Below are 41221 nucleotides of genomic sequence, written 5' to 3' on the forward strand. Positions count from 1 at the left end.
GTCCACCGGCCGGCTCGCGTCGGTCATGGAGAAGGTCTTCTCGCTCGGCTTCCTCATCCCCACCTTCGCGGCGCTCTTCCCGACGTTCCTGCTGGCCGCGGCGACGGGTCTGTTCCACACCCGTACGTTCATGGTGTACGCGTTGTGCATGGCGAGGGCGGCCTACGAGGGGCTGCGCGAGCTGTGCCCGCAGGAGCGGCCGTTCGTCTTCTCCCGTTCGGGCTGGGCCGGGATGCAGCGCTACGGCGGCACCTGGTCGGGGGATGTGGCGACGGGCTGGCCCGGACTGCGGGCCTCGTTGTCGCTGGCCATGGGGCTCGGGTTGTGCGGGGTGCCGTATTCGGGGCCGGATGTGGGCGGGTTCGATGGCTTTCCGTCGCCGGAGCTGTATCTGCGGTGGTTCCAGTTGGGGGCGTATCTGCCGTTGTTCCGCACGCACGCGGGTCTGCGGGCGGGGCGGCGCGAGCCGTGGGCGTTCGGGCCCGAGGTGCTCGGGCACGCGCGCGAGGCGCTCGTCGAGCGCAGGCGGCTGCTGCCGTATTTCGTGACGCTGGCGCATCTGGCGCGGCGGACGGGTGCGCCCTATGTGCGGCCCTTGTGGTGGGGGGCGCCGGAGGACCGGGCGTTGCGCGACTGTGAGGATGCGTTCCTGCTGGGCGACGCTCTGCTGGTGGCTCCGGTGATGGACCCGGGCGCGGACCGGCGGGCGGTGCGGCTGCCTCGCGGTCGCTGGTACGACACGGCGACGGAGGTGCCGTACGAGGGGCCCGGGAAGGTGTTGGTGGACGCTCCCCTGGCGCGTATTCCGGTGCTGGCCCGCGCGGGTGCGGTTCTTCCGGTGCGGGGTGCGGACGGCGGGCTGGAGCTGGAGGTGTGGGCGCCCGCGCGCGGGCGTACCGGGAGCGGGCTGGTGGTGGCGGACAGCGGGGACGGGTGGGACGAGCCGGAGATCGAGCGGTACGTCACCCGCTGGGAGGGCTCACGCGTGGTCGTCGAGCGGGAGCGGGAGGACGGCCCGGTCGAGCCGCCCCACCCGGTTCGGGTGCGCGGGCTACCGAAGGAGCGGGATCAGATGTAGCGGCCCTCGAACCAGGCCCTGGCAGCCAGTGTGTGCAGCGGGAAGGCCAGTTCGTCCGCCCTGCGGAGCAGGTGCCAGCCCTCGGTCTCGTCCGTGGCGGCCGACGGGGGCAGGCCCTCGGCGGGGCGTTCCGGGAGGAGACCGAACAGCAGCAGATGGCCGTCGGGCGAGCTCATCGCGTCGGCCAGGCGGACGTCGCGGGTGGCTGCGTCGATGCCCGTCTCCTCCTTCAGCTCCCGGACGACGGCGTGGCGCCAGTCCTCGCGGTCGTCGATGAAGCCGCCGGGAAGCGCGATGCCGCCCCGCGCGGGGGCGATGGTGCGGGTGATGACGACCAGGGCGGTGCCCTGGGTGTCGTACACGGGCTGGAGGGCCACCGCGACCGGCAGCGGGTTGCGGTAGGCGACGGTGCCGCACGACGCGCACGTGCGGGGCCAACCGGTCACGCCCTCTCCGTAGGGCGCTCCGCAGCGCGAACAGTGGGAATCGGGCGCGGAGTTGGGGTGTGGGTTCTCGGACACGTCGCGGACTGTATCCGATCGCCTGGAGGGCGTTCCTCCGGGCGGTGTCGTCGGCCGGTGGCATCGGCTGCTGGTGAGGGATTTTCGCGACACGCGGACATCGTGGTGGGCGTCCGGGTTGGGCTCCGGCTTGGACGCGACGCACCTCCGCTGCCCCTCGCCGGGGCGACCCATGGCAGGCTTTTGACGGATCGTCAGTTTCGGATCGGGAAGGGGTTCTGTCAGGTACACGTACTCCGTTGGTCGCGGGTTGGTTCAGCGCGGGGACGGCTTCCGGCTTCTTGGTACGCGGTGCAGGACCGCAGGGGGATTCACACGCGGTGCGATCTGCACCGAATCCTGCGTGAACGTCTTATGAATTGCCCCTGGGCGTACGCCTTTGGCGTCATCATGCTCGCGTGCGCTCCTGGTCGGATTCTCTCCGCTTCGCGTTCCAGCCCGTGGTCAATCTGATCACCGGGGGGATCGTCGCACTGGAGATCCTGGCCCGCCCGGAGGCCGGTGACATCCTGGCCGAGGCACGACGGGATCCGGAACTCGACGGCACGCTGACGGTGTTGGCGCTGCGTGCGGCGGTGCGCAAGGAGACGATGCTGCCGCTGCACGTCAATGTGTTCGCGGGCACGCTCGCCGATCTCGGCGGGCTGACGCCACTGCACGACGCGGTGCGCCGGGCCGGGCGGCTGCCGTGGGAGGTCACGCTGGATGTCGGCCCGCCCTACACGCACGTGCCTCAGCAGGCACTGCTGGAGGCGGTGGCCGCGCTGCGGGAACAGGGCTTCCGGATCAGCGCGGACGGGGTCGGGGACGGGGATGTACCGCTGCGGCTGCTCACGGACCTGGCGCCGGACCTGGTGAAGCTCGACGCGTCGCTGCTGGCGCGTCGCGCGGCGGTGAAGTCGATGCGCACCCTGAGCGAGGAGATGGGCGCGCTGCTCGCCGTGGAGGGCGTGGAGACGGAACTCCAGTGCGCGGCGGCGCAGTCGGCCGGGGCGCAGCTGGCGCAGGGTGATCTGTTCGCGCCGCCTGCCCGGCTGCCGGTGGCGGAGGTGTACGTGCCGCAGGGCTCCCCCGCGCCCGGCGTGGCGCCGCGGTCGGGACCGTCGGTACAGGAGTTCGTACGGCCCGCGGCGCTGCTGCCGGACTCCGCGTCCGCCGGGCAGGTGCGGGCGCTGCTGACCGGGTCGCCGGACGTCTCCGGGGTGCTGCTGGTGGACCGGGACGGGGTGCCGGTGCGGTCGGTGCACCGCTCGCGGTTCCTGCTGTCGATGTCGGGGCGCTACGGGCACGCCCTGTACGCGGACCGGCCCGCCGCCAAGCTTGGTGATCCGCCGCGGACAGTGGGGGTCCACGCCACCGCGTGGGAGGTGCTGGACGTGGTGGCCGACGGGGACCGGGCGCGTACGTCCGACGATGTGGCCGTGGTCGACGACCGCGGGCGGTGCGTGGGGGTCGTGCGGCTCGCCGATCTCGTACGGGCGCTGTCCGAGACGCGGGTGGAGGAGGCGGCCGGGCTCAATCCGCTGACGCGGCTGCCGGGGTCCGACGCGATCACGGGTGAGGTGGACCGGCGGATCGCGGAAGGCTGGACGTTCACTCTGAGCTGGCTCGATGTCGATCACTTCAAGCAGGTGAACGACGGGGCGGGGTTCGCGGCCGGGGACGAGCTGATCCGGTCGGTGGGACAGACGTTGCAGCGGGTGGCGTCCGGGAGCATGCGTGTGGGGCACATCGGCGGGGACGACTTCCTGGTTCTGGCGGATCCGGAGGGGTTGGATCTGCTGGCTGTCCCGGTGCTGGACGTGCCCTGGTCGGCGGGTGGGCTGCCGGTGACGTTGTCGCTGGCCACGGTGGTGTGCGTGCCGGGGAGTGTGGCCGATCACCGGGAGGCGGCGGCGTGTCTCGCGCCGTTGAAGAAGGCCGCCAAGGCGCTCGATGGGGCGAGCTGGGTGCTGGGGCGGGCCGGGCTGCCGGGGTACGAGATCCGGCGGGGCGCGGGGCCCTCCCCGGGGCGGGCGGGGTGTGCGGTGGCGGAACCGGGGTGGGGCTGAGGGGCGAGGGAGGCCCTGTGGGCGGGAAATGGGTCACACGCGTGCGGGCTTCTGCCCTGAGGGCGGCATAGGGGGCGACCTGTCTGCCTAGGGGAGGTCGCAGGGCGTCGGTGAGGGGCCTGATCGGCAGCCCTGAATCCGGTCGTAAAGGCCCTGGGGCGGCCTCTGTTGGGCCGGAACTCCGTGATGGCCCCGAGGGGCCCGGCACCGTCCGAGGCGGTGTACGGGCTCCCTGGGTCCGCCTGAATCAGATAGCGTCGGCGGCCTTGACGGTCGGAGGGTCGGTGAGCGCCTTCGGTGTCAGGAGCAGGGCCTGGAAAGGTGGGGCCGCCGCCTGGGCCCCGGTCGGTGGGGGTACGGGTCGCGTGCGTTGTGGCCGTTGCCGGCGGTGGAGTTGGGGTTCAGGTGGTTGCTTTCTGGCGGCGTTCCGCAGCGGATGTCATGGCGTGTTGGACGACGCCGACGAGGACCTCCTTGACGGACTCGCGGTCGCGCGCGTCGCACAGGACGAGCGGGACATGGTCGTCCAGGTCGATCGCCTCGCGGACGGCGTCGTCCGGGTAACGGGACGCGCCCTCGAAGCAGTTGACGCCGACGACGAACGGGATGGAACGGCGCTCGAAGTAGTCGACGGCGGCGAAGCAGTCCTCAAGGCGGCGCGTGTCGGCCAGGACGACCGCGCCGAGCGCCCCCTCGGACAGTTCGTCCCACATGAACCAGAACCGCTCCTGGCCGGGTGTGCCGAAGAGGTACAGCACGAGGTCCTCGCGCAGGGTGATACGGCCGAAGTCCATGGCGACGGTCGTGGTGTGCTTGCCCTCGACGCCGCTGGTGTCGTCGACCGGGCGGCCCGCCTCGGTGAGCAGTTCCTCGGTGCGCAGCGGCCTGATCTCGCTGACGGCGCCGACCAGGGTGGTCTTGCCCACGCCGAAGCCGCCGGCCACGAGGATCTTGAGCGTGACGGGCTCGACCGGCTTGCCGCGCTCAGATCGCCCGAACTCCATCGGTCTCTTCTCCTGCTCGAAGGGGGCCGGTCGGCGGTGGCCCGTAGCCTCCGCCGCCGGGGGTTTCGATGACGAGTACGTCGTCGGGACCGACGTCCGTGGCGTCGCTGCCGCCGAGTACGGTGACGGTGCCGTCCGCGCGCTCCACGCGGTTGGCGCCCAGTCTGCCGGGCGCGCCGCCGTTCATGCCGTACGGGGGCACCCTGCGGTGCTGGGACAGGGTGGAGACGGTCATGGGCTCGCGGAAGCGGATCCGGCGTACGGCACCGTCCCCGCCGGGCCAGCGGCCGTCCCCGCCGCTGCCCCGGCGCACCGCGAACTCGTCCAGGAGCACGGGAAGCCGCCATTCCAGGATTTCCGGGTCGGTGAGCCGTGAGTTGGTCATATGGGTCTGTACGACGTCGGCGCCGCGGAAGCCGTCGCCGGCGCCGGATCCGGAGGCGACGGTCTCGTAGTACTGGTGGCGCGCGTTGCCGAAGGTGACGTTGTTCATGGTGCCGGAGCCCTCCGCCTGGACGCCGAGGGCAGCATAGAGGGCGCCCGTGATCGATTGGGAGGTCTCGACGTTGCCCGCGACGACGGCGGCGGGCGGCGCGGGAGCGAGCAGGGAGCCCGGCGGCACGATGATCCTGAGGGGGCGCAGACAGCCGTCGTTGAGCGGGATGTCGTCGGCGACGAGGGTGCGGAAGACGTAGAGGACGGCCGCGTTGACGACCGCATAGGGGGCGTTGAAGTTCGTGGCCAGTTGCGCGGAGGTGCCGCTGAAGTCGATGGTCGCGGAGCGGCTCTCGCGGTCGACGCGGACCTGGACGCGGATGATCGCGCCGGAATCGGTCTCGTAGGCGTACGCGCCCTCGGCGAGGGTGTCGATGACGCGGCGCACGGCGTCCTCTGCGTTGTCCTGGACATGCCGCATATAGGCCTGGACGGCGTCGAGACCGAAGTCGTCGATCATGCGGGCGACTTCGTCGACACCTTTGCGGTTGGCGGCGATCTGGGCGCGCAGGTCGGCGAGGTTGGTCGCGGGGTTGCGGGAGGGGTAGGGGCCCTGGGTGAGCAGGTGGAGGGTCTCCTGCTCGCGGAAGCGGCCGTTCTCGGCGAGGAGCCAGTTGTCGAAGAGGACGCCTTCCTCGTCGATGGTGGTGCTGCCGGCCGGCATGGAACCGGGGGCGATGCCGCCGATCTCGGCGTGGTGGCCGCGGGAGGCGACGTAGAAGAGAATCCGGTCACTGTGCGTGGCGTCTGTCCCGGCGGGGCCGAAGACGGGGGTGATCACGGTGACGTCGGGCAGGTGAGTGCCGCCGTGGTACGGATCGTTGACCGCGTAGGTGTCGCCGGGCCGCATGCCGGCGCCACGGCGGTGGATGACCTCTTTGACGCTGGTGCCCATCGAACCCAGGTGGACGGGGATGTGGGGGGCGTTGGCCACCAGGTTTCCGTCGGGGTCGAAGAGGGCGCAGGAGAAGTCCAGCCGTTCCTTGATGTTGACGGACTGGGCCGTCGACTCCAGCCGGGCGCCCATCTGTTCTGCGATGGACATGAAGAGATTGTTGAAGACCTCCAGCAGAACCGGGTCGACTTCTGTAGCGAGATCGGAACTCTGTGTGATCGCCGCGCGTTCCATGACCAGATGCCCGTCGTGGCGCGCCGCGGCCCGCCAGCCGTCGTCCACGACGGTCGTCGCGCCGGCCTCGGCGATGATCGCCGGGCCGGTGACGGGTTCACCGGGAGGCAGTGCCTCGCGGCGGTACAGGGGTACGTCCCGCCAGGCGCCGCCGGTGTGCAGGCGGACGGTGTCGGGTGGGGCGGAGTGGCCTTCGTACGGGGCGAGGGCCGAGAGATCGGGGGGTTCGGTGATTCCGGTGGCTTCGACGGAGAGTGCTTCGACGACGATCGGGCGGTCGAGCGTGAAGGAGTATGTGGCGCGATGACGTTCTTCGAACGCCCGCCGCATGGTGGTGGGCTCGGTGAGCGGGACGGTGAGGGTGGTGTCGGTGCCGTCGTAGCGGAGCTGGGCGCGGCGGACGGCCTCGATGCGGTCCTCGGGGACGTGCTCCGCGCGGAGTTCGGCGCGGGCCGCCTGCTCCAGGGCGTCGGCCGTCTCGCGGATGCCGGGCATGGCGGCGGGTTCCAGTGGCGCTTCGACGGACCGCTCGCGCATGGCGGTGGTGTCGGCGAGTCCGATGCCCAGCGCGGACAGCACTCCGGCCATGGGAGGGACCAGGACGGTACGGATGCCGAGCGACTCGGCGACCCGGCAGGCGTGCTGGCCGCCGGCGCCGCCGAAGGTGGTGAGCGCGTAGCGGGTGACGTCGTGGCCCTTCTGGACGGAGATCCGCTTCACCGCGTTGGCGATGTTGGCCACGGCGATCTGAAGGTAGCCCTCGGCGACCTGCTCGGGGGTGCGGTCGTCGCCGGTGGTCTCGCGGATCTCGCGGGCGAGGCCGGTGAAGCGTTCGCGGACCAGGGCCTCGTCGAGGGGCTGGTGGCCGTCGGGGCCGAACACGCGCGGGAAGCGGGCGGGCTGGATCCGGCCGAGCATGACATTGGCGTCGGTGACGGTGAGCGGGCCGCCGCCCCGGTAGCAGGCGGGGCCCGGGTCCGCGCCCGCCGAGTCCGGCCCTACGCGGTAGCGGGAGCCGTCGAAGTGGAGGATCGAGCCGCCGCCGGCGGCGACGGTGTGGATGTCGAGCATGGGTGCGCGCAGCCGGACGCCGGCGAGCTGCGTGGTGAAGACGCGTTCGTATTCGCCCGCGTGGTGCGAGACGTCGGTGGAGGTGCCCCCCATGTCGAAGCCGATCACCCGGTCGAACCCGGCGAGTCGCGACATGCGCGCCATGCCGACGATGCCTCCGGCGGGCCCGGACAGGATGGCGTCCTTGCCGCGGAACTGCCCGGCCTCGGCGAGGCCGCCGTTGGACTGCATGAACATCAGCCGTACGCCGTGGAGTTGGTCGGTGATCTGCCGGACGTAGCGGCGCAGTACGGGCGAGAGGTAGGCGTCGACGACGGTGGTGTCTCCGCGCGGGATCAGTTTCATCAGCGGGCTGACCTCGCTGGACAGCGAGATCTGCGGGAACCCGATTCGGGCGGCCAGCTCGCCGATGGACTGTTCGTGGGCGGGGTGGAGGTGGCTGTGCAGACAGACCACGGCGATCGCCCGGATGCCGTCCTCATGGGCCTGCCGCAGGGGTGCGGACAGGGCCTCCAGGTCGGGGGCGCGCAGGACGGTGCCGTCGGCGGTGATGCGCTCGTCGACCTCGATGACGCGTTCGTGGAGCAGTTCGGGGAGTTCGATGCGGCGGGCGAAGATGCTGGGGCGGTTCTGGTAGGCGATGCGCAGGGCGTCGCGGAAGCCGCGGGTGATGACCAGCAGGGTGCGTTCACCCTTGCGTTCGAGCAGGGCGTTGGTGGCGACGGTGGTGCCCATGCGGACGGCCTCGATGGGGTCGTCGGAGCCGTCCAGCAGGGCCTGGACGCCCGCGACTGCGGCATCGGCGTAGCGCGCGGGGTTGTCGGAGAGCAGTTTGTGCGTGAGGAGGCTGCCGTCGGGGCGGCGGGCGACGATGTCCGTGAAGGTGCCGCCCCGGTCGACCCAGAACTGCCAGCCCGTCGTCACCTTCGTCTCCCCGGTCACGCTGCTCGGCACCCTCCGTGCGGGCCGCCGTTCGCGGGGTTGCGGAGGATTGTCGACGCTCGGTCAGATCATATCGGCAGGGGTGGGAAGGTGCCTGTTTCGCCGGACGTGGTGGCGGGTGACGGGATTGCGCCGGGTGGGGGAAACACGGGGCTGTGCGCGTGCGCGGGCCTTGCGGGAGGCGAGGGGCCGTGGGGTCTGTCAGTGCCGCTACGGGCGTGTGGGGGGTGCGCCGGTCGGTGAGGGTGCGCTCGGTGAGCCGGTTCCGGCCGACGGTGGTGGGCGTCGGCGCCGGTGGAGGCGGAACGGAGAGGTGGCATACCGGGCGGGTTCCCGCCGCCGGGTGTGTGGGGGCGGGCGGAAACCCCGGGGTGCCCGGTCAGAGCGCCCGGAGGCCGTTGATCACATCGCGCAGGACGCTTTCGTCGGGCAGTTCGGCCGGGGGCACGGGGCGGTTCACATGGACGAGGTCGCTGTCCACGAGGTCGCCGACGAGGACCCGTACGACACCGATGGGGAGATCGAGTCCGGCGGCGAGTTCCGCGACCGACTGCGGGGCGTCACGGCACAGGTCGACGATGTCCACGTGTTCCGGGGACAGCGAACCGTCGGTCTCCGCGTCGTCCGCCCGCGGTTCCGCGACGACCACCGCGATCAGGTCGAGGCGGTGCTGGGCGGCGTGCCGGGTACGCCCGCGGGTCATCGCGTACGGACGGACGACCGGTCCCGCCTCGTCGTCGAACCAGTGGCTGCTGGCCTCACCGTCTGCGCTCATGTCATCCCACTACCCGCCCGAGGGCGGATCGGTACGCGGAGCCGCGCCGAGATGTGCGCCGACCCGCTTGACCAGCAGCGTCATCTCGTAGGCGACCTGTCCGACATCGGAGTCGGCGTCGGAGAGCACGGCCAGGCAGCTGCCGTCGCCGGCCGCGGTGACGAACAGAAAGGCGTCGTCCAGTTCGACGACCGTCTGCCGTACGCTGCCGGCGTCGAAGTGGCGGCCGACGCCCTTGGCGAGGCTGTGGAAGCCGGAGGCGACGGCGGCGAGGTGTTCGCCGTCCTCGCGGGTCAGGTGCTTGGACACTCCGGTCGCCAGGCCGTCCCCGGAGAGGACGACGGCCTTGTGGATGCTTGCGACGCGGTCCACCAACTCGTCGAGGAGCCAGTTCAGCTCGCCCGACGTGTTGCTCGCGGAGTGGTCGGTCGCCTTCGGTGCGGTCATCGACCGTCCCCCTTTGTCGTTCCTTGTGGTGCGGTGCCGCTCTGGGTCTCGTCACCCGCGGCGTTCTCCTCACGGCCACGCTGCCAGCCGCGCTGGAGCGAGGCCATACGGCTGCGGACCTCGTCGGCGTCCCGCTCGTCAGGTGTGGCGGGGGTCTCGGTGCGCCGCTCGGGAGTGGTCTTCAACTGCCGGGCCAGATTGGCCTGCCGGACGCGGCGGGGCAGGGCGCCCGTCGCGGGGCGGGAGCCGTCGGGGTCGTCGCCGGGTGCGCCGGCGCCTCGGGGACGGTCGGTGCCTCGGGTGCGGTCCGTGTCGGGGAGCTCGTCGGGGCCTCGGCGGCCGTCCGGGGTGCCGGGTCCCCCGGGAGCTGTGCCGGAGGGCCGGGTCGTGTCTTCGAGGGCGGCGGCTTCTCGGGCGTGGCGGGGCAGGGGCGGGGGGCCGGACGGCGGCTCGGCACCGGAGCGGAAGGCGCCGTCACGCTGCTCGGCGGTACTGCCGAAGGTACCGCCGCGCTGGTCGGCGTCGCCGACGCCGCTCACGGATCCGGTGGGTCCTGTGGTGCGGCGGGTGGGGCCCGCGTCCCGGCGGCGGGCCGACAAGGGGGCGGCCGGGTCCTCGGGGTCGGGGCGTGCGGCGGGCGGGGCGGTGTCGTCCTCGGTCTGGCGGCGCGGGCGCTGGTCGCTGACGGGGCGGCCGTGGGAGCTGACGAGCTTGGGGGTCTGGCGGCGAGGCAGCGGGACCGGGGCGCCGGCGGTGTCCTGGTCCTTGGCGCCACGCGGTCCTGGCACGGTGCCGGGCGTGCGGGCGGTGGCGCCGGTGATGCCGTCGTCGTCGAGGAAGCGGCGGGGACTGAAGATGCCGTCGTGTTCGCCGTCCTCGTCGTCGAGCACGCCGGGGAAGTGTGCGATGGCGTCGAGATCGACGGGGGCCTCCAGCTCGACGGGGCCGTCGAGGAGGGAGGCGGGCAGACCGGGGAGCTGGACCGGCGACGGGGACAGGGCGCTGTGATGGCCGTCCTCGGACCGGGTGTTCTTGGCGGGGCGGGGCCGGTCGAGACGGAAGCCGGTGCCGTTGGTGTCGGGTACGTCGTCCGTGAGCAGGGCGTCGGGGATGAAGACGACGGCGGTGGTGCCACCGTAGGGGGAGGGTTGCAGGGAGACGCGTACGTTCTGGCGCTGCGCCAGGCGGCTGACGACGAACAGACCGAGGCGGTCGGTGTCGGAGAGTTCGAATTCGGGGGTCTCGGCGAGCCGCAGATTGGCGTCCAGGAGTGCCTCGGCGGCCATGCCGAGCCCGCGGTCGTGGATCTCCAGGGTGAAGCCGTTGGCCACCCGTTCCCCGATGACCTGGACGGCGGTGTGCGGCGGGGAGAACACGGTGGCGTTCTCCAGGAGTTCGGCGACCAGGTGGGTGAGGTCGGCGACGGCGGGGCCGGTGACGGCGGTGCGGGGGAGTCGGCGGACCTCGATGCGCTCGTAGTCCTCGACCTCGGCGACGGCCGCGCGGACCACGTCCATGAGCTGGATGGGTTTGCGCCACTGCCGGGAGGGTGCGGCACCGGAGAGGATGACGAGGCCCTCGGCGTGGCGGCGCATGCGGGTGGTGAGGTGGTCGAGACGGAAGAGGTCGGCGAGTTCCTCGGTGTCCTCGGTGCGGCGCTCCATGGTGTCGAGAAGCGTGAGCTGCTTGTGCAGCAGGACCTGGCTGCGGCGGGCGAGGTTGACGAAGACCTCAGAGACACCGGAGCGCAGTTCGGCCTGTTTCACGGCGGCCTCGACGGCGGCGCGCTGGAGGGTGTTGAGGGCCTGGCCGACCTCGCCCATCTCATTGCGGTCGTACTCCAGGCGCGGGACCTCGGTCTCCACGTCGACCTGTTCGCCGGTGGACAGCCGGCGCATCACGCTGGGCAGGCGGACGCCGGACGCCTCGTGCGCCTCCAGGCGCAGCTGGCGCAGATCGCGGATGAGGCCGCGGCCGATACGGACGGACACGATGAGGGAGAGCAGCAGTGCGGCCAGGCCGAGGGCGGCGGAGAAGACGACGCGGACGATGACGCCGGTGGCGATCGGGCGGACGCGGTCCTGGTAGCGGTCGGACGCCTCGTCGTTGAGGGTGCCGAGCTGGTCGAGGACCTTTCCGGCCGCCTCGTCCCAGTCGCTCGCGTCGACTTTGCGGGAGGTGCCGGATCCGGAGGCGAGCGCCGCCTCCTCGGCGACGCGCAGCGGGGCGGTGTCGGCGTTCTTCCAGAAGCGGTCGTAGCGGTCGCGGTCGGCGGTGGGCAGCAGCGGGAGATTGACGTCGTACATCAGGTTCCGCTGGGCGACGAGGTCGGTGATGTCACGGATCTCGGCGTCCGAGAGGCTGCCGACGACGAGGGCGGAGCCGAGCAGGGCGTCTTCGCGGGCGAGGAGTTCGCGGGCGCGGGAGAGGCCGACGAGCGCGCGGTACTGCTTGTCGAGTTCGACGTCCTCGACCGTGTGGAGGTTGGTGAGCAGGGTGTAGCAGGGGTCGATCAGCCGGTTGTAGAGGTCGAGGGCCTGGCTGCGGTTGACCGTGCCGTCCTCGACGCTGCGGCGCAGGGACCAGATGCCGTCGAAGGCTTCGAGGACGGCGGTGAGGCGTTCGTCGGTGGCGGAGCCCATGTCGTCGCGGTTGTCGGGGTCGCCGGCGTTCTTGCGCAACTCCGCCACGGCCTCGTCCGTGGCGGCCCGGGTGCGGCGCAGGGCGGCGAGGCCGTCGGAGTCGCGGGGGTCGGCGAGGTGGACAAGGGTCTGGCGGCGCTCCTGTTGCAGGACGCGCACGGTGTCCTCGGTCGGATAGCCGACGTCCTCGACCACGGACGACGCGGTGAACAGCCCGCTTGCCTCCTGGCCCGTGAGCACCATGCCGAAGGCCCACAGCGCGGTCATGGAGACCAAGGGCACGAGCAGCAGCGCCACGATCTTCCTGCGGATGGACTTCCCGCGAAAGCGCATGGCCTCCCCCAGCGACAACCCCCACCGGCAGGGGGTGCACAAGTACGTCTACAAACGGCGCGAGCCTACTACCGACACACAGGTAACCCGAAGAGCCGTCCGGAGGCCGAACAGCCACCGTTGCGACAAGCCGGGACAAGACAGGGGGAGTTGTCCGGTCATTGCGGGAGATTGTCTCCAGCTGGGCGGACTTCACCGCGCGGATCGGGACGCCACTGTGACATCCGGTGTTGGCCGGAAGTTTTCGATGCACGGGAATCTTCGGGGCGGCTCGTTCGTCCTTCTCTATGGGAATTGGGGGCGGAATCGGCCACACGAGCCGCATCCCGCACCCCGGCGGCGTAAATCGGCGCAAGCCGGGCAGCCACTGTGGGGGCGAGGTCTTCGGACCGGGCGGGCGGCCGGCGAGGCGGTGGGGAGTGACACGATGATGGGCACGGTGCAGCGGCACGAGGCGCCCGAGGACGGCTCGGGGGAAACGGCCCGGAATCCGCGCGGTGGGGTGCGGATGCCGGATCAGGGTATTCCGGTGGGGACGGGGGCGGACGTGATCTCGGGCGGGTATGCGGGGACGATCACACAGGTCGGCACGGCCGACGCTGAGGCGAGCGCGGGTATGAGTGTGAGTGCGGGTGTGAATACGGGTGCGGGTGCGGGTGTGACAGGGGCTGGAAGTGCCGGTGAGCGAGTTGCCCCGCTCCCGAGGATCGAGGCGCAGGTCGGCTACCGGCCGTTGTGGGTCGAGGAGCCCGCGAAGCGCCGCCGGTTGCCAGACCCGGTGCGGACCTCGGCCGTGCGGGCGGTGCTGATCATCTCGGTGACGCTGATACAGGCCATGGTGACCGTCCTGTCCACGCTGGCGGAGTCGTGGCTGGCGTTCCCGATGGTCATCAGCACCGTGGTCAGCACGGTCGTGGCGACCTGGAGCGTGCTGGACGTATGGGTGACCCGCCAGGTCTGGTACCAGCGCAATGGTGTGGTCTCCGCGCCCAGCAGCACCGCGCGCAGCCTGCGCCGGGAGCGGCGGCGGGCCCGCCGTCAGGCACGGGCGGAGGCGCGCTCACAGGGGCGGATACGCAGGCCCGGGAATGCCGGGCGGCTGTCACATCTCTGAGCGAACTCTTCGCTTCGGAATCCGAGCCCCAGAGGCCTTTCTCGCCGGTGACCCGGCCGTGCGGACGGGGTGGTACGGCAGTGCGGCGTCGTCTCCGGCGGATGGGGTACGGCTTCTGGAGGTCGGAGGGCTGCGGGCCTTTTTGGAGCGGGACACGGTCACGGGATCGGGCAGGAGGGCGGTCGCGTCACCTGCGTCGTGACCGATCGTGGTGCATTTTCGGCCGATCATGTCGTCTCCGCCGCCGGTTTGTGGGGGCCTGATGATCGCCTCGGTGCTGGGTCGTACGTGCATGGGGCGTTGTTGGTGATCCGTTCGCGGTGTCGGCGTATGCCGAGGCCCGGGGCAGGGGATGGGGATGCCGTTCCCGCATCCGTTCGCGGCACCGGACTGGGCGGTGAGCCGGGAGGACTGCCAGTGGTTGCTACCGGCGTTGCGGGGGCGCGGAACGGGCGCGGACGTCGATGGATGTGCGCGAGTGCGGCCTCACGTGCTTCGACGAGGCGGAGCGTTCACTTGCGTATGCGCGGGAGCGGGGCGCCCAGTCGGCTCCCCCGCCGACCTCGACCGGCTCCTGCGCGCCTGAGGACGTGCGGGTCATGGACGCCACCCGCGCTGCGGCTGTCGTGCGTCGGTGAAGTGGGCCGGGAGTTGTACTCCACCGCCGATCTGCGGGCCCGCGAGGGGCAAGGCGGGTGCGACCGGCCGTCGCCTCACGTCCCTGCTCCTTGACGACCCCGACCTCGACCCCGATGCCGTCGTCCTCGATCCGGACACCGGCGTCCTCGGCAAGGAGCCGGTGTGGGTCGGCGGTGCCCGGCCGGGGACGTGACCACCGCCTCGTACGGCTACTCTCACCCGCTGTATCGGCTATGCCGGGCACGTCCGGGCACGTCGAACACCTCGGGGAGATGGCCCTGGCGACCGTCGCCGGGAACCGCTGTTCGATCCTGGGATCACGCGCATTCACCGCCGGCCGGTCCGAGCGGCGGGCGATGCACCTCCGTGACCAGGTAAGGAGACCTCGTGATCCGCACACACGCCCAGTCCCCCACGTCCGGCCGCCGCTCCCCCACCTATGACGTCATCGTCATCGGGCTCGGCGGTATGGGCAGTGCCGCCGCGCATCACCTCTCGGCACGGGGCGTCCGGGTGCTCGGGCTGGAGAAGTTCGGGCCGGTGCACCGGCGAGGCTCCAGTCATGGCGGTTCGCGCATCACCCGGCAGTCGTACTTCGAGGACCCGGCGTATGTGCCGCTGCTGCTGCGCGCGTACGAGCTGTACGAGGAGTTGGCGCGGGCGACCGGGCGGGAAATAGCGATCCTCGGTGGGGGTGTGATGATCGGGCGCCCGGAGTGCCGTACCGTCGCCGGGTCGTTGCGGTCGGCGCGGGAGTGGGGGCTGCCGCACGAGATGCTGGACGCGAAGGAGATCCGCCGCCGGTTCCCGACGCTCACGCCGCGGGACGACGAGGTGGCGCTGTTCGAGCGCCGGGCCGGGCTGCTGCGACCCGAGAGCACCGTCGCCGCCCATCTCCAGCTCGCCACCCGGCAGGGCGCCGACCTGCACTTCGAGGAACCGGTGACGCGCTGGGAGCCGTACCGGGACGGCGTGCGGGTGCACACCGCCGAGAACACCTACACCGCGGGCCGACTGGTGATCTGCCCCGGTGCGTGGGCGCCTCGGCTGCTCGCCGACCTCGGGGTGCCGATCACCGTGGAGCGGCAGGTCATGTACTGGTTCCAGCCCCGGCACGGCATCGGGCCCTTCCTGCCCGAGCGGCACCCGATCTACATCTGGGAGGACCCGGCCGGCGCCCAGGCCTACGGCTTCCCGGCGATCGACGGGCCCGGCCTGGGCGCCAAGGTCGCCTTCTTCCGCAAGGGCGGTGTCACCACACCTGAGACGGGCCCGGAGACCACCCCGGAGACCATCGACCGGACCGTCCACGAGGCCGAGATCCGGGCCATGGCCGACCATATGGCCGACCGGATCCCGGATCTCCCCGGCACCTTCCTCAAGGCGGCCACCTGCATGTACTCCACCACTCCCGACGAGCACTTCGTGATCGCCCAGCACCCCGCGCACCCGGAGTCGGTCACCGTGGCCTGCGGGTTCTCCGGGCATGGCTTCAAGTTCGTGCCGGTGGTCGGCGAGATCCTCGCCGATCTCGCGCTCGACGGCACCACCGAACATCCGATCGATCTCTTCGACCCCGCGCGTTTCCACGCGGTTCCTCGCACCTCTTAGAGGGTTGCCGCCGCCGGGCGTTTGTACATTCTCGTTGCCGTGATCTCGCTGTGGACCGTGTCTCCCGCCTCCGGCGGCTGCGGCAGGCCCGGCCTCAGGTGCTCCTCCACGCTGATGTACTTGAGTCCCGCTCTGAGGTCGGCGTCATTGCGCAGCCGGATGACCAGGGGGAACTCTGCCAGCGCGGTGGTGTCGAAGAGCCCTGTCGTGTAGAGCAGTTGTACGCCCAGTGCGTCGGACACCGCGCGCTGAAGCTCCAGCAGATAGGTCGCGTTGGCGCGGCCGATCGGATTGTCCAGGAACAGCGTCCCGGCGTGGCGGTGCTTGTCGCGGCCCCGGTCGTTGCTGCGCAGCGCGGCCATGGTGCAGTACAGCGCGATGGCGGCGGTGAGGAGCTGGCCGCCGGAGAAGACGTCCCCCATCTGTCCCACGGGCACCCGCTCGGCGCGCAGCACGGCGTCCGGTTTGAGGATCTCGACGGCGATGCCCTTGGGCCGCAGGGCGGCGGCGACCCCTCTCAGCAGCAGGGACATGCCGTCCCTGCGCAGGTCGGAGTTCTTCTTCACCGCCGCGCGGGTCGCCTCGTCGATGACCTCGCCGAGGCGCTCGGTGAGGGTCGCCTGGTCCGGCTCCTCGAAGCGGATCCGCAGGAACTCCTGTCCGGACCACTCCCCCAGCCCCTCCGGCAGCCGGGACAGCCGCTGGGCCGAACGCAGGGTCGCCAGGGCGGACTCGACCAGCCCGCGCAGCCGGTCCACGATCGAGTCGCGGTTGCGCTCCAGCTGTGCGAGTTCATCGGTGAGCACCCGCAGCCGGGGCGCGAACGCGTCCGCCCACTTCTGCGCGTGCTCCGGCAGCGCGGCGGCGGGCAGCTCCCGGATCTGCTGTCGCGCTGGAGTGCGCACCTGCTCGTAGCGCGTGGAGTTGGCGTGTCGTACGAGGATGTCGCTCGCCTCGCGCACGGCGGTCTCGGCGGCCGACAGATCGGCGGCGCAGCCGCGCAGCGAGCGGCGGGCCTCGGTCGCGGAGTGCCGGGCCTCCTCCAGGCCGCCGGGGTAGGGTTCGGGCTCCTCCCGCTCCTCGTCGCCGACGGGCTCGCGCAGCAGGTCGCGCAGCAGGGCGGCCGTCTCGTCGAAGCCGCCCGCCCCGTCCTCGGCGGCCCGGTGGGTGTCCAGCAGGTCGGCGTGCGCGGCACGGGACTCGGTCAGCGCCCCGGTGCGCGCGGCGAGTTCGGCACTGGCGGTGCGCAGCAGCGCCTGGGCGTGCTCGGCGTCGCGCGGGAGCAGTTCCCCGGGCAGGTCGGTGTGTGCCTCGCCGTCCTCGGGGGCGTGCCGCTCGGCCTCGCCGCGCAGCCGTCCGAGCTGCTCGCTCGCGCTGGACACGCGGGTCTCCAGGAGCTGCACCAGCTCGTCCGCCCGTGCCACGGCGGCCTGCCGGGACGGTCCGTCGGAGCCGTCGGGCGACTTCAGGAGCTGCTCCGCGCGCGTGCGCACCTTGTTGCTGAGCCGGTCCAGGTCGCTGCGTGCCGCGCTCTCGTCGCCCTCCGCGCGGGCCTGCTCGGCCCGCAGGTCGGCGCCGACCCCGACCTTCTCGTACACCTGTGACGCGGCCCGGTACGCCTCCCGGAGCGCGGGCAGCGCCGTCTCGGGTGGGTCGGTGTCGTCGTCGGGTACGTCGTCGGGGGCGCCCGCGATCTCCGAGCGCTCGGCGCGCAGAGTGCGGGCGGTGCGGCGGGTGTCGTCGGCGGCGCGCTGGGCGGCGCGGCGGTCCTCGTCGGCGGCCCGCGCGCGTTCCAGACAGCTCTGGGCGCGGGCCTCGGACTCGGTGGCCTCGTCGGCGAGTTCGCGGAGCTTGACCTGCCAGCCGGCCCGTTCGCGCAGCCGGAAGGCGAGCCCGGCCAGGGCATCGGCGGCGCGGCGCGCCTTCTGGGCGGTCTCCTGGCGCTCCTCGCGGACCTGGGCGGCCTCGGCGGCGGACTCCTCGGCCTCCGCCCGCGCGGTACGGGCCTCGGCCAGTTCGGCCTCGGTCTCCTCGGCGAACGCCCGCGTGTCCACGGCGGCCCGCGCCAGTTCCGTCAGCCGTCCGGCGGGGCAGCCGGTGCGCCAGGACGCCAGGCGTGCGGCCAGCTCGCGGTCCTTGCCGAGCCGTGCGGCGAGGGCCCGGATCTCCTCGTCCCGCGCGGTGGCACGCGCGCGGAGCGTCTGCCGCTCCTCGTCGGCGGCGTGCTCGTCGTGCATGGCGGGGTTGGGCGGGACGAGGAAGACGGCGTCGTCCCCGTCGGTGTGCGGGGGCGGGGTCGGGGCGAGCAGGGCGGCGGCCGTGCCGACGGCGACCGTGGAACGGGGCAGCAGCGCGGCCTCGGCGAGCGTCTCGCGGGCGCGTGCGTGGGACGCCGGGTCGGTGATGATGACGCCGTCCACCAGCTCGGGCCGGGCGGCCAGCACGCGCGCGTGGTCGGCGGGGTCGACGGCCTGTGCGAGATAGCGCCAGCCGGGCAGCGCGGGGATGCCGTGTTCGCCCAGGTACTCGACGGTGGCCAGCACGTCGGGGCCGGGCGGCAGGAGTCCGCCGTCGCCGAGCGCGCCGAGGATCCGGGAGTCGTCGGCGGCGGCGGTCCGCAGTTCGAACAGGTGCCGCTCGGCGGAGGAGACGGCGGCGTCCAGGAGGGTGCGCAGTTCGTCGGCGAAGCGGTCGAGTTCCTCGGGGGTGAGGGCGCCTTCGGTGAGGGGGCGGGTGGGGGTGCCGGTCAGGGGGGCGGAGCCGGTGCCCTTGGCAGCGGGGCTGGTGCCCGTGGCGGTGCCGGTGGTGCCTGCCTTCGTGCCCGGGGCGCGGCCTGCCATGCCCGTCGCCGTGTCGCCGCGGCTCGCGCCGCTACGGTTCTCCGCCCCCGTGCGCGGCCCCGGTACACCACCAGAGCCGGAACCCGAGCCCGCTCCCGCGCTTCCGGTGCCGGATCCCGGCCCGGCAGGTGTCCCGGATCCGGGCAGGCTCAGCAGCTCGGCCAGCCGCTCCTCCGCCGCCAGCGACTCGGCGAGGCGCCGCTCGGCCTCGTACGACCGTTCCGCCGCCGTCGCCGCGTCCGCCGCGCGGGCGGCGGTCAGTTCGGCGCGGGATTCGGCGGACGCCGTCTCGCGCGCGTGCTCGCTCGCCCGGCGGGATGCCTCGCGCGCGATGTCCCAGGCGGCGACCGCCGACTTCTCGGCGTCACTGGCGGCGAGCGCCGCGCGGGCCGGGTCGGCGTCGGGGGCGCTGTCGTCGAGCCAGCCCGCGCGGACGGCCTCGGCGGTCTCCTGCTCGACCTCGGTGAGCCGCTGCCGTAGATGACCGACCTCGCTGCGGGCACGCTGGGCGTCCGTCGCCGCGGCGGTGGAGTCCCGGTGGGCGGCCTCCCCGGCCTCCTGGAGGGCGGCGGACCGCTCCTCCTCCTCGTTGGCGAGCGTCTCGGCCCGCTCCGCCGCCGCGTGCAGGGCGCGTACGAGATCCACGGCGGCCCGGGTGCGGGCGGCGAGGGCGGGGGCGGCGTCGCGCTCGGCCTCCTGGATGGCGGCGGCGACGCGCGCGACGCGGTCGGCGGCGGCCCGGTGGCGCAGTACGGCCTCGGCGGCCTGCCAGGCGGAGTGCAGGGTGCGCGCGTCGGCCAGCTCGCGTTTCTGCGCGGCGGCGGACTTCTCGGCGGCGGCGAGCGCCAGGGAGGCGTGCCGGTAGGCGAGTTCGGCGGTGATCAGGGCGCTGCGCTCACGGGCGCTCTCGGCGTGGGTGACGGCGTGGGCGGCGGCCGTGACCCGCTGGGCGAGATCGGCGGCCCTGGCCCGCTCCCGGCCGCCGCGCGCGGACAGGCGCCGGGCGAGCGTACGGGTGCGGCGCTCGGCCCCGGTGTGGACGTCCCGCGCGCGGGAACGGCCGTGGGCGGCCTCGACGATCCGTCCGAGCAGGTCGGCGGAACCGGCGGTGAAGTCCCGTTCGGCCATCAGTTCCGCGCGGCGGCCCAGTTTGTTGCCGAAGCCGCTGACCAAGTCGGCGAGCCCGTCGGTGTCGCGGGTGTCGGTGACCGCGCGCAGCAGCAGATCGGTGAAGTCGGAGTCCTTCTTCACGGCGAAGAGGCCGGCGGCCTCGCCCTCGTCGGCGTTCATCTCCCGCTGGTAGCGGAAGAGTTCGGGGTCCAGGCCGAGGTCGCCGAGGTGCTCGGTCCAGCGCTCGTGGATCTCCTCCCAGTGCGCCTCCAGATGTGGGTACGCCTTCCCGGCCTCGGTGAACGCGTCGCGGAAGCCCTTCATGGTGCGGCGGCGGCCCTGTGCGCCCGAGGCGCCGTCGACGGGCGGGCGCACGGCGGTGGCCTCGGCGACCGGCAGATTGTCCAGGGTGAGCCCGGGTCCGGGCCGGAAGGAGTACCACGCCTCGGCGAACTTGCGCGGGTCGTTGGAGACCTGCCGGCCGCGCCACTCGCTGACCTTGCCGACGACCACGCATTCGCCGGTGAGTACGTGCTGCCACTCCAGCGCCACGTGTCCGCAGTCGTCGGCGAGCAGGAACTTGCGCAGCACGCCGGAGCTGGCGCCGCCGAGGGTGTTGCGGTGGCCCGGCAGCATCACGGAGAAGATCAGCTTCAGCAGGACGGACTTGCCGCCGCCGTTCTCCAGGAAGAGCACCCCGGCGGGGGCGGGGCGGCGCGGTGGGCCGACCGGCTCCTCCTCGAAGAACTCCGCCTGTGTGGGCGCGGGGTCGGGCACGACGGCACCCACTCCGCGCAGGTCCAGCACGGTGTCGGCGTAACGCGCACCGGCCGGCCCGATGGAGTAGAGGCGGACCCGGGACAGCTCGTACATGGCGGACTCTCGTAAGTCTTCGTCAGTTCGAGGACTGACGTCTGGATCAGCTGGATCAGGGGGTGTTCAGTGCTGGGTTGAGGGTTGGTCGCGGATCGAGGGGTGGATGCGGGTTCACGAGTGGGCGAGGTTGCGGAAGGGGCGCGGGGTTGAGAAGTGGGCGCAGGGTTCAGGAGTCGGCTCGGGGTTCAGGAGTGGAACGGCAGTCCTGCGTCGGCCACCAGCTCCAGGTCGTCGCCGTCCTCCCCGGGCAGCAGGGTCGCGGTGCCGTCGGTCACCGGGACCACGCCCAGGTCGAGCAGTTCGGCCATCGCCGCGCTGCCGGCCAGGTCGCGGACCTGCAATTGGTAGCGGGCGGTGGTCCGGTACGTACCGCCGTGGTCGTCGCCGGTGCGCTGGAGGAAGCCGGAGTCGGTGAGGAAGGAGACGGCCTTGCCGATGATGCCGGTGGTGGAACCGGCGAGCCGACGGGCGTCCTTGGTGGCGCCGGTGGCGCTGCGTCTCGCCCAGATCCGCCAGGCGGCCTCCAGGCCCGGCGCGTCCGTCTCCGGGTCGGTGTTCTCGCCCTGCTCCCCGGCCCGCTCCTCCAGCCTGCGGCATGCCTGGCGGACGAACGCGTCGACGCCGTTGACGGAGACCCGGCCGATGTAACCGTCGTCGGCGAGGTCCTCGGGGCGCGGGAACGCCAGTGCGGCGACGGCGAGATGGGCCAGACCGTGCAGGAAGCGGTCGCCGGAGTCGGCGGACGTGCGGCGCGCGTAGTCGCCCATGCGGACCGCGAAGAGCGAGTCCTCGGCGGCCGTCACCGCCATGCCCGCGCGCGGGGACACCTCCAGCACGACCAGTCCCAGGCCGGTGGCCACCGCGTCGGCGAGCCGGGCGAAGGGCGGGTCGTCTCGGTAGCGCCGCAGCAGCTCCGCGTACTCCTGGTCGCGCGCGGGCTGCACCTTGGGCTGGAGCCCGAACGCCACGAGCCGCGCCGCGTCGGCGGCGTCGGCGGGCGTGACGGGCGCGGGAGACTGCGCCACACCGCCGGTCTCCGGCTCGCTCCGGTCGGCGTACTCGCTCACGGTCGGGACTCCTTCGGCTTCTGGCGGGCAAAGGGCGGCGCAACGCCCTCGGGGGCAAGGGGAACGGCGCGATCAGCCACCCACGACCGGCGCCCGCTCACCGGCGGGGCCATCACGCGGCCTCCGTCCGGTCGGCGGCCATTCCGGCCGCGTCCAGCAGCGCGGTCCCCACGATGAGGTCCGCGCCCCCGAACTCCTGGTCGTCCAGCTCGGTTCCGTCGTCCACGGCGAACAGCAGCTTCTCCTCGCCCTGCCGGTAGGCGGTGCCCACGGCCGGGCTGGCCGCGTGGACCGCCATCAAAGCGACCAAGTAGGGCAGATCGGGGTCGACGCGCCGGGCCTCGGCCAGCAGCCCGGAAAGTCTGCGCGGCGCGTCGGCCGGGAGATCCAGCAGGGCGGTCGCCGCCACCAGTTGCTCCTCGCTGAACCGGCTGTCGTCCGGCGTGGCGATGAGGTCCGGCTCGGGCATCTCGGCGCCCAGGTGCTCGCGCTCGACGGGCGGGGTGAACAACAGGTCGACGAGGTCGGCCACCCGCACGGACACGGGCGTGCGCAGGCCGGTGCCGCGCCGGAAGAACGCGTCCGTGACCCGTACCGCGCTCTCCAGGGGCAGCGGCAGCACCGGGGCGACGAGCTGGCCGTACAGGTCCATTCCCGCGGCCGAGGCCGACGGGGCGAACGCCTGCCGGTCCTGCTCCGCGCGGAACAGCGGGCCCGCCTCCAGCAACCGGGACTGGAGCTGGGTGTGGCGGCGGATGCAGTCCTTGACGATGTCGACCAACTCGGCCGCGCGGCGTTTTTGCTCGGGGTCCTCGGACTCGTCGCGGGCGCGGCGGATGTTGGTGAGGATCGCGTTCTCGTGGCGGTAGCGGTCGGCCACGTGGTCGAGGGCCTCGGCGATCATGTCGGGGACGGCGGAGAGCCAGTCCACCGCGCGGACGTTGCGCCGGGTGGCGTCCAGGGCGCGGCGCAGGGACTCGGAGTACTGCACGGTCCGGTAGCGGGCCTGTTCGGCGGCGAGCTGGGCGTCCGCGAGGCGGCCCCGGTTGATCAGGACCTCCAGTTTGACCTCGGCGGCGATCTGGGCGCTGGTGACGTCCGTGTCGAGGGCGCCGACCAGGACGTTGACCGCCTCGTCGGTCGTACGGAGGTAGACGCTGCCGCCGGGGCCCGGCACCTCCTCGATCAGCTTGAAGTCGTAGTCCCGGCGGACATAGGTGCCGTCCGGGGCGAAGGTGCCGTACACCGCGCGGAATCCGCGGTCCACGCTGCCGACGTTGATCAGGTTCTCCAGCACCCAGCGGGCCACCCGCTCGTGCTCGGCGACCGGGCGGCGGGGGGCCTGGGCGGCGATGCGGGGGATCAGCCGGGCCACCACCTGGTCGTGGTCGGCGCCGGTGTCGAAGTCCATGGTGAGCGTGACTAGGTCGATGGCGGCGAGGGCGACCTCCGCCATGCCGTACACCGAGTACTCACCCGCGAGGTTGGCCTTGCGCGCGTCCAGGTCGTGCAGGGGGGCGGTGCAGGCGAGGGCGCGCAGGCGGCGGGCCAGGCCCTCGTCGGCCGCGGGGCCGACGGCGGGGCGCGGGCCCGCGCTGAGCTGGGGCGGAGCGGTGTCCGGTGATGCGGGTGAAGTCACGATGCACAGATTAGGTGCTGGGTCTGACAACGGGTGCGCTCCGCTGGGGGTGGCGGGGTGACGGGGGTGGGGAGAGGGGGTGGGTTGGTTGTCGGGTGCGGGTGGTGGGGGGTGCTCGCGCAGTTCCCCGCGCCCCTGGGGGGTGTCTGTGACTCTGCGTCGGGAGGTGCCGAAAAGGGGGGTCCCGTTGCGGGCCGGGTGCGGGTTGTCGTGGGTTGCTCGCGCAGTTCCCCGCGCCCCTGCGGGGTTGGGGTGGCGGGTTTCTCGCACAGTTCCCCGTCCCTGGGGGGTGAGGGCGGGTCTCTCGTGTGGTTTCCGGCGCTGCCGTGACCGTCAGGGTGTGCCTGTGGCGCTCAAGGCGTGCCCGTGACCCTGCGTTCGTAGACCTTGACCACTCGGGTCAGGGAGTCCTTCAGGTAGGCGGCGAGGAGGCGTTCCGCCTTCGCTCGCTCGCCGGCCTCCAGGGTGCGCAGGATCTCTTCGTTCCTGGCCAGGTACGGCTCGTGCAGCGCGCGAGGGTCGTCCACCACGTGGAACGCCAGGCGCAGTTCGGCGAAGACGCTGCGCATCAGCTCGTCCGTGCGTTCGCTGCCCGCGAGGGCGACCAGTTCGCGGTGGAAGTGGATGTTGGCCGTGCCCAGCTCTTTCCAGGCACTCGCGCGCGAGGCCCGCTGCCCCTCGGCGACCGCCTCGGCGAGCCCGGTCACGTCGTACGGCGGCTCCCCGAGGCCGCGCACGACGGCGCACTCGACGAGCCCGCGGGTGCGGTAGATGTCCTCGACGTCCTCGACCGTCAGGACCCGCACGAAGACGCCCCGGTTCAGCTCGTGGATCAGCAGGCGTTCATGCGTGAGCAGGCGGAACGCCTCGCGCAGGGTGTTGCGGGAGACACCGAGCGCGCCGCCGATGCCGTCCTCGGACAGCCGCGTGCCGGGCGGGAAGAAGCCTTCGGCGATGCGGCTTCTGAGGATGTCCGAGACCCGTTCCGCCGTGCTGGTGCGCCCGAGGAGCGCGCGGTCGTCGGCCAGTCCCGTCAGCTGCTCTGCCATGCCCGGAATTCAATCGCAGATACCAGAACGAAACAACGTGGGTATTGAAGGATCGTTCAACGATTCTTTATCGTTGGCTGCGTGCCTCGCCGGACTTGTATGGCTTTCACCACGGTGCCGCCGGAGGCATCGCGGGCTGACCGGACCGACGCGCTCCACCAGCCCGGACCAACCCGCACCACCACGCCCGACAAGGAGATACAAACCCGCATGACGCCGACCCACACGAGCACGCCATGACCGCGATAGATCTCAACGCCGACCTCGGCGAGGGCTTCGGCCGCTGGCGGCTGACCGAGGACGAGCAACTGCTGTCCGTCGTCACCAGCGCCAACGTGGCCTGTGGCTTCCACGCCGGGGACGCGGTGACCATGCGCCGGGTGTGCGAGCAGGCCGCCGCGCGCGGGGTGACGATCGGCGCCCAGGTCTCCTACCGGGACCTCGCCGGGTTCGGGCGGCGCGCGATGGACGTGCCGCCTGACGAGCTGGCTGCCGAAGTGGCCTACCAGATCGGCGCCCTGGAGGTGTTCGCGCGGGCCGCGGGCGCCCGCGTGGCGTACGTCAAGCCGCACGGCGCGCTCTACAACCGCGTGGTGCACGACGAGGGGCAGGCCGCAGCCGTGGTGGACGGCGTGCTCCTCGCCGACCCCGCGCTGCCCGTCCTGGGGCTGCCCGGCTCGCGCCTCCTGGAGCTGGCCGCGAAGGCGGGGCTGCCGGCCGTCACGGAGGCGTTCGCCGACCGCGCGTACACCGAGCGGGGCACGCTCGTCCCGCGCGGGCAGGAGGGCGCGGTGATCACCGACCCGGAGGCCGTGGTGGAGCGCTCGCTGGGCGTGGCCCGCACGGGGACGGTCGTCGCGCTCACCGGCACACCGATCGGCGTGCGCGCCCGCTCGCTGTGCCTGCACGGCGACACGCCCGGCGCGGTGGACCTGGCCCGGCGGGTGAGGCGACGCCTGGAGGAGTCCGGGGTGCGGGTGGAGGCGTTCGTATGAGGGTGCTCCCGGTCGGCGCGGACGCGCTGCTCGTCGAGGTCGGCTCGGACGAGGAGGCGCAGTCGCTCCACGCCGAGTTGGTGCGCCGCCGCGCGGAGGGCGCTCTGGCGGTGCGCGAGATCGTGCCCGCCGCGCGGACGGTCCTCCTGGACGGCCTCGCCGACCCGTCCCGTCTGGCCGCCGAGCTGAGCGGCACCGCCCTGCCGCCGACTCCCCCACGCCCGCGGGTGACCGTCGAACTCCCCGTGCGCTACGACGGCCCCGACCTCGCCGACGTCGCCGCGCACTGGGGCGTCACCGCGCGCGAGGTGGCCCGTATCCACGCGGCGACCGAGTTCCGCGTCGCCTTCTGCGGATTCGCCCCCGGCTTCGGCTATCTGACCGGGCTGCCGACGCGCTGTGGCACGCCGCGCCGGGACACGCCCCGTACGGCCGTCCCGGCCGGGTCGGTGGGTCTGGCGGGGCCGTACACGGGCGTGTACCCGCGTTCCTCGCCGGGCGGCTGGCAGCTCATCGGGACGACCGATGCCGTGCTGTGGGACCACGCGCGCGTGCCTGCCGCCCTGTTGTCGCCGGGCACGCGCGTGCGGTTCGTTCCGGTGGGTGCCCCATGACGGACCGCGCGCTCTCCGTCGTACGGGCCGGGGCGCTCACCACCGTGCAGGACCTGGGCCGTCCGGGACACGCGCACCTGGGCGTGCCGCACTCGGGCGCCCTCGACCCGCCGGCGGCGGCCCTGGTCAACCGCCTGGTCGGCAACCCCGCCGAGGCGGCGGTCCTGGAGACCACGCTCAACGGCTGTGCCCTGCGCCCGCGTCGCCCGCTCACCGTCGCGGTCGCCGGTGCCCCCTGCCCCGTATCGGTGGACGGCCGTCCGGCGGCCTGGGGAGCGCCCGTACGGGTCCCCGCCGGGGCGCTCCTGGAGGTCGGCCCGGCCGTCGCCGGGGTCCGCGGTTACGTCGGTGTCTCCGGCGGCATCGCCGTGGAACCGGTCCTCGGCAGCCGCTCCACGGACCTGCTCTCCGGCCTCGGCCCGCCGCCCCTGACGGACGGCACGGTCCTCCCCCTGGGAAGGGTGACCGCCCCGCACGCGCGCGTGGACGTGGCCCCCCAGCCACGGCCCCCCGCCGAACTGGTCCTGCGCCTCACCCTCGGCCCCCGCCACGACTGGTTCACCCCCGAGGCCCTGCGCACCCTCACCACGCGCGCGTACCGCGTGTCCCCCGCGAGCAACCGCATAGGGCTGCGCACGGAGGGCCCCGCCCTGGAGCGTGCGATCCCCGGCGAACTCCCCAGCGAGGGCCTGGTCCTGGGAGCGGTCCAGGTCCCCCCGGACGGCCGCCCGGTGATCTTCCTCGCCGACCACCCGACCACGGGCGGCTACCCCGTGATCGCGGTGGTCGCCGGCGCAGACCTCCCGGCGACGGCCCAGGCCCGCCCAGGAACCCCGATCCACTTCACCCTGACGACACGCCGACGTCCTTAGGAGGCCGGGAAACGTCAATAGCGCGGGGACCTTCTGTCCGACCGCACGACAACACCCTCAGGGGCGCGGGGAACTGCGCGACCAGCCACCCCCGACCCGCACGCGGCCCATCGCCTCCCTCAAGCAGCCTCCGCACCCGACCCGCCGCCCCCTTAAGCGGCCTCCGCACCCGGCCCCCCGCCCCCCTCAAGCAGCCTCCGCCTCCGGCGACTCCGCAGCCAACGGCAGAGAAGCCACCGGCGAAACCGGCAGAGCGGCCAACGCCGCCGAGCACGCCTGAGCCGCCCGCAGATCCAGCCGCGCACTGGTCCCCCGGGCCCGGTGCCGCAGCTCGTCCACGGCGAGCCGCAGCAACTGCGGCAGCAGATCCCGGCACCGCCGCACCACCCACGCGGTCCCGGCCGTGGCCAGCCACCACACGCTGGCCGACCGCGTGGGCACCGGGAACTCCGGCTCGGCGGAAGGCGCCGGGCCGGTCCGCACGCCCGCCGCCGTCAGCAGCGCGTGCGACCGCAGCGCGAGCTGCCGGTGCCCCCGCTCGCTGGGATGCAGCCGGTCGGCGCTCCACATGGCGCGGTCGGTGGTCCAGGCGCCCTCGGCGGCGTGCAGATGCACCGCCCCGTACCGCTCGGACAGCGCGTGGACGACGGTGTTCACCGCGCGCTGGCGCCGGGCGAGCGGGTCGGCGAGCGCGCCCGGCAGTCCGAGCATGGTGCCCGGGTCGGGCAGGCACACGGTGAGCAAGGTGGTGCCGCGTTCGGTGACCGCGGCGTACACCTGGTCCAGCCGCGCCGCGACGGCCCGGATGTCGAAGGTGGCGCGCAGGGTGTCGTTGACGCCTATGACGACGGCCGCCACGTCCGGCTTCAGGGCGAGGGCGGCGGGAAGCTGGGTCTCCAGGACGTCCCGGGTCTGCGCCCCGCTGGCGGCGAGATTGGTGAACCCGGCGGGCCGATCCACGAGTCCCCCGGCGAGCAGCGCGGCCCACCCGCGCCACCCATTGCCGCCGGGATGCCCAGGGGAACGCCCGTCGGCGCGCTCAAGGGAACATCCCGCGGAAAGCGCAGCCGAACGCCCCGTGGACCGCCCGGCGGGATCCCCGACGCGATCCTCCCCACAAGCCCCGCAACCCGCGCAAGCCTTGACACAACCCCCAAAACGATCCCCGACCGGGTCCCCCACCCCCTCCGTCAGTGAATCGCCGAGCGCGACGAAATGGACGGGTCTCATGCCACGCCTCCCGGCAGACAGGACCCGCGCGGTGCGCGTACGGCGGCGTCGTGGGCGGCGAGGAACGCCTCCACGGCCGTGCCCCAGCCGAAACACTCGGCACGCGCGCGTGCCGCCTCGCGCCGCTCCGCCTCGCAGCGCTCCAGGAGCAGTTCGACGGCGTCGGCGAACGCCTCGCCCGTGTCGACGGCGGCGACCCCGGCCGAGCCGACCACCTCGGGCAGCGCGGAGGAGGCGCTGACCGCGACCGGCGTCCCGCAGGCCAGGGCCTCCAGCGCGGCCAGCCCGAAGGTCTCGGCGGGCCCCGGCGCCAGGCACACATCGGCGGTGGCCTGGAGTGCGCCGAGCAGCGGGCGGTCGGAGAGGTGCCCGAGGAAGGTGACCGGCAGGGACCGTTCGGCGGCCCGCTGTTCGAGCCGGGCGCGCAGCGGACCGTCCCCGGCCACCACGAGCACGGCCCGCACACCGCGCCGCCGCAGCGCCTCCAGGGCGTCCAGGGCCGTGCCGGGCCGCTTCTCGACCGACAGGCGGGAGCACATCGCCAGCAGAATCTCGTCCTCGCGCGCGTAGCGGGTGCGCAGGGCGGGCGCGCGCAGGGCGGGGTGGCGCTCCATGAGATCGACGCCGAGGGGCGCGCGTACGACATTGCGGGCGCCGATCCGGACGAACTCGCGCTCGGCGAACTCGGTCGTGCACACGACCCGCGCGTACGTGTGGGCGGTGCGGACGTTGAGCGCGTCGGCGGTGCGCCGGGACAGATCCTCGGGCAGGCCCCACGTGCGCAACACGCCGTCGGCGGTCTCGTGGGAGACCATCACGGCGGGCACGCGCGCGCGTCGGGCCCATTTGCCGGTCCAGCGCAGGGTCGTACGGTCGGACACCTCCAGGCGGTCCGGTCCGAGGTCCGCCAGGAGGCGGGCGACCCGCCGTTTGTCGACCAGGACCCGGTAGCCGCCGGTGCCGGGCAGCACCGGGCCGGGCAGGGTGATCACCCTGCCCTGTTCGGTCTCCCGGTCGGAGTGCCGGTCGCCGGGCACGATGAGCACCGGCTCGTGCCCGGCCGCCTTGAAGCCCCGGCCGAGTTCGCGCAGGGCGGTGCGCAGTCCGCCGGAGGCGGGGGCGACGAAGTTCGCCAGCCGCACGATCCTGAGGGACTCCCCGCCCGCTCCACCGGGTGCGCCGACGGACACGCCGGCAGACGCCTCGCCGGACCCACGCACGGACACGTCCATGGAGGCGCCTCCGTGAACGCCCATGGAGGCACCTCCCGACCCGCCCACACACACGCCCACGGGCCCGCCGAAGGCCCCCACGCCAAGAGACCCCGCCCCATCACTCAAAGACCCGGCCCCACCCTCGCGCTCCTCATCACGGACCCCGTCCCGGGCCCCGCTGTCGCGCCTCTCGTCGCCGCTGCCGTAGGACTCGCCGATCATGCCGCCAGTACCGCCTTCCGCGCGGCGAGGACTTCCTCGTAGTGGCCGATGAGCTGGTCGCCGATGGCCGCCCAGGTGCGGCCCTCGACGGTGGCCCGCGCGGCGGTGCCGAAGGCGGCGCGCAGCGCCGGGTCGGCGGCCAGCACCCGCACGGCGTCGCGTACGGCGTCGGCGTCGCGCGGCGGCACCAGGAAGCCGGTACGGTCGTGCTCGACCAGGTCGAGCGGACCCCCCGCGGCGGGCGCGACCACCGGGACCCCGCTGGCCATGGCCTCCTGCACGGTCTGGCAGAAGGTCTCGAAGGGGCCGGTGTGGGCGAAGACGTCGAACGAGGCGAAGATCCGGGCGAGGTCGTCGCCGGTACGGCGGCCGAGGAAGACGGCGCCCGGCAGCGCCTGGGCCAGCTGCGGCGCGCTGGGCCCGTCACCGACGATCACCAGGCGTACGCCGGGCAGGGCGCCCACCCCGGACAGCAGCTCGACCTGCTTCTCCGGGGCGAGCCGGCCGACGTATCCGACGATCAGTTCGCCGTTCGGGGCGAGCTCGCGGCGCAGCCGCTCGTCCCGCAGGTCGGGGCGGAAGCGGACGGTGTCGACGCCGCGCGCCCACAGCCGTACGCGCGGCACGCCGTGCGTCTCCAGGTCGTGCTGGGCGGCGCTGGAGGGCGCCAGGGTGCGGTCGGCGGCGGTGTGCACGGAGCGGATGCGGCGCCACGCGGCGGACTCGCCCGCGTGGACGTAGGTGCGGGCGTAGCCGGCCAGGTCGGTCTGGTAGACGGCGACGGCGGGCAGGCCGAGGCGGGCGGCGGCGGACATGCCGCGCACGCCGAGGACGAAGGGGCTGGCCAGGTGGACGATGTCCGCGCGGTGTGCGGTGATCGCGGCGGTGACGCGTCGGCTGGGGAGGGCGACGCGGACCTGGGGATAGCCCGGGAGCGGAAGGGACGGGACGCGGACGACCGGGCACGGCGCGTCAGCGTCGGGCCCCGCTCCGGCGGCGGTGGCCGGAGCGACGACGAGGGGAGCGTGACCACGATCGACGAGGTGTCGGGCGGTCTGTAGCGCGCAATGGGCCACGCCGTTCACATCGGGGGGAAAGGATTCGGTCACGATGACGACACGCATACGGGTGTTGTCGCCGTGCCGGACGTGGTCGCGTCAACGTGGATCTTTCCGGCCGGGGAACGTCCCATGAGCGTTGCGCTGCGCACCCGAGCGGGCCAGACGGTGGCCATGTGCGCCTGGTCCGTCGGTCACCGGGCATTCACCCGGCGGGCGCGAGCCGGCGCCGGAACCGTACGTAAGCCACTCATGGGACGGTGGCCGTGCCGACCGTCCCAGCGGGTACGGGGGGCGACCGGTCACCGTGCCCGCCGGGCCGCTCCTGGCGTGGGCCGGGGCCGCTCACCGTACGCCCCAGGACTGGTCACGACATGCCCTCCGGGCCGGTCACGGGAGCCGTCCGAGTCGGTCACGGCACAGCCTCCAGTCCGGGTCGAAGCAAGCAATCCGAGCCGCCCTCAGCATGCCCTCCGGACCGGTCACAACCTCGTACAGCGGCCGGTCAGGGCATTGGGCCACCGCCGAACACGGCGGCCCGTGGAGGCCGACCACGCGTGCCGCACAGGTCGACCAAGACGTGCCGCAGAGGCCGCCGGAGAGGTACCGCAAACGCGGACCAAGCCCTGCCCCCGCAGCCGATCACGGCCTGCCGCGGAGCCCGCTCACACCGGGCCGCGGAGCCCGCTCACGGCGTGCCCTCGGTCCCGATCCGGCTGCGTACCGCCGTCTGGACCTCGGCCTCCTCGGCGGGGTCGGCGGCGAGTCGGCGCAGTCGGTCCACGACGCGGTTGTCGCCGGTCTCGGCGTGCCGGGCGGCGACCTCGCGGGTGGTCTCCTCGCAGTCCCACAGGCACTCGACGGCGAATCCGGCGGCGAAGGACGGGTCGGTGGCGGCGAGGGCGCGGGCGGCCCGGCCGCGGAGATGGGACGAGGCGGTCTCTCGGTAGACATGGCGCAAAACCGGCGCCGCGCAGACGATTCCCAGCCGTCCGGCGCCGTCCACCAGGGTCCACAGGGTGGGGGCGTCGGGGCCTTCGCCGCGCACGGCCTCGCGCAGCGCGCCGAGCACGAGGTCACGGTCGCGGGTGCCGCCCCGGCAGGCCAGCATCCGGCCGGCGGCGGCGCCGAGCGGATCGGGCCGCCGGGCCCAGCCGCGGGCCCGGTCGACGGCGGCCACACTGCGCATGCGTTCGAACGCGTCGACGGCGGCCTCCACGGCGGCGGCCGTGCCGGTGATCACCGCGCCCTCGATCAGTTCGAGGGCCTCGGCGTCATCGCTGTCGGCGAGGTAGCGCAGGGCCGTGCAGCGGGCGCCGTCGTCGCCGTCCCGGGCGGCGCGCACGATCTCCGGCCGGTCCTCGGGTCCGGCGACGGCGGCCAGGCAGCGGGCGGCGGGCACATGGAGCGCGGCCCCGCGCTCCATGCCCTGCTGAGCCCATTCGAAGACGGCCCGCACGCTCCAGCCGGGGCGCGGCCCGGACGGCCGCATCTGCCGCTGCCAACGGTCGAAGCAGCCGGTCTCCTGGGCGGCCCGCACGCGCGCGCCGATGGCTTCGCGCGGGTCCTCGGCCCACAGCCGCCACGGCCGCGGCTCGAAGGCGTCGCGTACGGCGGTGGCGAGCGCGGCGTCGCCCTCCGGGCCCGCGGGGAACCGGGCGAGCACGGGCTGGGCGAGGGCGCGCAGCCCGGCGTCGTCGTCGCGCAGGGCGAGTTCGTCCAGGGCCCAGGCCCAGCTGGCGCCCCCGGCGGCGTACCGGCGCAGCAGGTCGAGCGCGTCGCGGCGGCCGTAGGAGGCGAGGTGGCCGAGGACGGCGAGGGCGAGGCCGGTGCGGCACTCCTCGGTGTCGAGGGTGTCCTCGGGGTCGAAGAGATGGGCCTCGACGGCGTCGAGGTCTCCGCCCAGGTCGAGATAGAGCCGGGCGTAGTACAGGGAGCGGTTCTCCACCTGCCAGTCGTGGCGGGGGTCGTGCAGCACGCAGTGGTTGAGTGCCGCGAGCGCCTCGGGGCGCGGTGCGGTGAGCGCGTGCAGTGTGCCGTCGCCGCGGCCCCGCTGGAGCAGGCCGAGCAGCGTCCCACTGGGCGCTATGACCGGATCGAACATGGGAAACAGCCTCACATCAAGCGTCGACGCAACCGGGGGTCTGGCACTACCTGGCCGCGTGACAACACGTCGGGGCGCCCGCCGTTTCCTGCTTGCTGTAAGCCATTTTCCTCTGCCTCTCGTTGGTGGCCCGAGCGGGCCGCGTCACGGCCCGCGCGGTGCGGCAACACCTGCCCAGCCATCGCGTCCGTGAATCACGACGTCATGATGACCCGGCGCTTTGCGCTGCCGCGACCGATATTTCCGGCGGCCAGGTACCGCCTCCCCCGTTTTCCGTGTCCTGCCCGGCCAAGGAGCCTGTTCTCCCTGGTCAGGTGTGCGTGATCAGCGTGCGCCGAACAGCTCCAGCAGCTCGGCCCGGCCGAACATGCGGGCCGTGTCCACGGCCGAGGGAGTCCCGGCGGACGGGTCGGCCCCGGCTTCCAGCAGCGCCCGGATGACCTCTTCCTCGCCTTTGAAGACGGCCCCGGCGAGCGGGGTCTGGCCCCGGTCGTTCACCCGGTCGGCCTCGCCGCCCCGGGCGAGCAGGGCGCGGACCGTGCCGGCATGGCCGTGATAGGCGGCGAGCATCACGAGGGAGTCGCCGCGGTCATTGGTGAGGTTGACCGGAACTCCGGCGTCCACATACGTCACCAGCGCCTCCGTCCCGCCCTGCCGGGCCAGGTCGAAGATCTTGGTGGCCAGCTCCACGACCTCGGGGTCGGGGGCTTCACTCATCGGCGGGACCGCCTCTCACTGCGAGCGTGGGGGACTACGGGAACGACTACGACCACTGAAACCACTACGGCCGAGAGAACTACGGGGCACTACGGGGAACTACGGGGAACTGCTCGGGTACGACCGGACGCCCGGGTCGGCCGCTGGGTGGGCGGCCGGGGCGTCCCGTGACCAAGCGTACGGCGGCGAGCGGTGCCGCCGTACGGGTGAATCGCCAGCGTACTGGCTGTGCAGGTACATGACCGCCAGGATCACGGGCCACGATCGCCGATCCCCGCGACGACGCAACAGTGCAGCTCAACGGGGTAGACGAGCCTGGCCGGATGGGTGAAATCGGTGACATTTCACTCAGTTGCACCTTTTGTCGTATGGATACATGCTGTGAGCCTGGAAGTACTCACGGTGACTGTCCCCTCGACACCAGGAGTCCTCATGATCTTCTCCATCTCGGGCGTCGTCCTGCTCGGCATCGTCGTGTTCATCTTCTTCCGCAAGGACGGACTGAAGGCGTCCCACGCGCTGATCGCGGCCCTGTTCGGCTTCTACCTCGCCAGCACGGCCATCGCGCCCAGCATCAAGGCGGGCGGCGAGAGCCTGGCGGGCCTCCTGGGCGGCATCAAGTTCTGACCCCGCCCCCGACCCCGCTCCCGATCTCCATCCCGATCCCGATCCCGATCCCGATTCCACCCCCGCACACAACCCACCACCTGGAACTCTCCCCCACTTCCGTTCGTACTTCAGGAGACAGCAGTGGCGCGGCGCCCCCTCCCCATGATTCTGAGCAACGGCAGCGCGCAACTGGCCCGGAGCCGGGAGCTGGCCCGGACGGCGGCCGACAGTGCCACCGATGTCCTCCATCCGCTGATCACCCTCACCCGCGGAATGCGCCGGCTGGCGGCAGCCGGGCGGCGCAAATGGGCCGCCACCCCCAAGGACAAGCGCGGGCCACTGCTGTTCATGGTGGCCTCCCTGGTCCTGGCGGTGGCGCTCGTCCCCTACGGCCCGCTGCTCGCCCTCATCACCCTGATGGCGGCGGCGGCCTGGCAGGGACGCGAACCGAAGGACGCCGCGCCCGACGGCCCTGACGCCACCCAGATCCAGCGCCTCCAGTCGCTGTACGAGGCCCTGGTCCCGTACTTCTCGGTCGCCGAGGACCCGGCGCCGCTGTACGCCCACGGCGGCGACTGGGAACAGGCGCTGACCGATCACGACTTCGACGACGCGGGCCGGATCACCCGCCTGGTGGTCCACTACCCGGCCTACTTCACGGACGGCGAACCGGCCGCCCGCGCCCGCATCGAACAGCTCCTCACGGCGAAATCGGGCCGGGGCCGTGAGTATCACTTCGGGTGGGACGAGGAGGGCAACCGGCTCACGGTCACCGTCCTCGCCCCGCTGCCCACCGACATCGCCGCCCAGCGGTTCGTCACCGCGCCGGGCGAGACGGTCCTCGGCTTCACCGACCCCGCCGACGTCCAGCGCACGCTCCCCCTCACCCACGGGGCGAAGCGGCGCGACGTCCCTCCGGTCGTCTGGCGTACGGGCATCCGCTCGACGGAGCCGCACCTGCTGGCCATCGGCCACCCGGGCAGCGGCACCTCCACCCTCCTGCGCTCGATCGCCCTCCAGGCCCTCCAGTACGGCGACGTCCTCATCGTCGAGGGGGGCAGCACCGGCGAGTACGCCTGTCTGACGGGGCGCGACGGCGTACTGACCGTCGAGTGCGCGCTCGCGGGGGCGCTGGCCGGCCTGGAGTGGGCGGCGCACGAGACGGAGCGGCGCCTGATCGCGCTCAACCGCGCACGCCAGGCGGGGCACCCGCCCCCCGAGGACACCAAGCGCCCCCTGTGGATCCTGCTGGACCGTCCATCGATGCTCGGCCATCTGGCCGCGGCGGACGGCGACAAGGATCCCCAGTCCCTCCTCCAGATCCCCCTGCGGCACGGCCGCGCGGCGAACGTCACCGTGGTGGTGGCGGAACACGCCGACAGCGTGGACGCCCTGAGCGAGGCGGTACGGCAGCACACGCGCGCGCGTGTCGTCCTGGGCCCGGCCAGGGTCGATGACCTGGAGGTGATCCTGGGGGCGCCGCCCCACACCACGCCGCTCGCCGAGGTCCCCCCGGGCCGGGGTTACGCCCGCCTCGGCACGGGGCCGGTTCTGCGCCTCCAGGTACCGGCGACGCCGGACCCGTACGACGAGGCGACGCCGGACGTGTACCGGGAGGCGGTCCAGGTGCTGCTGCCGCCACGGACCACGCCGGTGGCTCCGCCGGAAACGGTGGGCGCGGAGACGCCGTAGGGGTGCCGGTCGTCGCGCGAGTGCGGGCCGGTGGGGGTTGATCGCGCAGTTCCCCGCGCCCCTTCGCCGGCACGACAGTCACCCGCGTCACCAGCCACCGCCACGGCAATCACCCACGACACCAGCCACCGCCACGACAGTCACCCGCGTCACAAGCCACGGCCCTCACCTACGACACCGCCCGCCGCCACCACGGGCCGCCGTCAGGAGTCGCGCCCTACGCCACGAACGTCCGAGGTGCCTCGTTGCTGGCCAAGCCTCCGTTTTCCACCAGGCGGGCCGCCGCTGCCAAGCGGGTGGCCGCTTCCTCGGCCACCGCGCCGTTCACCGTGAACGGCAGTCGTACATAGCCCTCGAAGGCACCGTCGACGCCGAAGCGGGGGCCGGACGGGACCCGTACCCCCACCCGCTCCCCCACCTCGCCGAGCCTCGATCCGGACAGGCCGCCCGCCCGCACCCACAGGGTCAGGCCGCCCCTGGGCACCTCGAAGCTCCACTCGGGCAGTTCCCTGCGCACGGCCGTCACCAGCGCGTCCCGGTTCTCCCGGGCCTGCTCCCGGCGGATCTCCACCGCCCGCTCCCAGCCGCCGGTGCTGAACAGCCAGTTCACCGCCAGTTGCTCCACCACGGGCGTGCCCAGATCCGCGTACGCCCGCGCGGCGACCAGGCTGCGGATCACGTCCGGTGCCGCCCGCACCCACCCGATCCGCATCCCCGCCCAGAACGCCTTGCTGGCCGAGCCGACCGTGATGACCGTCGACCCCGCCGGATCGAAACCGCACACCGGACGCGGCATCACGACGTCCTCGTCCAGCCACAGCTCGCTCATCGTCTCGTCGGCCACCAGCACCGTCCCCGCGGAGCGCGCCGCCTCCACCAGCCGCCGCCGCTGGTCGTCGTCGGCCAGCGCGCCGGTCGGATTGTGGAAGTCGGCCACGACGTACGCGAGCCGGGGCGCCGCCTCCCGCAGCACCTGCCGCCAGCGGTCCATGTCCCACCCGGCGAGCCCCTCGGCCATCGCCACCGGCACCAGCCGCGCCCCGGCCTCCCGCATCAGCTGAAGGATGTTCGCGTACGACGGTGACTCCACGGCGATCCGCTCGCCCCGTCCGCCGAAGAGATGGCAGATGGCGTCGATGGCCCCCATCGCACCGGTCGTCACCATGATCTGCTCGGGCATCGTCGGGATGCCCCGCGCGGTGTACCGCTCGGCGATCATCGCGCGCAGCGCGGGCAGCCCGGCCGGATAGTCGCCGTGCGTGTGGGCGTAGGGCGGGAGGTCCTCCAGGGCGCCCTGCACCGCCCGGGTCAGCCAGGGCTCCGGCGCGGGCAGCGCCGCGCAGCCCAGGTCGATCACCGAACCCAGCGCCTCGGGGGGCAGCGGCTCCAGCCCGCGCGCGGGAAGGGGGTTACCCGCGGGTACGGCGGTCCAGCTCCCGGCGCCGCGCCGGGACTCCAGGAAGCCCTCCGCGCGCAGCGCCTCGTACGCCGCCGCCACCGTCGTACGGCTCACCGACAGCGCCACCGCCAGCTCGCGTTCGGCGGGCAGCCGCGCGGCCACCGGCACCCGGCCCTCCAGCACCAGCAGCCGGATGCCGTCGGCGAGCGCGCGGTAGGCGGGCGGGCGGCGGCTGCCGGGGCCCGCGGGGCGGTCCTGCTGCGACTGAAGCAGCCGGGCGAGCTGGGCCGCCCCCACCGCGGAGGTCCACTGCGGCATGATGACCAGTCCACCTTCCTAGAATTGGCCATGGATGGCGTTTTCTCCCAAGCCACAGAGTGTCATGAAGCAAGCCACGATCACCACACCGGGAGCCAGTCTTGTCCACACCGCCGCCCGAGCCGCCGGAGCCGCCCGGGCCGACCCAGTCACCCGGGCCGACCCCGGCGACCGGGCAGTCCCAGGCGCCCGAGCCGCCGGAGCCCCGCCGGCTCCCCCGCCGCCTCACCCAGCTCTACTCGGGACTCGCGCTGTACGGCGCCAGCTCCGCGCTGCTCGTGGAGGCGGGCCTCGGGCTCGAACCCTGGAACGTGCTCCACCAGGGACTCGCCGAGCTGACCGGCCTGACCATCGGGGTCGTGTCGATCATCGTCGGGGCACTGGTCCTGCTGCTCTGGATCCCGCTGCGCCAGCGGCCGGGACTCGGCACCGTCTCCAACGTCTTCGTCGTCGGCATCGCCATGGACGCCACGCTCGCCCTGGTGCCCAGCGCCGACGGGCTCGCGATACGCGTGCCGCTGATGCTGGCCGGGATCGTGCTCAACGGGGCCGCCACCGGGCTGTACATCGCCGCCCGGTTCGGGCCGGGGCCGCGCGACGGGCTGATGACCGGGCTGAACCGGCGCACCGGGCGCTCGATCCGGCTGATGCGGACGGCCGTCGAGATCGCCGTGGTCGTCACCGGCTTCGCCCTCGGGGGGACCATCGGCGTCGGCACCCTCCTGTACGCGGTGTCGATCGGACCGCTCGCCCAGCTGTTCCTGCGGGTGTTCGCCGTCCCACGGGCATCGGCAGGCAGCACGGTCGTTGCCGAAGGGTCACCCGCGCGGGCGATACTGCGACAGTGAGCACGCCGATCCGTCACCCCTACCTCGACCACCCCGGCCCCATCCCCTTCGCCCATCGCGGCGGGTCGGCGGACGGGCTGGAGAACACCGTGGCGCAGTTCCGGCGCGCGGTGGAGGCCGGTTACCGGTACATCGAGACCGATGTCCATCTCACCCGCGACGGCAAGCTGGTCGCCTTCCACGACGCCACGCTGGACCGGGTGACCGACGGCGCGGGCCGGATCGCGGACCTGCCCTGGGACGACGTGCGCCGCGCGCGCGTGGCGGGCAAGGAGCCGGTGCCGCTGTTCGAGGAGCTGCTGGAGACGTTCCCCGGCGTGCGCTGGAACGTCGACCTCAAGGCCGAGCCTGCCCTGCATCCGCTGCTGGACCTGATGGAGCGCACCGGCTGCTGGGACCGGGTCTGCGTCGGTTCCTTCTCCGAGGCCCGGGTGCTGCGCGCCCAGCGCCTCGCGGGCCCGCGCCTGGCCACCTCGTACGGCACCCGGGGCGTGCTGAATCTGCGGCTGCGCTCCTGGGGCGTGCCCGCCGCGCTGCGCTCCTCGGCCGTCGCCGCGCAGGTCCCGGAGACGCAGTCGGGCATCCCGGTGGTGGACCACCGCTTCGTGAGGACCGCCCACGCGCGCGGGTTGCAGGTACACGTGTGGACGATCAACGATCCGGAGCGGATGAACAGGCTTCTGGACCTGGGCGTCGATGGCATCATGACCGATCACATCGACACGCTGCGCAAGGTCATGGAGGACCGGGGCGTCTGGGTCTGACGGCCCGCGCGCGGCGTTCCAGGGGACCACGGGGAAGGCGAGGGCACGGGTGGGAGCCGACACCGCGCGGGACCGGCCGGCGGGCGAGGCCGCCGAGCGGCGGCGCGAGCAACACGGCTGGTACGTGTACGACTGGGCGTGCTCGGTCTACTCGACCACTGTGCTCACCGTGTTCCTGGGGCCGTATCTGACGTCGGTCGCGGAGCGGGCCGCCGACGCCGACGGGTTCGTGCATCCGCTGGGCGTCCCGGTGCGCGCGGGCTCGTTCTTCGCCTACTCGGTGTCCCTGTCGGTGATCGTGGCGGTGCTGCTGATGCCGCTGGCGGGCTCGCTCGCCGACCGCACGGGGCGCAAGAAGCGGCTGCTGGGCGTGGCGGCGTACATCGGCGCGGGCGCCACGACGGCGATGTTCTTCCTCGGCGGGGACCGCTATCTGCTGGGCGGGCTGCTGCTGATCGTCGCCAACGCGGCGCAGTCGGTGGCGATGATGCTCTACAACTCCTATCTGCCGCAGATCGCCGCACCCGAGGAGCGCGACGCCGTCTCCTCGCGCGGCTGGGCGCTCGGCTACGCCTCCGGGGCGCTGATGCTGGTCGCGAATCTGGTGCTGTATCTGCGCCACGCCGACTTCGGTCTCACGGAGTCCGCGGCGGTGCGGATCTGCCTGGCCTCGGCGGGGCTGTGGTGGGGGGCGTTCGCGATCGTGCCGCTGCGGCGGCTGCGGGACCGTGCGCGCCCGGCGGGCGAGGCACCGGCGTCCGGCGCACTGCGGCAGCTCGCGGCCACCGTGCGCCACATGCGCCGGCATCCGCTGACCCTCGCCTTCCTGCTCGCCTATCTCGTCTACAACGACGGCATCCAGACGGTGATCACCCAGGCCTCGGTCTACGGCTCACAGGAACTGGGGCTCGGCCAGTCCACGCTGATCGTGGCGGTGCTGCTGGTGCAGGTGCTGGCGGTGGCGGGCGCGCTGGGCCTGGGCCGGCTGGCCAACCGCTACGGCGCCAAGCGCACGATCCTGGGTTCACTGGTCGCCTGGACCGTCACGCTCGCCGCGGGCTACTTCCTCCCGGCCGGGCAGCCGGGGTGGTTCTTCGCACTCGCCGCCGCGATCGGACTGGTCCTCGGCGGCAGCCAGGCACTGTCCCGCTCCCTGTTCTCGCATCTGGTGCCGCCCGGGAAGGAGGCCGAGTACTTCTCGGCGTACGAGCTGAGCGACCGCGGGATGAGCTGGCTGGGGCCGCTGCTGTTCGGTCTGACATATCAGGTGACCGGGAGCTACCGGGATGCGATCATCTCGCTGGTGGCCTTCTTCGTCCTGGGTTTCGTGCTGCTCGCGCGGGTGCCGGTGCGGCGGGCCATCGCGGACGCCGGCAATCCGGTTCCCGAACGGATTTAGCACTCAGGGCGAAAGGGCTGTAGTGTACGCGTTTGGCCTGCCAGGCGTACCGTTACTGCGCGTCAAAGATGCTAAAACGCTGGGTGACATCTCCTGGCACATGTGACAAACCGGGCGCCGGTGGGTACGAGATGGGTCAGCAAGACTGCGGCTACGACGGCGACGCACGACCCCGGAACGGGACTCGGAACGGGAATCTTTACCGCCGACCGGACGTTGACCGGATGACGACGACAGCGACACCTGTCCTGTGGGCGACAAGCCCGGGAGGCACGATTCATGAGTGAGCGAGCTCTTCGCGGCACGCGCCTTGTGGTGACCAGCTACGAGACGGACCGCGGTATCGACCTGGCTCCGCGCCAGGCCGTGGAGTACGCATGCGAGAAGGGGCACCGCTTCGAGATGCCCTTCTCGGTCGAGGCGGAGATCCCGCCGGAGTGGGAGTGCAAGGTCTGCGGTGTGCAGGCACTCCTGGTGGACGGCGACGGCCCTGAGGAGAAGAAGGCCAAGCCCGCGCGTACACACTGGGACATGCTGATGGAGCGGCGCACCCGCGAGGAACTCGAAGAGGTCCTTGAGGAGCGGCTGGCCGTTCTGCGCTCGGGGGCGATGAACATCGCGGTTCACCCCCGGGACAGCCGGAAGTCCGCCTAACGCAGTAGGCGGGGGAACACCGAGCACGCATATGACCGCGGGCGCCGTACGTGTAATGACTGTCTCTTATACACATCTC

Annotated in this window: 29 protein-coding genes and 1 pseudogene; 14 read left to right on the forward strand and 16 right to left on the reverse strand. The window is 72.9% G+C overall.

From position 1 onward, the window contains the following. Window positions 1-129 precede the first annotated feature (129 nt). Window positions 130-1078: pseudogene (locus tag ACFXAZ_RS26830) on the forward strand (glycoside hydrolase family 31 protein); the annotation flags it as partial. Here ACFXAZ_RS26830 and ACFXAZ_RS26835 read toward each other — a convergent pair. Continuing rightward, entirely contained in the window at window positions 1069-1599 is a 531-nt protein-coding gene (locus ACFXAZ_RS26835; RefSeq protein WP_382693028.1) for an NUDIX domain-containing protein, read from the reverse strand. The pseudogene ACFXAZ_RS26830 and the gene ACFXAZ_RS26835 sit on opposite strands and share 10 nt — an antisense overlap. Window positions 1600-1997: 398 nt before the next feature. Here ACFXAZ_RS26835 and ACFXAZ_RS26840 point away from each other — a divergent pair, with 398 nt between their 5' ends. Continuing rightward, complete coding sequence (locus tag ACFXAZ_RS26840) at window positions 1998-3650, forward strand: GGDEF domain-containing protein (protein WP_384596351.1); 1653 nt, start codon at window positions 1998-2000, stop codon at window positions 3648-3650. Window positions 3651-4051: 401 nt separating this feature from the next. On the opposite strand, the gene ACFXAZ_RS26845 is transcribed toward ACFXAZ_RS26840, so the two are convergent. The 5 genes from ACFXAZ_RS26845 to ACFXAZ_RS26865 all read right to left on the reverse strand — a co-directional run bounded on the left by ACFXAZ_RS26845 (window position 4052) and on the right by ACFXAZ_RS26865 (window position 12488). Further along, a complete protein-coding gene (locus tag ACFXAZ_RS26845) occupies window positions 4052-4654 on the reverse strand; it encodes an ATP/GTP-binding protein (RefSeq protein WP_384596354.1) in 603 nt (200 codons plus the stop codon). Then, on the reverse strand, window positions 4635-8291 hold the full coding sequence (locus tag ACFXAZ_RS26850; RefSeq protein ID WP_384596357.1) for a hydantoinase B/oxoprolinase family protein: 3657 nt from the start codon (window positions 8289-8291) through the stop codon (window positions 4635-4637). Before ACFXAZ_RS26850 ends, ACFXAZ_RS26845 begins: the two co-directional genes overlap by 20 nt. A 379-nt stretch (window positions 8292-8670) precedes the next feature. Next, window positions 8671-9066 (reverse strand): DUF742 domain-containing protein, encoded by a 396-nt coding sequence (locus ACFXAZ_RS26855; RefSeq protein ID WP_384596360.1) that lies wholly within the window; start codon window positions 9064-9066, stop codon window positions 8671-8673. A gap of 9 nt (window positions 9067-9075) precedes the next feature. Further along, the gene (locus ACFXAZ_RS26860; protein WP_384596363.1) at window positions 9076-9513 is read right to left on the reverse strand and encodes a roadblock/LC7 domain-containing protein; all 438 of its coding nucleotides are present in this window, start codon (window positions 9511-9513) and stop codon (window positions 9076-9078) included. Then, window positions 9510-12488: a nitrate- and nitrite sensing domain-containing protein gene (locus tag ACFXAZ_RS26865; RefSeq protein WP_384596366.1), complete on the reverse strand. Its 2979-nt coding sequence runs from the start codon at window positions 12486-12488 to the stop codon at window positions 9510-9512. The genes ACFXAZ_RS26860 and ACFXAZ_RS26865 overlap by 4 nt, the downstream gene beginning before the upstream one ends. 616 nt (window positions 12489-13104) lie before the next feature. On the opposite strand from ACFXAZ_RS26865, the gene ACFXAZ_RS26870 reads away from it, so the two are divergent. The 3 genes from ACFXAZ_RS26870 to solA all read left to right on the forward strand — a co-directional run bounded on the left by ACFXAZ_RS26870 (window position 13105) and on the right by solA (window position 15852). After that, complete coding sequence (locus tag ACFXAZ_RS26870; protein WP_384596418.1) at window positions 13105-13602, forward strand: hypothetical protein; 498 nt, start codon at window positions 13105-13107, stop codon at window positions 13600-13602. A 634-nt stretch (window positions 13603-14236) separates the two neighbouring features. Beyond that, on the forward strand, window positions 14237-14434 hold the full coding sequence (locus ACFXAZ_RS26875; RefSeq protein ID WP_384596369.1) for a hypothetical protein: 198 nt from the start codon (window positions 14237-14239) through the stop codon (window positions 14432-14434). 194 nt (window positions 14435-14628) lie between these two features. Then, window positions 14629-15852: an N-methyl-L-tryptophan oxidase gene (gene solA / locus ACFXAZ_RS26880; RefSeq protein ID WP_384596372.1), complete on the forward strand. Its 1224-nt coding sequence runs from the start codon at window positions 14629-14631 to the stop codon at window positions 15850-15852. Here the strand turns inward: solA and ACFXAZ_RS26885 are convergent. The 4 genes from ACFXAZ_RS26885 to ACFXAZ_RS26900 all read right to left on the reverse strand — a co-directional run bounded on the left by ACFXAZ_RS26885 (window position 15849) and on the right by ACFXAZ_RS26900 (window position 24433). Continuing rightward, entirely contained in the window at window positions 15849-20675 is a 4827-nt protein-coding gene (locus tag ACFXAZ_RS26885; RefSeq protein WP_384596375.1) for a hypothetical protein, read from the reverse strand. The genes solA and ACFXAZ_RS26885 overlap by 4 nt on opposite strands. Before the next feature lie 188 nt (window positions 20676-20863). Continuing rightward, window positions 20864-21745: a hypothetical protein gene (locus ACFXAZ_RS26890; protein WP_384596378.1), complete on the reverse strand. Its 882-nt coding sequence runs from the start codon at window positions 21743-21745 to the stop codon at window positions 20864-20866. A 112-nt stretch (window positions 21746-21857) separates the two neighbouring features. Next, entirely contained in the window at window positions 21858-23384 is a 1527-nt protein-coding gene (locus ACFXAZ_RS26895) for a hypothetical protein (RefSeq protein WP_384596382.1), read from the reverse strand. A 353-nt stretch (window positions 23385-23737) separates the two neighbouring features. Further along, a complete protein-coding gene (locus ACFXAZ_RS26900; protein ID WP_384596385.1) occupies window positions 23738-24433 on the reverse strand; it encodes a GntR family transcriptional regulator in 696 nt (231 codons plus the stop codon). 236 nt (window positions 24434-24669) lie between these two features. On the opposite strand from ACFXAZ_RS26900, the gene ACFXAZ_RS26905 reads away from it, so the two are divergent. The 3 genes from ACFXAZ_RS26905 to ACFXAZ_RS26915 are packed head-to-tail and all read left to right on the forward strand — an operon-like array spanning window position 24670 to window position 26914. Continuing rightward, the gene (locus ACFXAZ_RS26905; protein WP_384596388.1) at window positions 24670-25428 is read left to right on the forward strand and encodes a LamB/YcsF family protein; all 759 of its coding nucleotides are present in this window, start codon (window positions 24670-24672) and stop codon (window positions 25426-25428) included. Next, window positions 25425-26042, forward strand: coding sequence for a 5-oxoprolinase subunit PxpB (gene pxpB, locus ACFXAZ_RS26910; protein ID WP_384596391.1), 618 nt, complete (start codon window positions 25425-25427; stop codon window positions 26040-26042). The genes ACFXAZ_RS26905 and pxpB overlap by 4 nt, the downstream gene beginning before the upstream one ends. Continuing rightward, the gene (locus ACFXAZ_RS26915; protein ID WP_384596394.1) at window positions 26039-26914 is read left to right on the forward strand and encodes a biotin-dependent carboxyltransferase family protein; all 876 of its coding nucleotides are present in this window, start codon (window positions 26039-26041) and stop codon (window positions 26912-26914) included. Before pxpB ends, ACFXAZ_RS26915 begins: the two co-directional genes overlap by 4 nt. Before the next feature lie 186 nt (window positions 26915-27100). On the opposite strand, the gene ACFXAZ_RS26920 is transcribed toward ACFXAZ_RS26915, so the two are convergent. The 5 genes from ACFXAZ_RS26920 to ACFXAZ_RS26940 all read right to left on the reverse strand — a co-directional run bounded on the left by ACFXAZ_RS26920 (window position 27101) and on the right by ACFXAZ_RS26940 (window position 33459). Then, window positions 27101-28096 (reverse strand): SGNH/GDSL hydrolase family protein, encoded by a 996-nt coding sequence (locus tag ACFXAZ_RS26920; protein ID WP_384596421.1) that lies wholly within the window; start codon window positions 28094-28096, stop codon window positions 27101-27103. Window positions 28097-28140: 44 nt separating this feature from the next. Further along, window positions 28141-29400 carry a glycosyltransferase gene (locus ACFXAZ_RS26925; protein WP_384596397.1) on the reverse strand — a complete coding sequence of 420 codons (1260 nt, stop codon included), beginning with the start codon at window positions 29398-29400 and terminating at the stop codon, window positions 28141-28143. 176 nt (window positions 29401-29576) lie between these two features. Beyond that, on the reverse strand, window positions 29577-30704 hold the full coding sequence (locus tag ACFXAZ_RS26930; RefSeq protein ID WP_384596400.1) for a glycosyltransferase family 4 protein: 1128 nt from the start codon (window positions 30702-30704) through the stop codon (window positions 29577-29579). Window positions 30705-31326: 622 nt separating this feature from the next. After that, the gene (locus ACFXAZ_RS26935) at window positions 31327-32742 is read right to left on the reverse strand and encodes a HEAT repeat domain-containing protein (RefSeq protein WP_384596403.1); all 1416 of its coding nucleotides are present in this window, start codon (window positions 32740-32742) and stop codon (window positions 31327-31329) included. Window positions 32743-33066: 324 nt separating this feature from the next. Beyond that, entirely contained in the window at window positions 33067-33459 is a 393-nt protein-coding gene (locus ACFXAZ_RS26940; RefSeq protein ID WP_382693053.1) for an ankyrin repeat domain-containing protein, read from the reverse strand. A gap of 432 nt (window positions 33460-33891) precedes the next feature. On the opposite strand from ACFXAZ_RS26940, the gene ACFXAZ_RS26945 reads away from it, so the two are divergent. Both ACFXAZ_RS26945 and ACFXAZ_RS26950 read left to right on the forward strand, forming a co-directional pair. Then, window positions 33892-34086, forward strand: a complete 195-nt coding sequence (locus ACFXAZ_RS26945; RefSeq protein WP_382693055.1) for a hypothetical protein — start codon at window positions 33892-33894, stop codon at window positions 34084-34086. A 123-nt stretch (window positions 34087-34209) separates the two neighbouring features. Then, window positions 34210-35760: a hypothetical protein gene (locus tag ACFXAZ_RS26950; RefSeq protein WP_384596406.1), complete on the forward strand. Its 1551-nt coding sequence runs from the start codon at window positions 34210-34212 to the stop codon at window positions 35758-35760. Window positions 35761-35977: 217 nt separating this feature from the next. Here the strand turns inward: ACFXAZ_RS26950 and ACFXAZ_RS26955 are convergent, their stop codons facing one another. Continuing rightward, entirely contained in the window at window positions 35978-37477 is a 1500-nt protein-coding gene (locus ACFXAZ_RS26955) for a PLP-dependent aminotransferase family protein (RefSeq protein ID WP_384596409.1), read from the reverse strand. A 251-nt stretch (window positions 37478-37728) separates the two neighbouring features. On the opposite strand from ACFXAZ_RS26955, the gene ACFXAZ_RS26960 reads away from it, so the two are divergent. From ACFXAZ_RS26960 to ACFXAZ_RS26975, 4 genes are all read left to right on the forward strand, one after another. Further along, complete coding sequence (locus tag ACFXAZ_RS26960; RefSeq protein WP_384596424.1) at window positions 37729-38325, forward strand: YitT family protein; 597 nt, start codon at window positions 37729-37731, stop codon at window positions 38323-38325. Continuing rightward, window positions 38322-39089, forward strand: coding sequence for a glycerophosphodiester phosphodiesterase (locus ACFXAZ_RS26965; RefSeq protein WP_384596412.1), 768 nt, complete (start codon window positions 38322-38324; stop codon window positions 39087-39089). Before ACFXAZ_RS26960 ends, ACFXAZ_RS26965 begins: the two co-directional genes overlap by 4 nt. A gap of 49 nt (window positions 39090-39138) precedes the next feature. Further along, window positions 39139-40488: an MFS transporter gene (locus tag ACFXAZ_RS26970; RefSeq protein ID WP_384596415.1), complete on the forward strand. Its 1350-nt coding sequence runs from the start codon at window positions 39139-39141 to the stop codon at window positions 40486-40488. Between the two features lie 279 nt (window positions 40489-40767). Further along, entirely contained in the window at window positions 40768-41142 is a 375-nt protein-coding gene (locus ACFXAZ_RS26975; RefSeq protein ID WP_046709182.1) for an RNA polymerase-binding protein RbpA, read from the forward strand. Window positions 41143-41221 lie beyond the last annotated feature (79 nt).

This window comes from Streptomyces sp. NPDC059477, assembly GCF_042749375.1.
Lineage (GTDB): Bacteria > Actinomycetota > Actinomycetes > Streptomycetales > Streptomycetaceae > Streptomyces.

Coding starts and splice junctions, on each gene's coding strand:
- ACFXAZ_RS26845 (WP_384596354.1), bottom strand. CDS start 4,654: ATGGAGTTCGGGCGATCTGAGCGCGGCAAGCCGGTCGAGCCCGTCACG.
- ACFXAZ_RS26855 (WP_384596360.1), bottom strand. CDS start 9,066: ATGAGCGCAGACGGTGAGGCCAGCAGCCACTGGTTCGACGACGAGGCG.
- ACFXAZ_RS26860 (WP_384596363.1), bottom strand. CDS start 9,513: ATGACCGCACCGAAGGCGACCGACCACTCCGCGAGCAACACGTCGGGC.
- ACFXAZ_RS26865 (WP_384596366.1), bottom strand. CDS start 12,488: ATGCGCTTTCGCGGGAAGTCCATCCGCAGGAAGATCGTGGCGCTGCTG.
- ACFXAZ_RS26870 (WP_384596418.1), top strand. CDS start 13,105: ATGAGTGTGAGTGCGGGTGTGAATACGGGTGCGGGTGCGGGTGTGACA.
- ACFXAZ_RS26885 (WP_384596375.1), bottom strand. CDS start 20,675: ATGTACGAGCTGTCCCGGGTCCGCCTCTACTCCATCGGGCCGGCCGGT.
- ACFXAZ_RS26900 (WP_384596385.1), bottom strand. CDS start 24,433: ATGGCAGAGCAGCTGACGGGACTGGCCGACGACCGCGCGCTCCTCGGG.
- ACFXAZ_RS26905 (WP_384596388.1), top strand. CDS start 24,670: ATGACCGCGATAGATCTCAACGCCGACCTCGGCGAGGGCTTCGGCCGC.
- pxpB (WP_384596391.1), top strand. CDS start 25,425: ATGAGGGTGCTCCCGGTCGGCGCGGACGCGCTGCTCGTCGAGGTCGGC.
- ACFXAZ_RS26915 (WP_384596394.1), top strand. CDS start 26,039: ATGACGGACCGCGCGCTCTCCGTCGTACGGGCCGGGGCGCTCACCACC.
- ACFXAZ_RS26925 (WP_384596397.1), bottom strand. CDS start 29,400: ATGGGCGTTCACGGAGGCGCCTCCATGGACGTGTCCGTGCGTGGGTCC.
- ACFXAZ_RS26930 (WP_384596400.1), bottom strand. CDS start 30,704: ATGCGTGTCGTCATCGTGACCGAATCCTTTCCCCCCGATGTGAACGGC.
- ACFXAZ_RS26935 (WP_384596403.1), bottom strand. CDS start 32,742: ATGTTCGATCCGGTCATAGCGCCCAGTGGGACGCTGCTCGGCCTGCTC.
- ACFXAZ_RS26940 (WP_382693053.1), bottom strand. CDS start 33,459: ATGAGTGAAGCCCCCGACCCCGAGGTCGTGGAGCTGGCCACCAAGATC.
- ACFXAZ_RS26945 (WP_382693055.1), top strand. CDS start 33,892: ATGATCTTCTCCATCTCGGGCGTCGTCCTGCTCGGCATCGTCGTGTTC.
- ACFXAZ_RS26955 (WP_384596409.1), bottom strand. CDS start 37,477: ATGCCGCAGTGGACCTCCGCGGTGGGGGCGGCCCAGCTCGCCCGGCTG.
- ACFXAZ_RS26975 (WP_046709182.1), top strand. CDS start 40,768: ATGAGTGAGCGAGCTCTTCGCGGCACGCGCCTTGTGGTGACCAGCTAC.